This window comes from Streptomyces sp. NPDC040589 (genome assembly GCF_055594445.1).
Genome location: NZ_JBVIWP010000002.1, coordinates 549,646 through 604,736, shown reverse-complemented (window position 1 = coordinate 604,736; position 55,091 = coordinate 549,646). Strand labels below are relative to the sequence as shown.

The 55,091-nt window shown below is 72.2% G+C and carries 54 protein-coding genes, 2 tRNA genes and 3 pseudogenes (2 of these 59 only partly in view); 31 read left to right on the top strand and 28 right to left on the bottom strand.

The features are described 5' to 3' along the window. The 15 genes from ACZ58V_RS09735 to ACZ58V_RS09665 all read left to right on the top strand — a co-directional run. Nucleotides 1–15: the 3' portion of a cupin domain-containing protein gene (locus tag ACZ58V_RS09735; RefSeq protein WP_471289335.1), read on the top strand. Its footprint begins 354 nt before the window's first position; 15 of the gene's 369 nt are visible here — the last part of the coding sequence; the start codon falls outside the window, past its left edge; it ends in the stop codon at nucleotides 13–15. Further along, nucleotides 12–1,607 (top strand): class I tRNA ligase family protein, encoded by a 1,596-nt coding sequence (locus ACZ58V_RS09730; protein WP_471289333.1) that lies wholly within the window; start codon nucleotides 12–14, stop codon nucleotides 1,605–1,607. The genes ACZ58V_RS09735 and ACZ58V_RS09730 overlap by 4 nt, the downstream gene beginning before the upstream one ends. A gap of 6 nt (nucleotides 1,608–1,613) precedes the next feature. Further along, the gene (locus ACZ58V_RS09725; protein WP_471289332.1) at nucleotides 1,614–3,716 is read left to right on the top strand and encodes an FAD-dependent oxidoreductase; all 2,103 of its coding nucleotides are present in this window, start codon (nucleotides 1,614–1,616) and stop codon (nucleotides 3,714–3,716) included. Nucleotides 3,717–4,197: 481 nt separating this feature from the next. Beyond that, the gene (locus ACZ58V_RS09720) at nucleotides 4,198–6,087 is read left to right on the top strand and encodes a sensor histidine kinase (protein ID WP_471289330.1); all 1,890 of its coding nucleotides are present in this window, start codon (nucleotides 4,198–4,200) and stop codon (nucleotides 6,085–6,087) included. A gap of 80 nt (nucleotides 6,088–6,167) precedes the next feature. Next, complete coding sequence (locus ACZ58V_RS09715) at nucleotides 6,168–6,602, top strand: roadblock/LC7 domain-containing protein (protein ID WP_215117258.1); 435 nt, start codon at nucleotides 6,168–6,170, stop codon at nucleotides 6,600–6,602. 2 nt (nucleotides 6,603–6,604) lie between these two features. Continuing rightward, the gene (locus tag ACZ58V_RS09710) at nucleotides 6,605–6,976 is read left to right on the top strand and encodes a DUF742 domain-containing protein (RefSeq protein WP_189726304.1); all 372 of its coding nucleotides are present in this window, start codon (nucleotides 6,605–6,607) and stop codon (nucleotides 6,974–6,976) included. Then, entirely contained in the window at nucleotides 6,954–7,583 is a 630-nt protein-coding gene (locus tag ACZ58V_RS09705; RefSeq protein WP_468184542.1) for a GTP-binding protein, read from the top strand. Before ACZ58V_RS09710 ends, ACZ58V_RS09705 begins: the two co-directional genes overlap by 23 nt. A 61-nt stretch (nucleotides 7,584–7,644) precedes the next feature. Then, nucleotides 7,645–8,217, top strand: coding sequence for a GAF domain-containing protein (locus ACZ58V_RS09700; protein WP_471289329.1), 573 nt, complete (start codon nucleotides 7,645–7,647; stop codon nucleotides 8,215–8,217). A 182-nt stretch (nucleotides 8,218–8,399) separates the two neighbouring features. Next, nucleotides 8,400–9,428 (top strand): L-threonine 3-dehydrogenase, encoded by a 1,029-nt coding sequence (tdh, locus tag ACZ58V_RS09695; protein WP_471289328.1) that lies wholly within the window; start codon nucleotides 8,400–8,402, stop codon nucleotides 9,426–9,428. 50 nt (nucleotides 9,429–9,478) lie between these two features. After that, entirely contained in the window at nucleotides 9,479–10,681 is a 1,203-nt protein-coding gene (locus tag ACZ58V_RS09690; protein WP_468184550.1) for a glycine C-acetyltransferase, read from the top strand. Between the two features lie 26 nt (nucleotides 10,682–10,707). Beyond that, a complete protein-coding gene (locus ACZ58V_RS09685; protein ID WP_468184552.1) occupies nucleotides 10,708–11,625 on the top strand; it encodes a LysR family transcriptional regulator in 918 nt (305 codons plus the stop codon). Between the two features lie 46 nt (nucleotides 11,626–11,671). Beyond that, entirely contained in the window at nucleotides 11,672–12,250 is a 579-nt protein-coding gene (locus ACZ58V_RS09680; RefSeq protein ID WP_471289326.1) for a helix-turn-helix domain-containing protein, read from the top strand. Then, nucleotides 12,247–12,780, top strand: a complete 534-nt coding sequence (locus ACZ58V_RS09675; RefSeq protein WP_471289324.1) for a GNAT family N-acetyltransferase — start codon at nucleotides 12,247–12,249, stop codon at nucleotides 12,778–12,780. Before ACZ58V_RS09680 ends, ACZ58V_RS09675 begins: the two co-directional genes overlap by 4 nt. A 30-nt stretch (nucleotides 12,781–12,810) precedes the next feature. Then, nucleotides 12,811–13,170 (top strand): MmcQ/YjbR family DNA-binding protein, encoded by a 360-nt coding sequence (locus ACZ58V_RS09670; protein WP_471289321.1) that lies wholly within the window; start codon nucleotides 12,811–12,813, stop codon nucleotides 13,168–13,170. Nucleotides 13,171–13,280: 110 nt separating this feature from the next. Beyond that, nucleotides 13,281–13,354 (top strand) — tRNA-Pro (locus tag ACZ58V_RS09665). A 54-nt stretch (nucleotides 13,355–13,408) separates the two neighbouring features. On the opposite strand, the gene ACZ58V_RS09660 is transcribed toward ACZ58V_RS09665, so the two are convergent. From ACZ58V_RS09660 to ACZ58V_RS09630, 7 genes and pseudogenes are all read right to left on the bottom strand, one after another. Next, nucleotides 13,409–14,410 (bottom strand): glycoside hydrolase family 43 protein, encoded by a 1,002-nt coding sequence (locus tag ACZ58V_RS09660; RefSeq protein ID WP_471289319.1) that lies wholly within the window; start codon nucleotides 14,408–14,410, stop codon nucleotides 13,409–13,411. A 31-nt stretch (nucleotides 14,411–14,441) separates the two neighbouring features. Further along, on the bottom strand, nucleotides 14,442–14,978 hold the full coding sequence (locus ACZ58V_RS09655) for an NUDIX hydrolase family protein (RefSeq protein ID WP_215117242.1): 537 nt from the start codon (nucleotides 14,976–14,978) through the stop codon (nucleotides 14,442–14,444). A gap of 76 nt (nucleotides 14,979–15,054) precedes the next feature. Next, on the bottom strand, nucleotides 15,055–16,194 hold the full coding sequence (locus tag ACZ58V_RS09650; protein ID WP_471289317.1) for an amidohydrolase family protein: 1,140 nt from the start codon (nucleotides 16,192–16,194) through the stop codon (nucleotides 15,055–15,057). A 1-nt stretch (nucleotide 16,195) separates the two neighbouring features. Continuing rightward, entirely contained in the window at nucleotides 16,196–17,599 is a 1,404-nt protein-coding gene (locus ACZ58V_RS09645; protein ID WP_471289314.1) for a type I glutamate--ammonia ligase, read from the bottom strand. Between the two features lie 16 nt (nucleotides 17,600–17,615). Further along, on the bottom strand, nucleotides 17,616–18,428 hold the full coding sequence (locus ACZ58V_RS09640) for an SAM-dependent methyltransferase (RefSeq protein WP_468184570.1): 813 nt from the start codon (nucleotides 18,426–18,428) through the stop codon (nucleotides 17,616–17,618). A gap of 141 nt (nucleotides 18,429–18,569) precedes the next feature. After that, nucleotides 18,570–19,394 (bottom strand): hypothetical protein, encoded by an 825-nt coding sequence (locus ACZ58V_RS09635; RefSeq protein WP_471289311.1) that lies wholly within the window; start codon nucleotides 19,392–19,394, stop codon nucleotides 18,570–18,572. Nucleotides 19,395–19,504: 110 nt separating this feature from the next. Then, nucleotides 19,505–19,678, bottom strand: a pseudogene (locus ACZ58V_RS09630) (response regulator transcription factor); the annotation flags it as partial. Between ACZ58V_RS09630 and ACZ58V_RS09625 the strand changes: the two are divergent. The 8 genes and pseudogenes from ACZ58V_RS09625 to ACZ58V_RS09590 form a co-directional block, all read left to right on the top strand. Then, nucleotides 19,678–20,517, top strand: a pseudogene (locus ACZ58V_RS09625) (sensor histidine kinase); the annotation flags it as partial. The pseudogenes ACZ58V_RS09630 and ACZ58V_RS09625 overlap by 1 nt on opposite strands. A gap of 84 nt (nucleotides 20,518–20,601) precedes the next feature. Further along, nucleotides 20,602–21,240, top strand: a complete 639-nt coding sequence (locus ACZ58V_RS09620; protein ID WP_471289309.1) for a helix-turn-helix domain-containing protein — start codon at nucleotides 20,602–20,604, stop codon at nucleotides 21,238–21,240. Nucleotides 21,241–21,292: 52 nt separating this feature from the next. Next, nucleotides 21,293–22,630, top strand: coding sequence for a M24 family metallopeptidase (locus tag ACZ58V_RS09615; protein WP_468184577.1), 1,338 nt, complete (start codon nucleotides 21,293–21,295; stop codon nucleotides 22,628–22,630). Further along, nucleotides 22,630–23,607, top strand: coding sequence for a thiamine pyrophosphate-dependent dehydrogenase E1 component subunit alpha (locus ACZ58V_RS09610; RefSeq protein ID WP_468184579.1), 978 nt, complete (start codon nucleotides 22,630–22,632; stop codon nucleotides 23,605–23,607). Before ACZ58V_RS09615 ends, ACZ58V_RS09610 begins: the two co-directional genes overlap by 1 nt. Continuing rightward, nucleotides 23,595–24,575, top strand: coding sequence for an alpha-ketoacid dehydrogenase subunit beta (locus ACZ58V_RS09605; protein WP_468184582.1), 981 nt, complete (start codon nucleotides 23,595–23,597; stop codon nucleotides 24,573–24,575). The genes ACZ58V_RS09610 and ACZ58V_RS09605 overlap by 13 nt, the downstream gene beginning before the upstream one ends. Before the next feature lie 45 nt (nucleotides 24,576–24,620). Next, entirely contained in the window at nucleotides 24,621–25,985 is a 1,365-nt protein-coding gene (locus ACZ58V_RS09600; RefSeq protein WP_471289304.1) for an amidohydrolase family protein, read from the top strand. Beyond that, nucleotides 25,982–26,863, top strand: coding sequence for a cupin domain-containing protein (locus ACZ58V_RS09595; protein WP_468184587.1), 882 nt, complete (start codon nucleotides 25,982–25,984; stop codon nucleotides 26,861–26,863). Before ACZ58V_RS09600 ends, ACZ58V_RS09595 begins: the two co-directional genes overlap by 4 nt. Then, nucleotides 26,860–27,549 carry an SDR family NAD(P)-dependent oxidoreductase gene (locus ACZ58V_RS09590; protein ID WP_468184589.1) on the top strand — a complete coding sequence of 230 codons (690 nt, stop codon included), beginning with the start codon at nucleotides 26,860–26,862 and terminating at the stop codon, nucleotides 27,547–27,549. Before ACZ58V_RS09595 ends, ACZ58V_RS09590 begins: the two co-directional genes overlap by 4 nt. Nucleotides 27,550–27,604: 55 nt before the next feature. Here ACZ58V_RS09590 and ACZ58V_RS09585 read toward each other — a convergent pair whose 3' ends face one another. The 3 genes from ACZ58V_RS09585 to ACZ58V_RS09575 are packed head-to-tail and all read right to left on the bottom strand — an operon-like array spanning nucleotide 27,605 to nucleotide 28,694. Further along, entirely contained in the window at nucleotides 27,605–27,949 is a 345-nt protein-coding gene (locus tag ACZ58V_RS09585; protein ID WP_189725974.1) for a DUF3140 domain-containing protein, read from the bottom strand. A gap of 35 nt (nucleotides 27,950–27,984) precedes the next feature. After that, the gene (locus ACZ58V_RS09580) at nucleotides 27,985–28,467 is read right to left on the bottom strand and encodes a Dps family protein (RefSeq protein WP_405508337.1); all 483 of its coding nucleotides are present in this window, start codon (nucleotides 28,465–28,467) and stop codon (nucleotides 27,985–27,987) included. Continuing rightward, nucleotides 28,464–28,694: a WhiB family transcriptional regulator gene (locus tag ACZ58V_RS09575; protein WP_468184596.1), complete on the bottom strand. Its 231-nt coding sequence runs from the start codon at nucleotides 28,692–28,694 to the stop codon at nucleotides 28,464–28,466. The genes ACZ58V_RS09580 and ACZ58V_RS09575 overlap by 4 nt, the downstream gene beginning before the upstream one ends. Before the next feature lie 146 nt (nucleotides 28,695–28,840). On the opposite strand from ACZ58V_RS09575, the gene ACZ58V_RS09570 reads away from it, so the two are divergent. Next, the gene (locus ACZ58V_RS09570) at nucleotides 28,841–30,028 is read left to right on the top strand and encodes a thiolase family protein (protein WP_468184599.1); all 1,188 of its coding nucleotides are present in this window, start codon (nucleotides 28,841–28,843) and stop codon (nucleotides 30,026–30,028) included. A 73-nt stretch (nucleotides 30,029–30,101) separates the two neighbouring features. Continuing rightward, a complete protein-coding gene (locus ACZ58V_RS09565; RefSeq protein ID WP_468184601.1) occupies nucleotides 30,102–30,875 on the top strand; it encodes a sulfite exporter TauE/SafE family protein in 774 nt (257 codons plus the stop codon). Between the two features lie 73 nt (nucleotides 30,876–30,948). Here ACZ58V_RS09565 and ACZ58V_RS09560 read toward each other — a convergent pair whose 3' ends face one another. The 3 genes from ACZ58V_RS09560 to ACZ58V_RS09550 all read right to left on the bottom strand — a co-directional run bounded on the left by ACZ58V_RS09560 (nucleotide 30,949) and on the right by ACZ58V_RS09550 (nucleotide 33,178). Continuing rightward, a complete protein-coding gene (locus ACZ58V_RS09560; RefSeq protein ID WP_471289298.1) occupies nucleotides 30,949–31,749 on the bottom strand; it encodes an HAD-IIA family hydrolase in 801 nt (266 codons plus the stop codon). 18 nt (nucleotides 31,750–31,767) lie between these two features. After that, entirely contained in the window at nucleotides 31,768–32,538 is a 771-nt protein-coding gene (gene cobF / locus ACZ58V_RS09555; protein ID WP_471289295.1) for a precorrin-6A synthase (deacetylating), read from the bottom strand. 73 nt (nucleotides 32,539–32,611) lie between these two features. After that, nucleotides 32,612–33,178: a DUF309 domain-containing protein gene (locus tag ACZ58V_RS09550; RefSeq protein WP_468184609.1), complete on the bottom strand. Its 567-nt coding sequence runs from the start codon at nucleotides 33,176–33,178 to the stop codon at nucleotides 32,612–32,614. A 100-nt stretch (nucleotides 33,179–33,278) separates the two neighbouring features. On the opposite strand from ACZ58V_RS09550, the gene ACZ58V_RS09545 reads away from it, so the two are divergent. The 3 genes and pseudogenes from ACZ58V_RS09545 to ACZ58V_RS09535 all read left to right on the top strand — a co-directional run bounded on the left by ACZ58V_RS09545 (nucleotide 33,279) and on the right by ACZ58V_RS09535 (nucleotide 35,345). Continuing rightward, a tRNA-Pro gene (locus tag ACZ58V_RS09545) sits at nucleotides 33,279–33,352 on the top strand. A 112-nt stretch (nucleotides 33,353–33,464) separates the two neighbouring features. Then, nucleotides 33,465–34,025, top strand: a pseudogene (locus tag ACZ58V_RS09540) (aldo/keto reductase); the annotation flags it as partial. Nucleotides 34,026–34,283: 258 nt separating this feature from the next. After that, nucleotides 34,284–35,345 (top strand): NAD(+)/NADH kinase, encoded by a 1,062-nt coding sequence (locus ACZ58V_RS09535; RefSeq protein ID WP_468184611.1) that lies wholly within the window; start codon nucleotides 34,284–34,286, stop codon nucleotides 35,343–35,345. Nucleotides 35,346–35,487: 142 nt separating this feature from the next. On the opposite strand, the gene ACZ58V_RS09530 is transcribed toward ACZ58V_RS09535, so the two are convergent. From ACZ58V_RS09530 to ACZ58V_RS09510, 5 genes are all read right to left on the bottom strand, one after another. Then, nucleotides 35,488–35,646, bottom strand: coding sequence for a hypothetical protein (locus ACZ58V_RS09530; RefSeq protein ID WP_471289959.1), 159 nt, complete (start codon nucleotides 35,644–35,646; stop codon nucleotides 35,488–35,490). Between the two features lie 178 nt (nucleotides 35,647–35,824). Then, a complete protein-coding gene (locus tag ACZ58V_RS09525) occupies nucleotides 35,825–36,274 on the bottom strand; it encodes an SRPBCC family protein (RefSeq protein ID WP_471289292.1) in 450 nt (149 codons plus the stop codon). A 113-nt stretch (nucleotides 36,275–36,387) separates the two neighbouring features. Beyond that, entirely contained in the window at nucleotides 36,388–36,849 is a 462-nt protein-coding gene (locus tag ACZ58V_RS09520; RefSeq protein ID WP_468184616.1) for a hypothetical protein, read from the bottom strand. A 320-nt stretch (nucleotides 36,850–37,169) separates the two neighbouring features. Continuing rightward, entirely contained in the window at nucleotides 37,170–38,285 is a 1,116-nt protein-coding gene (gene menC / locus ACZ58V_RS09515; protein ID WP_471289289.1) for an o-succinylbenzoate synthase, read from the bottom strand. Continuing rightward, entirely contained in the window at nucleotides 38,282–39,244 is a 963-nt protein-coding gene (locus ACZ58V_RS09510) for a chorismate synthase (RefSeq protein WP_471289287.1), read from the bottom strand. Before ACZ58V_RS09510 ends, menC begins: the two co-directional genes overlap by 4 nt. Before the next feature lie 157 nt (nucleotides 39,245–39,401). Between ACZ58V_RS09510 and ACZ58V_RS09505 the strand changes: the two genes are divergently transcribed. Continuing rightward, nucleotides 39,402–41,006, top strand: a complete 1,605-nt coding sequence (locus ACZ58V_RS09505) for a PucR family transcriptional regulator (protein WP_471289284.1) — start codon at nucleotides 39,402–39,404, stop codon at nucleotides 41,004–41,006. 28 nt (nucleotides 41,007–41,034) lie between these two features. Here the strand turns inward: ACZ58V_RS09505 and dapE are convergent, their stop codons facing one another. The 4 genes from dapE to ACZ58V_RS09485 all read right to left on the bottom strand — a co-directional run bounded on the left by dapE (nucleotide 41,035) and on the right by ACZ58V_RS09485 (nucleotide 46,143). Continuing rightward, the gene (dapE, locus tag ACZ58V_RS09500) at nucleotides 41,035–42,114 is read right to left on the bottom strand and encodes a succinyl-diaminopimelate desuccinylase (protein WP_471289281.1); all 1,080 of its coding nucleotides are present in this window, start codon (nucleotides 42,112–42,114) and stop codon (nucleotides 41,035–41,037) included. Continuing rightward, entirely contained in the window at nucleotides 42,111–43,577 is a 1,467-nt protein-coding gene (locus ACZ58V_RS09495) for an amino acid permease (protein ID WP_471289280.1), read from the bottom strand. The genes dapE and ACZ58V_RS09495 overlap by 4 nt, the downstream gene beginning before the upstream one ends. A gap of 156 nt (nucleotides 43,578–43,733) precedes the next feature. After that, entirely contained in the window at nucleotides 43,734–44,741 is a 1,008-nt protein-coding gene (locus ACZ58V_RS09490; RefSeq protein ID WP_471289277.1) for an MASE1 domain-containing protein, read from the bottom strand. A gap of 67 nt (nucleotides 44,742–44,808) precedes the next feature. Beyond that, nucleotides 44,809–46,143: a PP2C family protein-serine/threonine phosphatase gene (locus tag ACZ58V_RS09485; RefSeq protein WP_471289276.1), complete on the bottom strand. Its 1,335-nt coding sequence runs from the start codon at nucleotides 46,141–46,143 to the stop codon at nucleotides 44,809–44,811. A 127-nt stretch (nucleotides 46,144–46,270) separates the two neighbouring features. On the opposite strand from ACZ58V_RS09485, the gene ACZ58V_RS09480 reads away from it, so the two are divergent. Further along, a complete protein-coding gene (locus ACZ58V_RS09480) occupies nucleotides 46,271–47,095 on the top strand; it encodes a DUF427 domain-containing protein (protein WP_468184638.1) in 825 nt (274 codons plus the stop codon). Between the two features lie 7 nt (nucleotides 47,096–47,102). Here ACZ58V_RS09480 and ACZ58V_RS09475 read toward each other — a convergent pair whose 3' ends face one another. From ACZ58V_RS09475 to iolC, 6 genes are all read right to left on the bottom strand, one after another. After that, complete coding sequence (locus ACZ58V_RS09475) at nucleotides 47,103–47,888, bottom strand: GntR family transcriptional regulator (RefSeq protein ID WP_468184640.1); 786 nt, start codon at nucleotides 47,886–47,888, stop codon at nucleotides 47,103–47,105. Between the two features lie 21 nt (nucleotides 47,889–47,909). Then, nucleotides 47,910–49,403 carry a CoA-acylating methylmalonate-semialdehyde dehydrogenase gene (locus tag ACZ58V_RS09470; protein ID WP_468184643.1) on the bottom strand — a complete coding sequence of 498 codons (1,494 nt, stop codon included), beginning with the start codon at nucleotides 49,401–49,403 and terminating at the stop codon, nucleotides 47,910–47,912. 42 nt (nucleotides 49,404–49,445) lie between these two features. Further along, the gene (iolD, locus tag ACZ58V_RS09465) at nucleotides 49,446–51,320 is read right to left on the bottom strand and encodes a 3D-(3,5/4)-trihydroxycyclohexane-1,2-dione acylhydrolase (decyclizing) (RefSeq protein ID WP_471289273.1); all 1,875 of its coding nucleotides are present in this window, start codon (nucleotides 51,318–51,320) and stop codon (nucleotides 49,446–49,448) included. Next, entirely contained in the window at nucleotides 51,317–52,210 is an 894-nt protein-coding gene (gene iolB / locus ACZ58V_RS09460; protein ID WP_468184647.1) for a 5-deoxy-glucuronate isomerase, read from the bottom strand. Before iolB ends, iolD begins: the two co-directional genes overlap by 4 nt. 61 nt (nucleotides 52,211–52,271) lie before the next feature. Beyond that, on the bottom strand, nucleotides 52,272–53,150 hold the full coding sequence (locus ACZ58V_RS09455; RefSeq protein WP_468184650.1) for a Cgl0159 family (beta/alpha)8-fold protein: 879 nt from the start codon (nucleotides 53,148–53,150) through the stop codon (nucleotides 52,272–52,274). Between the two features lie 13 nt (nucleotides 53,151–53,163). Then, entirely contained in the window at nucleotides 53,164–54,141 is a 978-nt protein-coding gene (gene iolC, locus ACZ58V_RS09450; RefSeq protein WP_468184652.1) for a 5-dehydro-2-deoxygluconokinase, read from the bottom strand. A 323-nt stretch (nucleotides 54,142–54,464) separates the two neighbouring features. Between iolC and ACZ58V_RS09445 the strand changes: the two genes are divergently transcribed. Further along, a protein-coding gene (locus ACZ58V_RS09445; RefSeq protein ID WP_471289270.1) for a sugar ABC transporter substrate-binding protein crosses the window boundary here: on the top strand, nucleotides 54,465–55,091 show its 5' portion. It continues 393 nt past the right edge of the window; 627 of the gene's 1,020 nt are visible here — the first part of the coding sequence; its start codon is at nucleotides 54,465–54,467; the stop codon falls past the right edge of the window.

The following is a 55,091-nucleotide window of genomic DNA, read 5'->3' as shown; positions in this document are numbered from 1 at the left end:
GGGGACGAGACATGAGCGCGTCCACCCTCACCTGGATCACCGCCACCCCGCCGACGCCCAACGGCGAACTGCACGTGGGCCACATGGCGGGCCCCTACCTCGCGGCCGACGTGCTGCGCCGCTTCACTCTCGCCGAGCGTGAACGCGTCCTGATGACCAGTGGCCTCGACGACCACCAGAGCTACGTCGCCGTGCGGGGGGAACTCGACGGGCACACCGGCGAGGAGGTCGCGGACCTCAACGGCGAGCGCATCACCCGCGGTTGGGAACTCGTCGGAGCCGACTTCGACCGGTTGGTCGCGCCCCGCAGGGACCCGGGATACGCCGAGTTCGTCCAGGCCTTCTTCCAGAAGCTGTACGACAACGGGGTCCTGGTGCCCCGCACCCGGCCGCTCCCCTACTGCGTGCCCTGCGACCGCTGGCTCTACGAGGCGTACGTCTCCGGAGGCTGTCCGCACTGCGGCAGCGGCTCCAACGGCAACGCCTGCGAGCCGTGCGGCCGGCCCAACGACTGCGGTGACCTCGTCGATCCGCACTGCGTCGTGTGCGGTGCGGCGGCCGAGCTGCGCCCGCAGACCCGCCTCTACCTGCCGCTGGCGCCCTTCGCCGACCGCCTGGCCCGCTTCTGGCGGAACACGCCGATGCCGCCGCACCTGCGCGCGTTGTGCGAGCGGATGCTCGGGGACGGCATGCCGGAGATCGCGGTCAGCCACCCCTCCGACTGGGGCGTCCCGGTGACCGTGCCCGGCTTCGAGGACCAGCGGACCTTCGTGTGGTTCGAGATGGCGCCCGGGTACCTCCTGCAGTGCGATCCCGACTCCGCCCGGCCCTCCGTCGGCCCGGTCCAGTTCTTCGGCTACGACAACGGCTACTTCCACGCCGTCCTCTTCCCGGCGCTCTTCATGGCCTGGGACCCGGAGATGCCGCTGGCCAGGGCGTTCGTCGTCAACGAGTTCTACCGGCTGGAGGGGAAGAAGTTCTCCACGAGCCGCCGGCACGCCGTGTGGGCGCTGGAGGCGCTGAAGGAGGGCGGCGCCGACGCCCTGCGCTTCCACGTGCTGCGTGACCGGCCCAACGGCCGCCAGACCAACTTCAGCCGCGGCGACCTCGTCCAGGCTCGCGAGCACCTCGACACCGTGTGGAACGACTGGCTGAACCGCCTGGTCCAGGCCCTGCGCGCGGAGACGGGCGGCGTCGCCCCGGCCCAGCGGCCGGCCGGAGCCGACGGCTGGGGGTTGCTCGAAGCGCGCCTCACCCGCCTCTGCGGCGAGCTGCGCGAGGCCTACTCCGTCGAGGGTTTCGACACCCGCCGCGCGGTCGATCTCCTCGACGAAGTCGTACGCTGCGGGGCGGACTTCGGACATGTCCACCGCCACGAGCGGGAACGCCCCGCGGGCCGCGACGCGTATCGGGCCGCCCTGAGCGGTGAACTCGCCGTGGCATCGGCGCTGGCTGCCTGGGCGGCCCCGGTCGTCCCCATGGGCGCCGCCCGGCTGAGCGAGGCCCTTGGGTGGGACCCCGCGCGGCGCGTGGACGCGGCGGCACTGGCCCCGCCCCCACCGGGGACGGTGCTCACGCTGCCGGACGGCCCGGTCTTCGGGAGCTGACGGCCGATGCGAACACGGGAAGTGCTCCGGCGCCCCCGGGTGGCCGTGGTGGGGCCCTTCAGCGGGCCGCGCGCCGCCTGGGGCGAACTCCTGAGCACTGCGGTCGAATCGGTGCGCCGGGCCCCGGTCGAGTGGGAGTTCTTCGACGACCGGGGTGACGCGGAGCAGGGCGGAGCCAGGGCGTGCGAGGTCGTCTCCGACGGCGGGTTCGCCGCGGTCATCGGCCACTTCAACAGCCTCGGTGCCCGCGACGCCCTGCCGGTCTACCGGGAGCACCGGCTGCCGGTGCTGCTGCCGCTCGCCACGGCCCCCGGCCTGCTCGACGGGTCCGACGGCCTCGCGCTGAGGTTGTGCTCCGACGACGCCGGGCAGGCCGCGGCCGTGGTTGCGGCCTGCCGCGGGCAGGGGTACGAGTGCCTGGACGTGGTGCACGACGGCACCGGCTACGGGCTGCGGCTCGCCGGACTTCTTCGGGAGGCCGCCGAGCCGGAGCTGTCGGTGGGTGTCCACTCCGAGTGGCGCGCGACCCCGGGGGCGGCGATCGCCCTGTGCGGTGTCCACCACGAGGCGGCCGCACTGCTGCGGAGCCGGACGCCGCCGGATCCGGGACAGTGGATCGTCGCGACCGACGACTGCGACATACCCGAGTTCGCCGAGCTCGCGGGGGCCGCCGTCGAGGGCGTACGGGTCGCGCGGCTGACCGGAGGACCCGCGGCACGGGTCGTGGCGGCGTGCGCGGCGTTGGCGGGAGCTCTCGGCAAGCATCCGGAGCGCCGTGGTCAGCGGCTGGTGGAGACCGTGCGGGGCGAACTGGCCTGTGCGCTGGACGCGCGGGGTGAGCCGGTGGCCGGCTCGCCCGGCGCGGGCTGGGAGGTGCTGCCCGTCGCCGTCCCTCCCACGCCTCGGGCTTCCTTCGACGTGGCGGTGGTCGGCGCGGGCGTGGTCGGCAGGGCGACGGCGGCCGAAGTCGCGGAGCGGGGACGGTCGGTGGCGCTGCTGGACGGCACGGGAGACGCCGCCAGCACGGTGTCCGGGGCACTGGTGCGAGCCTATGAGGCCGACACCGCCGAGCGGGTCCGGGCCATCAGATCCTTCCAGCTTCTGTGGGGCAGCGAAGAGCGGGCGGCCGCCCATGGGTTCCGCAGGACGGGCTCGCTGGTCCTGTTCGGGCCCGGGGGCAGGGCCGCCGCGGACGATGGAGTCGCCGACCTGGTCGCCGGGGGCCTTGCCGCCGAGGTCCTGGACATCGACGACGTGACCCGCCGCTGGCCCCTGATCGAGGGCAAAGGTCTCGAGGGCGCGGTGTGGGAGCCGGGCGGCGGGTACGCGGTGGCGACCGTGGCGCTGGCCGCGATGACGGACCGGGCCCGCCGCGCCGGGGCGCACATCGTGCACGGTCCGGCGGCGCGGACGCTGGCCGACGACGCCGGTTCCGGAGTGGTCGTGGACGGTCGGCTGCACGCGGCGGCGGCGGTGCTGGCGGCGGGCTGCGGCACGCCCGAACTGCTCGGTGAACACTGGCCTGCCGGGTACACCGCCCGTACCAAACGGATCCAGTACGCGATCTTCGAGCGGCCGGCCGGGACGGGGGGCGCCCCGTTCCCCGCGCTGGTCGACCTGACCACAGGGATGTGGGCGCGGCCCGACGGCCTGGACGGGGTGCTGGCCGGATTTCCGGTCGAGGAGTGGGACGTGCCGCCCGCCGCCGACACGGCCCTGACGGCCGCTCAGATCGACCTTCTTCGAGAACGGGTGCGTCCGCGGCTGCCGTTCCTGACCGCGGCGAGGGCGCTCACCAGCGTGCGCGGCCGCGATCTGTACGTCAGTCCGACAGCTCTGCTGGGGCCTGTGCCCGGCCTTCCGCAGACCGTGGTGGCCGCGGGCTGGTCGGGCTCCGGTTTCAAGTCGGCTCCGGCGGCGGCGGAAGCGGCGGCCGAGCTGGCTGCCCGCGCTCGCCCTGCGGGCGGCCCTCCTGAGCGGGTCTTGACCGACGCCACGATCTGGGGCAGGTCGGACGCGGCAGCCATGGCCCAGACCGATACGGAGAGTGACGGTCGGGGCGGGTCGGCGAAGGGCACCGAGGACCCCGAAACGCTCCCGGCGGGCTGACGGGGGCGGACGGCAGGCGTTCGGCGGGCGGTCGGCGAGGGCCGGGGGGCGAGAGGCTCCCCGGCCCTCGCCGTTTCCGTGTGACCGCTTCTGACCAGGTCGGATCGAACTGTTTCCTTTCGTGGCGGGATGCGTGACGGGATTATCGGTCTGTCGTGCGAGACCTCATACCAGGGCGGGACGCTCAGCGTATGAGTTTGTCAACTGCCCACCGCACATGATGCGCTGGCGACTACTGTCAGTGGCCGTCGGGAAACAGGACGGATCAGGGAGCGGGGACCGGCACGTGCAGGCGCAAGGCGGACGAGGGAGTCGACGCGACGGGGAACCCCGCCGCCCACGCACCACCGACGCCGGTACGGCTACGGCCGTGACCTCCGGGGAGCCGGCCCGGAGGGCGCGGAAGCGGCCACGCGAGCCCGATCGCACGCCCGCGAGCCCCCCTGGCACCCCGGACCGACGGACCAGCACGAGGACACCGATGTCTCACCTCCGCGCCCCGGCCCCACGCGCAGACCGCCGTGAGGGCGGGCGGCACGGGCGGCCTGCCGCCCGCACCGCACCCGCGCTGCCCGAGACCCACATACGGCCCCAACTGCTGCGTCTCGCTGTGCTGCCGCCCATCGCCGTCGCCCTCAGCGGCTGTGCCGCGGTCCTCTTCACCGTCCGGTCCACCGGAGCGCGCCCGGGCCTCACGCTGTGGGCCGTGCTCGCCGGGGCGGTCTCGGTGACCCTCGTCGGCATCGTCGTCGCCGCGGTGGCCGCCAACCGGGCCGCCCGGTCCGTGCACGACCGCATCGGAGTCCTGCGCCGCGCCACCGCGCGGCGTGAGGCCGATCTGCGCGCCCTGGTCGAGACGCTGCGCCGCGGCGACGGCGCCCCGCAGCACGCTCCCGACGAGCAGCGCGGCGGTCCCGCCGAGGACGCCGACGACTTCGACCTCCTCGCCGCCGACCTGACCCGTGCGCACGACGGCGCCCTCACCGCCGTCGTCGAGGCCGCGCAGCTCTCCAGCCAGGCGGGCAGCGAACAGAAGCTCGAGGTGTTCGTCAACCTCGCCCGGCGCCTGCAGTCACTGGTGCACCGCGAGATCTCCATCCTCGACGAGCTGGAGAACGAGATGGAGGACCCCGAGCTGCTCAAGGGGCTCTTCCACGTCGACCACCTCGCCACCCGCATCCGCCGGCACGCCGAGAACCTCGCCGTGCTCGGCGGGGCGGTCTCCCGCCGCCAGTGGAGCAACCCGGTCTCCATGACCGAGGTGCTGCGCTCGGCCATCGCCGAGGTCGAGCAGTACTCGCGGGTCAAACTCGTGCCGCCGATCGACGGGACCCTGCGCGGCCACGCCGTCGCCGACGTCATCCACCTGCTGGCCGAACTCGTCGAGAACGCCACGGTGTTCTCCGCCCCGCAGACCCAGGTGCTGCTGCGCGCCAACCTCGTCACCTCCGGGCTCGCCGTCGAGGTCGAGGACCGCGGACTCGGCATGCCCGTCGAGGAGCAGTCGCGGATGAACGCGCTGCTCGCCGACCCGGACCAGGTGAACGTCGCCCGGCTCCTCGCGGACGGCCGTATCGGCCTGTTCGTGGTCTCACAGCTCGCCCGGCGGCACGGCATCAACGTCCGTCTCCAGACCAACATCTACGGCGGAGTGCAGGCGGTGCTCGTCGTGCCGCAGGCGCTGCTGGGGGCGGAGGCGGGAGCGCCGGAGGGCGGGCAGTCCGAGGCCGAGGCGGGAGCGGAGTCCGGGAGGTCGTCCTCGGCCGAGGCGGCGGTGTCCGGCGGGGTCGGCCCCGGCGGCCCGCCCGATTCCGGATCCGCGCCCGCGTCAGGGGCCTCGACGGCATACGGATTCTCGTCCGTGCCGGGTGCCGCGTCCGAGCCACGGCCGTCGGTCCCGCCCTCCGCACCCATCGCGTTCCGAGCGCACCAGCGGGAAACCGCACCGGACTCGGGCGGAACCGCGAAGAACGGCCACCCCGCGCCCCTGCCCGTGCGCGGGACCCGTCGGGAGCGGCCCACCCCGGCCGAGGCACGTCCCGGGATCGGCCCGGACGACCGGCGCGTCCTGGCCGGGAACGTGACCGAGCCGCCCACCCCCCGCAACGGCGCCGTGCGCGGCACCATGGGCAAACCCCAACTGCCCCGCCGCCGCGCCCAGGAGCACATCGCACCCCAGCTGCGCGACGGTCCCACGCCGCGCCAGGACCCCGAGCACCTCGTCGGCCACGACCCCGGCCTGATGGCGGCCTTCCAGCGCGGCATCAGCCTCGCCGAGGCGCAACAGCACATGGAGTCGGGGCACATGGCGCCGGTGCACACCGACCACAGCACCACCACCCGGCAGGACGGGAGCGCACCCGCCGGATGACCACCCCCGTTTCCACCCTCGTTTCCACCCCCACCCCCAGCGCTCCCGCAGACCTTCGTACCCCAAGGAGTCGATCCACCATGGCGAGTGATGCGCCGACCGCACAGGTGTCCGATCTCGACTGGCTGATGAGCGGCCTCGTGCAGCGGGTACCGCACACGAACGCCGCGGTGCTCCTGTCCTGCGACGGGCTCGTGAAGTCCGTGCACGGCCTCGACCCGGACAGCGCCGACCACATGGCCGCCCTGGCCTCCGGCCTCTACTCCCTCGGCCGTAGCGCCGGCGTCCGCTTCGGCGACGGCGGTGACGTACGGCAGGTCGTCGTCGAACTCGACTCGACCCTGCTGTTCGTCACCACCGCCGGCTCCGGCACCTGCCTGGCCGTGCTCGCCGGCCGCGAGGCCGACGCGGCCGTGCTCGGCTACGAGATGGCGATGCTCGTCAAGAGCGTCCGCCCCTACCTGGTCACCGCTCCCCGGCAGCAGTCCGTCGAACCCCCGGCGATGAGGCCTTGACCGTGACGGCGGCCGGTGACGGGCCCTGGCTCGACGACGCGGCCGGGCGGCTGGTGCGCCCGTTCACCGTCAGCAACGGCCGCACCCGTCCCACCGTCGCGCTCGACCTCATGTCGCAGCTGATGGCCACCGGGGCGACCCCCCTCGGCTATCTCGGCCTCGAGCACACGCAGGCGCTCGACCTGTGCCGCGCGCCCGTCGCGGTCGCCGAGGTCGCCGCCCATCTGAAACTGCCGGTGGCCGTCACCAAGGTGCTGCTGGCGGACCTCGTGGACTGCGGGGCGCTGACCACCAAGCCCCCCGCGTTCTACCACAACCCGACGGACCGGGCTCTTCTGGAGGCAGTGCTCGATGGACTACGACGACAGCTCTGACTACGCCGACGGACCGCGCGGCAGCGCCGATCCGTTCCCCACCGCCCTCAAGATCCTGGTCGCGGGCGGGTTCGGCGTGGGCAAGACGACCTTCGTCGGCGCGGTCAGCGAGATCGCGCCGCTCAGCACGGAGGAGCTTCTCACCACCGTCGGTGCCGCGACCGACAACCTCGACGGCATCGAGAACAAGGTCGAGACGACCGTGGCCATGGACTTCGGCCGCATCACCCTCGACCCCGAACACGTGCTGTACCTGTTCGGCACACCCGGCCAGGAACGATTCTGGTTCATGTGGGACGAGTTGTGCGAAGGCGCTCTCGGGGCGGTGATCCTCGCCGACACCCGCCGGCTGGAGGAATGTTTCGCGGCGGTCGACTTCTTCGAACAGCGCGGCCTCGGCTTCATCGTCGCCGTCAACGAGTTCGACGGTTCCCACCGCTACGACCCCGAGGAGGTGCGCGCGGCCCTCGACCTGACCGAGGACGTCCCCGTCGTGTGCTGCGACGCCCGGATCTCCAGCTCCGGGGTCCGGACCCTGCTGACCCTCGTGCGCCACCTCATCGCCCACACCCCGGCCCCCACGACGGGGTACGGCGCCCACATGTGACCCCCTAACACCTGCCACGGAGCCCCTATATGACGCATGCCCACACTTCGCGAGTACGCCCATGAGCTACGACCCGCCGCGCCCGGCCGGTCGTCTGCTGCTCACCCCCGAGGACAAGGAGGCCCCCGCCCGTACCCACCGACTGCGCAGGCTGGGCCTGGGAGAGCGCCCCGAACCCGCACTCGACGCCTTCGCGTACCGCCTCGCCGAGCTCACCGGGGCGCCGTACGCCATGGTCAACTTCCCCGACGAGCAGCGGCAGTTCTACGCGGGCCTGTACGTCCCGGCCGTCGCGCCGGTGGTGCGCGGCGACGGCACCAGCCCTCAGGTGGGCCGTGCCCTGCCCCGCGACCATGGCTTCTGCCCCCATGTGGTGGCACGACGCAAGGCCCTGGTCCTGGAGGACGTCCGCGACTATCCGCGGTTCGCGGGCAATCCGGTGGTCGACGAGTTCGGCATCCGCTCCTATCTGGGGGCACCGCTCCTCGACGGCACGGGGCTGGTGCTGGGCACGGTCAGTGTCGCCGACGTCGAGCCGCGGCCCTGGGGAAAGCCGGGCCTGACGGCCATCAAGGAACACGCCGCGCAGCTCGTCCTGCGGCTGGAGGGCCTGGACGGCTCGCTGCCCTACTGAACGCCCGGGTGCGCGCGCCCTCCCCTGAGGGTGTGAAGGAAAGCTGAGGCGGCGCTTAAGAAAGTCTCGATGGACCGGTGCGGCCGCCGTACGGCAGATTGCAGTGCGATCCCACTCCTCTCCCGGCCCAGGGGCTTCTTCGGCATGCCCGGAGCCGGGACTCACCCACAGGAGCCCTAGCGGTGAAGGCGCTGGTCAAAGAGAAGGCGGAGCCCGGGCTGTGGCTCACGGACGTCCCGGAGCCCGCCGTCGGGCCCGGTGACGTACTGATCAAGGTGCTGCGCACCGGTATCTGCGGCACCGACCTGCACATCAGAGCCTGGGACGGCTGGGCGCGGCAGACCATCGGCACCCCGCTCGTGCTCGGGCACGAGTTCGTCGGCGAGGTCGTCGAGACCGGGAGGGACGTCACCGACATCGGCATCGGCGACCGGGTGAGCGGCGAGGGCCATCTGGTGTGCGGCAAGTGCCGCAACTGCCTGGCGGGCCGCCGTCATCTGTGCCGGGCCACCGTGGGGCTGGGTGTGGGCCGGGACGGGGCGTTCGCGGAGTACGTGGCGCTGCCCGCCGCCAACGTCTGGGTGCACCGGGTGCCCGTCGACCTCGACGTGGCCGCGATCTTCGACCCGTTCGGCAACGCCGTGCACACCGCGCTGTCGTTCCCGCTCGTCGGCGAGGACGTCCTGATCACCGGCGCGGGTCCCATCGGTCTGATGGCCGCGGCCGTGGCCCGGCACGCCGGCGCCCGCAACGTCGTGATCACCGATGTCAGCCCGGAGCGGCTGGAACTGGCCCGCAAGGTCGGGGTGAGCCTCGCGCTCGACGTCTCCGGCGCCGGCATCGCCGAGGGGCAGCGCGCGCTCGGTCTGCGCGAGGGCTTCGACATCGGCCTGGAGATGTCCGGCCGCCCCGAGGCCCTGCGCGACATGATCGCCAACATGACGCACGGCGGCCGGATCGCCATGCTCGGCCTGCCCGCCGAGGAGTTTCCCGTCGACTGGGCCCGGATCGTCACGTCGATGATCACCGTCAAGGGCATCTACGGCCGCGAGATGTTCGAGACCTGGTACGCGATGTCGGTGCTGCTGGAAGGCGGCCTCGACCTCGCGCCCGTCATCACCGGCCGGTACGGCTTCCGCGACTTCGAGTCGGCGTTCGCCGACGCGGCGAGCGGCCGCGGCGGCAAGGTCATCCTCGACTGGACCGCGTAACTCCCCCTTTCCCCAAGACTTTTCTCCGCGACCACGTCAGGAGCCCCCTCATGTTCGACTCCGTGCGCGACGACCTGCGCGCCACCCTCGACGAGATCCGCGCCGCCGGCCTGCACAAGCCCGAGCGCGTGATCGGCACCCCGCAGTCGGCCACCGTGAACGTCACCGCGGGCGGCCGCCCCGGCGAGGTCCTCAACTTCTGCGCCAACAACTACCTCGGCCTCGCCGACCACCCCGAGGTCGTCGCCGCCGCCCACGAGGCCCTGGACCGCTGGGGCTACGGCATGGCCTCCGTCCGCTTCATCTGCGGCACGCAGGAGGTGCACAAGGAACTCGAGGCGCGGCTGTCGGCGTTCCTCGGCCAGGAGGACACGATCCTGTACTCCTCCTGCTTCGACGCCAACGGCGGCGTGTTCGAGACGCTGCTCGGCCCTCAGGACGCGGTCATCTCCGACGCGCTCAACCACGCGTCGATCATCGACGGCATCCGCCTGTCCAAGGCCCGCCGCCTGCGCTACGCCAACCGTGATCTGGCCGAGCTGGAGGCCCGGCTGAAGGAGGCGTCCGACGCGCGCCGCCGGCTGATCGTCACCGACGGCGTCTTCTCCATGGACGGCTACGTGGCGCCGCTGCGCGAGATCTGCGACCTGGCCGACCGCTACGACGCGATGGTCATGGTCGACGACTCGCACGCCGTGGGCTTCGTCGGCCCCGGCGGGCGCGGCACGCCCGAACTGCACGGTGTCATGGACCGCGTCGACATCATCACCGGCACCCTCGGCAAGGCACTCGGCGGCGCCTCCGGCGGCTATGTGGCGGCCCGCGCCGAGATCGTCGCCCTGCTGCGCCAGCGCTCCCGGCCGTACCTCTTCTCCAACACGCTCGCCCCGGTGATCGCTGCGGCCTCCCTGAAGGTCATCGACCTGCTGGAGTCCGCGGACGACCTGCGCGTGCGCCTCGCCGAGAACACGGCCCTCTTCCGCGGCCGGATGACCGAGGAGGGCTTCGACGTCCTCCCGGGCGACCACGCCATCGCACCGGTGATGATCGGTGACGCCGCGGTCGCCGGCCGTATGGCGGAGCTGCTGCTGGAGCGCGGCGTGTACGTGATCGGGTTCTCCTACCCGGTCGTGCCGCAGGGGCAGGCCCGGATCAGGGTGCAGCTGTCGGCCGCGCACTCGACGGAGGACGTCGACCGGGCGGTGGACGCGTTCGTGGCGGCGCGGGCCCAGCTGGACGCCGAGCAGGGCTGAGCGGCGCATTTGAGACAATCGATCGCATGATCGAAGCGCGGCGGCTCCACATCCTCCGTGCGGTGGCGGACCACCGTACGGTGACGGCGGCTGCCGCCGCGCTGTACCTCACCCCGTCGGCCGTCTCCCAGCAGCTCGCCGCGCTGGAGCAGGAGACCGGGCACCGGCTCGTCGAGCGCGGCGCCAAGGGCGTACGGCTCACCCCCGCCGGCGAGATCCTGCTCAACCACACCAACGCGGTCCTCGCCCAGCTGGAGCGGGCCGAGGCCGAGCTGGCCGCGTACAGCTCGGGAGCGGCGGGCACCGTCACGGTCGCCGCTTTCGCGACCGGCATCGCCCTGGTCGTGGCGCCCGCGGTGGCCAGGCTCGCCGAGTCCGCGCCCGGGATCCGCCTCCGCGTCCAGGACGCCGAGGGCGACGCCAGCCTGCCGATGGTGCTGGACCGGCAGGTCGATGTCGCCGTCGCCGTCGAGTACCGGGGTGCCCCGCCCGCCGACGACCCGCGACTCGCCCACGTCCCGCTGTACGCCGAGCCCTTCGACGCGGTCGTGCCGGTCACCCACCGTCTGTCCGGTGCGCCGGAGGTCCCGCTCGCCGAACTGGCCAAGGACCCCTGGATCGGCCCGTACCCCGGCAACCCCTGCCATGACGTGGTGGTCCTGGCCTGCGAGAACGCCGGCTTCCAGCCCCGTATGGAGCACTCCTCGGACGACTTCCGCGCGGTCGTCGCCCTCGCCTCCGCCGACGCCGGTGTCGCCCTCGTACCCCGCTCGGCGCTGCGCGGCATGGACCTCACGGGCGTGGTCGTCCGCCCCGTCGACGGCACCGCCCCCACCCGGCGCGTCTTCGCCGCCGTCCGCCGGGGAGCCGAGGAGCATCCCCTGATCCGCCCGGTGCTGGACGCGCTCGGGGCGGCGGGCCAGGCGCAGCCGCTGCCGGTGTGAGGACTGCGAAACCCGGGTGTCTCATATTCGGGATAGTGTCCCGGATGTGAGAACCGATGGCGATGGCGCGGACCCCGTCGACACCCGCCTGGGTGTCCGCCTGGCCGCGCTGCGGGCCGAACACGGCTGGTCCCTGGGCGAGTTGGCCGAGCGCAGCGGAGTGAGCCGGTCCACCCTGTCCCGGGCCGAGCGGGCGGAGATCAGCCCCACGGCCTCTCTGCTGAACCGTCTGTGCGCCGTCTACGGGCGGACCATGTCCCAGCTGCTCAGCGAGGTCGAGGCCGAGCCGGCGCCCGTGGTGCGGGCGGCCGACCAGCCCCTGTGGCAGGACCAGGCCTCCGGATTCGTACGGCGGTCCGTGTCCCCGCCGCACTCCGCCCTGCGCGGCGAACTCGTCGAGGCCCGCCTCTCGCCCGGCGCCGACATCGCCTACGACCGTCCGCCCGTCTCCGGCCTGGAGCAGCACATCTGGGTCCTGGAAGGCGCCCTCGACGTGACCGCGCAGGACACCGAACACCACCTCGGCACCGGCGACTGCCTGCGCATGCGCGTGTGGGGGCCGACCCGGTTCCGGTGCGCCGCTCCCGAGGGTGTGCGGTATCTGCTGGCGGTGGTGCGGCCGTGATCGTCAACCGTCTCGACGAAGCCCGACTCCGTCAGGTGATCGGGGAGTTGGCGGGTCTCCTGGCCGCCACCGTCGACGCCGGTGCCTCGGTCGGCTTCCTCGCCCCGCTCGACCGCGCGGAGGCTCTCGCCTGGTGGGAGGAGCGGGCCGCCGACGTGGCCGCGGGCCGGCTCGTCGTGTGGGCGGCGTACGACGGGGACCGGGTGCTGGGCACCGTGAGCCTCGCCTTCCCCGGCAAGGCCAACAGCCGTCACCGCGCCGAACTCGTCAAGCTCATGGTGGACCCGGACGCCCGCGGGCGCGGCCTCGGCCGCAAGCTGCTGGCGACGGCGGAGGACGCCGCCGTCGCGGCCGGGGTCACCCTCCTGCACCTGGACACCGAGACCGGCAGCCCCGCCGAGCATCTGTACCGGTCCGCCGGCTGGACCGCGATCGGCGCGATCCCCGACTACGCGGCCCGCCCCGACGGAGTGCTCCGGCCGACGACGATCTACTACAAGCACATACCCGCAGCCGCTCTCACCAGGTGACTGTCAGTGGGAGCGGCTACCGTGCCTGCCATGCCGGATGCCGAAGACGTACGACGTATCGCCCTCTCCCTGCCTGACACGACGGAGAAGATCGCCTGGAGCATGCCCACCTTCCGGGTCGCGGGAAAGATGTTCGCGACCCTGCCGGAGGACGAGACGTCCGTCGCCGTGCGCTGCCCCAAGGTGGAGCGGGACGAACTGGTGCTCGCCGAGCCGAAGAAGTTCTGGATCGCCGACCACGAGGCGTCCTTCGCCTGGGTGCGGGCCCGGCTCGACGCACTGGAGGACGAGGGTGAGCTGCGGGTCGTCCTCGCCGACTCCTGGCGCCAGGCGGCCCCGAACCGGCTCCTGGAGGCGCACCCCATGCTGGGACTCCCGACGGAAGAATGACGTCCCGCCGGGGGGCCGGCCCCCCGGAAACGGATGCGCGATCACCGGCGCGAGTGCGGTATTGTTTCCCTGCGCGTTCGGCCGGGGGAACCCCCAGGTCAGACGGGCAACGGGACGTGGCGCAGCTTGGTAGCGCACTTGACTGGGGGTCAAGGGGTCGCAGGTTCAAATCCTGTCGTCCCGACAGAATCGACCAGCGGGTCTGCCGGAAGGCAGGCCCGCTGATTGTTTTACGGCGTCAGCCGCCACCGTCGAGGTCGTCGCGCCGGCGCAGGATCTCCAGCTCGTGATCGCTCAGCCGCATCTCGTACAGCTTCCCGCGGGCGTTCTCGAAGGGCCGGTGGAGGATCATCATCAGCCGGCCGTCGAAGGTGTGGAAGAGCATGCCGTGGCCGCTGTCGTCGCGGACCAGTGGCCGGCGCTGCTCCCACGGGCCTCGGACGTCACCGGATCTCGACACGGCGTAGGTCTGTACGTAGCCGCCGCTGATGGTGCCGTCCTGCCCGGCCGCGTTCTTCTCGTAGGTCGACCACAGCATGAGCAGGGACCCGTCAGGCGTGCGGTACAGCTGGGGGCCGTCGGTGATGTAGGGCGGGAGCTGGTGCGGTACGCCGGCGGGGATCTGCTCGGCGGTCCAGGGCGCGTCCGAGGCCTTGAAGAGATAGACCGGGTCGCCGGTCGTCCGGGACAGGTCCGGAGCCAGCCGGACCGCCTCCATCGTTCCGTCGACGGTCTGGAGCCACTCGTGCACGTACACCATCCAGGGCTGCCCGGACGGGTCGACGTACAGCGTGCCGTCGAGGGTCATGAGGTGCTCGGGCGGGACGGGGCGTGCGGGGTCGAGCACGGTGAACGGGCCGAGCAGTGAGTCGGAGACCGCCGTGATCGTGCCGCGCATATGGGTCGGGGTCCGGAACGGGACGCCCCACTGGTTGGGCGGTGGGACCGGGAGGGGTCTGTCCTCGTTGTGCAGCGTGGTGAACAGGTAGTACCTGCCGTCCCACGCGTGCACCTCCGGCGCCCATGCGCCGTCCGTCGCCCAGATTCCCTCCTGCCCGGCGGTCCGGAACACCACGACGGGGGACGTCCAGTCGCGCAGGTCGCGGCTGCGGTAGACCATCGTGCCGGTGCCGTCCACGCCCGACACGGAGGGGACGTTGGACGTGTAGAGGTGGTAGGTGCGGGTCTCTTCGTCGGCGACGACGAACGGATCGTGCAGCGGCATGTCGGGAAGCCGCATCAGCTCACCCCTTCGTGAGGGCCCGCCCCCGTCAGATCACACAGCCCGCATGGGCCAGCGCCTGCTTCAGCAGCACTCCGTGTCCGCCCGGCATCTCGCTCTGCACCGCCTCGGAGACGGCCTCCTGCGGGCTGAACCACACCAGGTCGAGCGCGTCCTGCCGGGGCCGGCAGTCGCCCGTCACCGGCACGATGTAGGCCAGCGACACCGCGTGCTGGCGGGGGTCGTGGTACGCCGTGATGCCCTGCGTCGGGAAGTACTCTGCGACCGTGAAGGGCTGGAGCGACGCCGGGACGCGGGGGAGCGCGACCGGGCCGAGGTCCTTCTCCAGATGGCGCAGGAGGGCGTCGCGGACGCGCTCGTGGTGCAGCACCCGGCCGGAGACCAGCGTCCGGCTGACCGTTCCGTCGGGCCCGATGCGCAGCAGCACACCGACACTGGTGACTTCGCCGCTGTCGTCGACGCGTACCGGGACGGCCTCGACGTACAGGATCGGCATGCGGGCGCGTGTCATCTCCAGTTCGTCGGAGGACAGCCAGCCGGGCGTGGTATCGGTCATGTCAGACATTGCTTGATCATACTTTCAGCCGTTCGGACTTCCTGGATAGCCGCTCCAGGGGAACTGTGACCGGCCCCACGCCGTCTTAATCCTCTCCCGGCATGTCGTCCGGCAGCCGGTAGACCCGCAGGGCGTTGTCCCGTCCGGCCCACCGCGCGATGCGCAGCGCGTCCGGCAGGGACAGCTCGTCGGCGTCCACCCGCTCCTGGAGCAGCCCCGCGAGTCCGTGCCGGAAGGCGAGCGCCCCGAGGTGGAAGAACTCGGCCACACCGTACGCGTCGGAGCTGTACAGCAGCTTGCGGAACGGTGTGATCTCCAATGCCTCGGCGAGGACCGCACCGGCCCGGGCGGGGCCGACGTAGTGCAGGGTGAGACCGACGTCGAGGTACACCTGCTCGAAGACCGCCGCGAGGTAGGCGGCCTGCCGCTGGTAGGGCCAGCAGTGCAGCAGCAGGACGGGGATCGTCCCGGCGGTCAGGTGCAGCCAATCCGTGAGACGGGCGGGGTCGGCCCGGTGCAGCCGGATGTCGTTGTCGCCGAACCCGGTGTGCAACTGGAGCGGCAGGCCGAGGTCGACGGCGGTCCACAGCAGGTGCCGCACGAGGACCGGGTCGGCCAGCCGGCCCCCGCGCCCGGACCAGAGCCGGGCGGCCTCGGTGACCTCCGTGTCCGAGGGGCGGGCCGGGTCCAGATCGAAGCCGGTGCGGTAGGCCGCCACCGACTTCACGGCCACCACGCCGGGCCGCCGCACCGCGTCGAGCGCGGCCGCGCGGAAAGCGTCCGCGTACGTGTCCGGCTCCACTCCGGCGGCCCGCACCGACTCGGCGACCCCCTCCAGCCGTACGACCTCGTACGCCGACCCGCCCGCGGCCTCGGCGAGTTCGGGCGGGGTGGTGAGCCGGTCGGCGGCGAAGCCGGTGTCGACGCAGAGGACGTCCGTGCCCGAGGCGCGCAGGAAGCGCCGCCGCACCTCGTGCCATCCCAGCTCGGAGCGGCGGGCGAGGTACTCCTCGGCCGGGGCGTGCCGGGGCAGGTCCAGCAGGGGAGCGCAGTGGCGGCGCACGGCCACGCCCACGGGGCTGTCGAAGGGCGAGACGCCCGGCCAGGTGTCGCCCTCCGTGAGGAGCGACTCGAAGGCCGCGCGGTCGAGGTCGGCGGTGACGGTGCCGTGGCAGTGGTGGTCGACCAGGCCCAGGGCGTCGAGCGTCTCGCGGACCGCGCTCACGTCAGTACTTCCAGCGGTAGGCCGCCGCCACCTGGTCGTCGTCCAGCCCGGCCACGGACGCCAGTTCGCCCCGCCGTACGGCGATCACCGCGTCGGCCAGGACCGGTCCGAGTGCCGCCCGCAGCGGTTCGTCCGCGCGGAACTCCTCGACGGCCTCCTGCAGCGAGACCGGCAGCCGCCGGACGCCCCGGGCCGCCGCCTCCGCCTCCGCCAGCCGTGCCGGGTCCCCGGTGATCTCCCCGGGCAGGGTGGCGGACGACGTCAGGCCGTCCAGCCCGGCGGCGATCAGGGAGCCGATCGCGAGGTAGGGGTTGGCTGCCAGGTCGACCGGTTTGATCTCCAGGTTGGCCGCCTGGTCGCGCAGACCCGCGGTGCCGGTGATGACGCGCAGCGCGGTCTCCCGCGTCTCGCGGCCCCAGGCGGTGAACACGCCGGCCCACTGGGAGGGCCTGAGTCGCAGACAGCTCGCCGGGCTCGGGGCGGTCACGGCCGTGAGGCCGGGCAGATGGGCGAGGAGGCCGGCCGTGAACGACTCCGCCTCGGCCGTCATGCCGTACCGGCCCTCGCCCCCGGAATGCAGGTTGACGCCGTCACGCCAGGCGGAGAGGTGGACATGGCCGCCGTTGCCGACGCCCTGTCCCACGACGGCCGGGGCGAAGGAGACCCGGAGCCCGTGCCGCTGGGCCACCGCGCGGACGGTCTGCCGTACCAGCACGCTGCGGTCGGCCGCCGCCACCGGATCGACGGCACCGACCGAGATCTCGAACTGCCCCGCCGCGTACTCGGGATGGACCTGTTCGACGTCGATGCCCTGCGCCGCGCAGGCCGCCAGCAGGTCGGCGGTGCAGTCGCCGAGTTCGACCTGCCGGGTGGCGCCGTAGGCGGGGCCGGTCGTCGCGGGCACGAACGCGTCGTCGGGTGCGTCGCCCCTGGCCACGGTCCACTCGATCTCGATGGCCGCCCGGAAGGCGAGACCGTGCTGCTCGGCCGCCTCGGTGACGACCCGGCGCAGAAACGTGCGCGTGCAGCCGGGGTGCCGCTCCCCCTCCTGCGTGATCCGGTCGACCGGCGCCCACGCCCAGCCGGGCTGCCCGGCCAGCACCACCAGCTGGTCGAGGTCCGGATAGAGGCGAAGGTCGCCGTCGGGGGAGCCGAGGACGTCGGTGGTCACGATGGAGTCGTTCGCCAGGAACGTGTCGAACACCGGGGACATGCCGACGCCCCAGGCCGCGGCGGAGGCCAGCCGGGCCGTCGGGACGGTCTTCACCCGGCCGATGCCCGCGGTGTCGACGTAGGACAGCACGACGCCGTGCACGCCCCGGCCGGCGAGCTCGCCGCTCAGGGCGGTGGCCCGCTCGACGTCGCCGGGGCGGCCGCCGGGCACGGGATCGGCAAGGGTGGTCATACGCCTCTTCCTCCGGTCAGGGCTTCACGGCCACCGCGCCGAACTGCGGTACCAGCACGGCCGAGCCGGCCTCGGCATGCCACTGCCCGCAGGACACCATGCCCGGTTCGAGCAGCTCGAGACCGTCGAAGAAAGCGGCGATGTCCTCGCCGCTGCGGGCGGTGATCGGGGGAGTGGCGTTCTCGTTCCAGAACTTCATGGCCGGGATCTGGCCCGCGCCGCCGAGTTCGTCGTCGAAGGTGGGGTGGGTGAGGACCAGGAAGCTGCCGGAGGGGACCGCGGCCATCACACGGCGCACGATGTCCCGGGCCTTCTCGGTGTCCAGCACGAAGTTGAGGATGCCCAGCATCATGACGGCGACGGGCCGGGTGAGGTCGAGGGTGTGCCCGGCCCGTTCGAGGATGGCGTCCGGGTCGTGCACATCGGCGTCGATGTAGGCGGTGACGCCGTCCTGGGTGCCCGTCAGCAGGGTGCGGGCGTGCACCAGTACGATCGGGTCGTTGTCGACGTAGACGATCCGTGAGTCGGGCGCGATGCGCTGGGCGATCTCGTGGGTGTTGTCCGCCGTCGGCAGCCCCGTGCCGATGTCGAGGAACTGCCGCACTCCGCGCTCACCGGCCAGGAACGACACGGCCCGGCCCAGGAAGTCCCGGTCCGCCCGGGCGATGTCCCGGATGATCGGGAACATGCCGGCGACGTGCTCGCCGACCTGCTGGTCGACCTCGTAGTTGTCCTTGCCGCCGATCCAGTAGTTCCACACGCGCGCGTTGTGCGCCACACCGGTGTTCAGCCGCGCCGAGCCGCTCGGCGGGGTGTGGCTCTCACTCACGTCTCTTCCTCTCCTCGCACGAGCGACCGGAAGACCGGTCATCGCCGCCATTGTGCCGTTCCGGTGATCACGTTGTCCCGGGAATCGGCGGAGGCGGGAAGGCGGGAAGGCCGTCGGCGTGGGGGAAGGCGGCGCGTCGTGTTACTCGACCTCGCTGGGGTCCGGAGAGGGCGTCTTGCCGGCCAGCACGTCCTTCAGATTCTGGGTGCCGATCTTCACCGCCTGTTCGACGGAGTCCTGCTCGTCCCCGTCGAGCCCGCCCGCCGTGACGGTGATGGCGTCGTTGCCGACGCGTACGGCGGCGACGTCCACGGTCAGCGTGGCCTCGGTGCCCCCGGTCGTGCCCTGCACCGTCACGCGCAGGCCTTCACGCGCGTCGCCCACCTTGGGCAGCGAGGTCTCGATGACCTGGACGGTGCGCTTCTCGCCGCCGTCGGTCACGGTGAACTGGTCGCACTTGTCCGGCAGGGTCGCCATCCAGTTCATGGCGCCCTGCGGGTCGGTCCGGTCATAGGAGGCGACCTGGTACAGCAGGCGTGAGTTGCCCTCCTCGAAGCCGCGCAGCGCGGATGATCCCGACGGCCTGCCCAGCAGATCGTCGTCGAAGAGGGAGTCGAGGAGCCGCTGGCAGTCGGCGGCCTGGGCCTTGGCGGTGAGGAAGTCGGAGACGTCGACCGTGCCGATGAACAGGCTGTCGTGCCAGTTCTCGGCCTCCGTGTCCTTGACCTGGCTCCAGTCTTCCTCGATGTCCGCCTCGGTGATCAGCGCGGCCCGTGCGCCGTCCGTGGTGAGGGTGGCGGTGGGGGAGGGGGTCTGCTGCTTCCCGGCGACCTGTGTCGCGGTGATCCCCGACGCGCGTGATCCGTCTCTGTCGCCTTCGTCCGAGCAGGCGGCGGTGGTCAGCAGTGTGCCTGCCGCCAGGGCGGAGGAGAGAACGCGGGCGAGACGGGACGGACGACGGGTCATCGGGAGTGCCTCCTGAGAACGTGACGCGTGTCCTCAGCGCACCACCGGCTCCGGCGGGCCACCACCGGCACCGGACTGTTCGGGTGAGCGCCGTCCGGAGCGCGGACGCGTCACGCTCCGGTCCGCGCGTGTCCGTTCTGCCAGGCCCAGGCGGCGATCTCGACGCGGTTCCGGGCGGCCAGTCTGAGCTGGACGCTGGACAGATGCGTCTTGACCGTGGAGAGCGAGACGTACAGTTCGGCCGCGATCTGGGCGTTGGTGCGGCCGAGGGCGACCAGGCGGATGCCCGTGGCCGTGGGCTCTGCTGTGCGGTGTGCTCGACGGGGTCGCCCTGCTGCTGTTGGCGGTGCGGTACTTCCGGTCGTTGCAGGACGAGGTGCCGGCGTACGCCGTGATCGGACTGTTCCTGATCGGGCTCACCGCCGGACTCGCCGCGTACCTGCGCTCCCTGGACTACCGGCGCACCGTCGCGGTCGGTGATACCCGCCGTGCCGAACGCGTCGCGATCGCCGCCGACCTGCACGACTTCGTCGCCCACCACGTCACCGGGATCCTCGTGCAGACGCAGGTGGCCCGCATGATGGCCGAGCGGCAGCCGCAGGACCTGGACCCCGTCCTGGCCGGTATCGAGCGCTCCGCCACCGAGGCGCTGGCCTCCATGCGCCGCACGGTCGGCGTGCTGCGGGACACCGGTTCCGAGGCCCCCGACCGCCGCCCCGTCGGCGATCTGGCCGGCATCGCCGACCTGGTGGCGGGCTTCGCGAGCCCGGTCCAGAGGTCCGTCCTGCACCGCGCCCCGGCCGTCTCCGGCGATCTGCCGCACGAGGTGCAGGCGGCGGCCTTCCGGGTCGTCCAGGAGGCGCTGACCAACGTACGGCGTCACGCGGCCGACGCCACGCGGGTCACCGTCCGCCTGGCCCGCCCAGGCGACCGGCTGGAGGTCACGGTGACCGACGACGGCCATGGCGGCACCCAGCTCCCGGAGGCCGCCCACGGCGGCGGTTTCGGCCTGGTCGGCCTGACGGAACGGGTGACCGCGCTCGGCGGCGAACTGCGCGCGGGGCCGCACGCCGGGGGAGCGGGCTGGCAGGTGCGAGCGGAGTTTCCGGCAGGGGAGCAGTGAGCGAGCCGCTCTGCACCTGGCTTCCGGGCTCACGCGCGCTGTTCAATGAAGCTGTACACCCGCCGAGCGCGAGAGGAGCCGCCCGTGTCCCCCGCCGTCGTCCCGCCCGTCGGGGCGCGTATCCGGCAGGCCCGACTGGAGCGCGGTACGAGCCTGCGCGCGCTGGCCCGGGAGGTCGGAGTGTCGGCGAGTCTCGTGTCGCAGATCGAGACCGGCAAGAGCCAGCCCTCGGTCAGCACGCTGTACGCGATCACGACGGCCCTCGGAATCTCCGTGGAGTCCCTCTTCGACGCACGGGCCTCGGCGCCCGCGGTGGGTGCGAGCACGCCCGGTTCCCTCCCGCACTCCCTCGCGGCCTTCGCCGCCGACCCGGGGCGGCGTATCGGCCCGCTGGCCGTCGCGGGTGAGCGCGAGACGCTGGAGCTGGACTCGGGGGTCGTATGGGAGCGCCTCGGCCGCGTGCCGGGCGCGGACGTCGACTTCCTGCTGGTGACCTACCGGCCCGGCGGCTCCTCCGCGGGCTCCGGCGGACTGATGCGGCACGGGGGCACCGAGTACGGCTATCTGACCTCCGGCGAGCTGATCCTCACCCTCGGTTTCGACGAGTACACGGTGCGCCCGGGCGACGCCGTCTGCTTCGAGTCGACGACTCCCCACCGATACCGCAACGATGGAGAGGTACCCGCTGTGGGCGTCTGGTTCGTGTCCGGCGATGTTCAGTGACACTTGACACCCCTGGCACCCGGGCGTTCACTCCGAAGTGGGGGTGGTCGCCATGGCGATCCGCACATACGGCCCCAACGCCGTCGACTGGGAAGAGCGCATCGACCTGGACCGGCTGCGCGGGCAGCGGTCGGCCCGGCTGCACGAGTCCCTGAACCGGTCCCAGCTGGGCGCGGTGCTCAGCTTCGACTTCGCCAACATCCGCTATATGACGGCCACACACATCGGCACCTGGGCGATGGACAAGCTGATCCGCTTCGCCCTGCTGGTGCGCGACGGCGAACCGGTCGTCTGGGACTTCGGCTCCGCCGCCCGCCACCACCAGCTGTACAACCCGTGGCTGGACTACAGCGACGGCAAGGGCGGCCCGCCCACCGGCGCCCGCGCCGGCATCTCCACCCTGCGCGGCGCCTTCCACCCGGACGCCGGGATCGCCGAGGACGTGGCCGCCAAGATCGCCGCCGAGCTGCGCGAGCACGGGCTGGCGAACGAACCGCTCGGCGTCGACGTCGCCGAGATGCCGGTCCTGGCCGCCCTGCGCGCCGAGGGCATCGACGTCGTCGACGGACAGCAGGTCTTCCTGGAGGCCCGCCGGATCAAGACCGGCGACGAGATCGCCCTGCTCACCCAGGCCTGCGCCATGGTCGACGCCGCCTACGAGGAGCTCTACGGCTATCTGCGCCCGGGCGTCCGCGAGAACGAATGCGTCGGGGTCGTCAGCAAGGTCCTGTACGACCTCGGCAGCGAGTACGTCGAGGGCGTCAACGCCATCTCGGGCGAACGCTGTTCACCGCACCCGCATGTCTACAGCGACCGCCTGATCCGCCCAGGCGACCCGGCCTTCTTCGACATCCTGCACAGCCACCTCGGCTACCGCACCTGCTACTACCGCACCTTCGCCGTGGGCAGCGCCTCCCGCGCGCAACAAGACGCGTACGTGCGCTGCCGGGAGTACATGGACCAGGCGATCGCCCTGGTCCGGCCCGGCGCCACCACCGCCGACATCGTCCAGGTCTGGCCGCGCGCCGAGGAGTTCGGCTTCGCCGACGAGACCGCCGCCTTCGCCCTGCAGTACGGCCATGGTGTCGGCCTGTCGATCTGGGAGAAGCCGATCTTCAGCCGCCTGGTCTCCCTCGACCACCCCGAAGTCCTCGAGGAGGGCATGGTGTTCGCCCTGGAGACCTACTGGCCGGCCGCCGACGGCTGGTCCGCCGCCCGTATCGAGGAGGAACTGGTCGTCACCGCCGACGGCTGCGAGGTCATCACCAAGTTCCCCGCCGAGGAACTGCTCGTGGCCGGGCGCAAGTACTGGACCGTGGGCGGCGAACTGAACACCCGCCGCGAGGCCCAGTCCCACCTCAACACCTCCCGTGGCGACGGGGCGGGCTGATGGAACCGGCCCGGCTTCTCGCCGCCTACGAGCGGATGGCCGTCATCCGCCGTACGGAGAAGGCCGCCCACGACCTGTTCCTCCAGGGGCTGGTGAAGGGCACCACCCACCTCGCCGCCGGGCAGGAGGCGATCGCCGTGGGCGCGAGTGCCGCCCTGCGCCCGGACGACTATGTGTTCGCCACCTACAGGGGCCACCACCATGCCCTCGCCCGGGGTGCCACGCCCGAGGAGTGCCTGGCGGAGCTGATGAGCCGGGCGACCGGGCTGTGCCGGGCCAAGGGCGGCTCCATGCACCTGACGAAGGCCGCCACCGGCATGCTCGGCTCGTACGCCATCGTCGGATCCCACCTCCCCATGGCGGTCGGCGCGGCCTGGTCGGCCCGGCTGCGGGGGACCGAGCAGCTCGCTGTCGCCTTCTTCGGCGACGGCGCCACCAACATCGGCGCCTTCCACGAGTCCCTCAATCTGGCCGCCGTGTGGAAACTGCCCGTGCTGTTCGTGTGCGAGAACAACCTGTACATGGAGTACACGCCCATCGCGGAGGTCACGGCGGTGCCCCGGCCCGCAGCCGACCGGGCGCCCGCGTACGGCATCCCGGGCGAGGTGGTCGACGGCAACGACGTGGTGGCCGTGGCGGAGGCGGTGGGACGGCTCGCGGGGCGGGCCCGGGCCGGAGGCGGGCCCGCCGTGCTGGAGGCCGAGACCTACCGTCACTACGGGCACAGCCGCGCCGACCCTGCGACCTACCGCCCGGCCGAAGAGGTCGAACGGTGGCTGAAGCACGACCCGTTGGACCTCGCGCGGGGACGGCTCGCCGAGCTGGGCATCGGGGCGGAGGCGGTCACCGAGGCCGACGAGCGGGCCCGGGCCGTCGTGGAGCGGGCGGTCGAGGCGGCGAAGGCCGCGCCGCCGCCCGACCCGCGGGAGGCACTGACCGACGTGTGGGCCGACGGAGGTGCCGCATGGCGGACGTGATCACCTACCGGGACGCCGTCGCCGAGGGCATCGCACGCGAGATGCGCCGGGACGCGTCGGTGGTGTGCCTCGGGGAGGACATCGGCGCGGCCGGCGGGGTGTTCAAGACGACCGTGGGGCTGCACAAGGAGTTCGGACCCGAGCGCGTGTGGGACACGCCCATATCCGAACAGGCCATCGTGGGCGCGGCGATGGGCGCCGCCCTGACCGGGATGCGGCCCGTGGCGGAGATCATGTTCTCCGACTTCCTGGCCTGCTGCTGGGACTACCTCGCCAACGAGATCCCCAAGGTCCGCTACATGACCGGCGGGCAGGTGATCGTGCCCCTCGTCGTGCGCACCGCCAACGGCGGCGGGCTGGGCTTCGGTGCCCAGCACTCCCAGGCCACCGAGAACTGGGCGCTGACCGTCCCCGGCCTGAAGATCGCGGCACCGGCGACGCCCGCCGACGTCATCGGCATGCTGGCGGCGGCGATCCGCAGCGACGACCCCGTGGTCTTCTTCGAGCACAAGGCCCTCCTGGCCACCAAGGGGACACCGCCACCGCCCGGTCACCTCGTCGAGCTGGGGCGGGCCTCCGTCGTGCGCGAGGGCACGGACGTCACGCTCGTCGCGCTGGCCTCCATGGTGCCCTTGGCCCTGCGGGCCGCCGACGTGCTGTCGGGGGAGGGGATCCAGGCGGAGGTGATCGACCTGCGCTCGCTGGTCCCGCTGGACACCACGACCGTCCTCGGCTCACTCGGCAGAACCTCGCGGCTCGTCACCGTCGAGGAGAACCCGTACCAGGGCGGCTGGGGCGCCACCGTCGTCTCGGTCGTCGCCGACGAGGGCTTCGGCCTGCTGGACGCGCCCGTGCGGCGGGTGACGGGGGAGTGCGTCCCGCTGCCGTTCGCCGACGCGCTGGAGGAGCAGGTCATCCCCACCGTCGACAAGGTCGTCACGGCGGTCCGAAGACTCGCCGCCTACTGAGCTGCCCGCCGGCTCCGTACCGAACAGCCCATGGGAGGAAGCGCGATGACCACAAGGACACTGCTGCTGCGCTCCGGTCACGTGATCTCGATGGACCCCGACATCGGGGACCTGCCCCAGGGGGACGTCCTCGTCGAGGACGGCAGGATCGCGGCCGTACGGCCCGAGATCAGCGCCGACGCCGAGGTTCTCGACATGACCGGCCGCATCGTCGTCCCCGGCTTCGTCGACACCCACCGTCACACCTGGGAGGCCCCGATCCGGGGCGTCGCCCCCGACGCCACCCTCGACGACTACTTCGTCGACGTCCTCGACAGCTTCGCACCCCTCTACACCCCGGAGGACGTCTACGCCGGCAACCTCGCGGGCGCGCTCGAATGCCTCAACGCCGGCATCACCACGCTCGTCGACTGGTCGCACATCAACAACACCCCCGAGCACCCGGACGCCGCGATCCAGGGCCTGAAGGAATCCGGCATCCGGGCGCAGTACGCGTACGGCAGCGCCAACACCTCCCTCGCCGAGTACTGGTTCGAGAGCAGGATCGCGATCCCGGCGGACGACGTACGCAGGATCCGGTCGACGCACTTCGCCTCCGACGACGGCCTGCTCACCATGGGCCTCGCCACGCGCGGACCCGGCTTCTGCGTCGACGACGTCGTTGCCGCCGAATGGGCCCTGGCGCGTGAGCTGGGCATCCCGATCACCGTGCACGTGGCCATGGGGCGCCTCGCCGGCCGCTTCGGCATGGTCAAGCAGCTCCACGGCATGGGGCTCCTCGGCCCGGACACGACCTACGTCCACTGCTGCTACCTCAGCGAGGAGGAGTGGCGGATGGTCGCCGACAGCGGCGGCACGGTGTCGGTCGCGCCGCAGGTGGAGCTCCAGATGGGGCACGGCTGGCCGCCCGTGATGCTGGCGATCGAGCACGGTCTGCGGCCCTCGCTCAGCATCGACGTCGTCACCACCGTGCCCGGCGACATGTTCACCCAGATCCGCGCCGCCTTCGGCGCCGAACGCGCCCGTGTCAACGCCGACTGCTGGCAGGCCAACATGCCGGTGCCCAGCACCATGCTGACAGCGCGCCGGATGCTGGAGATCGCCACCCTCAACGGCGCCCACGTCGCCGGTCTCGAGGACCGTACCGGCTCCCTGACGCCCGGCAAGCGCGCCGACATCGTCGCGATCGACGCCACCGCGCCGAACGTCTCCCCGGTGCACGACGCGGCAGCCGCTGTGACCCTCTGCGCGGACGTGTCCAACGTGGACACCGTCCTGGTCGACGGCGTGATCCACAAGCGCGACGGGAGGCTGCTCGCCGACACCGGGCGTGCCCGCCGGCTGGTCGAGGAATCCCGCGACCGGCTCCTCGCGGCGAAGGAGGCGAAGGGGGAGAGGGCCACGGCATGACGAACCACCTGGTGCGCCGCGCCGCCGACCGGCCCGATCCGCCCTACGACGGCCACGGCCACCGGCGGCGGACGCTGGTCGGCGAGGACGACGGCAGTGTGCACACCGGCTTCGGCCTCTGTGAACTGCGGCCGGACGGCCGGGTGCCCGCCCATGTGCACTCGTACGAGGAGACCTTCCACGTCCTCGACGGGGCCGTGGTCCTCGACGTGCCCGAGGGGTCGTACCTCCTGGAGGAGGGCGACTACGGCCTCCTGCCGACCGGCGTTCCGCACGCCTGGCGCGGGGCAGGGGACACCGGCGGGCGCTGGGCGGACATGCTGGCCCCCGTGCCGCGGGCGCGCTACGGGCACGACACCCAGGCGGTGCCGGAGCTGCCCGCCCGCGCCCCGGTCCGGATCGACGTCCGCGACCCGCGCACCCGGACCTTCGGGCATTTCGAGCCCGACCAGATGGATCCCGGCAAGCAGTCCCAGGACCTGCTGGCCGCCACGGCGAGCATGCGGACCGCGCTGCTGGTCTACAGCGGCATCACCGTGAAGATGATGGTCGACGGCGACCTGGGCGCGGTCGCCTCGACGATGTTCATGGTGCGGTACGCGTCCGACGGCGTCATCGGCACGCACGACCACCCCTTCGAGGAGACGTATCTGATCCTCGAGGGCGTGGCGGAGGCCACCCTCGACGGCGAGCGGTACCGGCTGGAACCCGGCGACCTCGCGTGGGCGGGCGCCGGTTGTGTGCATGGGTTCGTCAACGCCGGGCAGGGGCCCCTGCGGTGGCTGGAGACACAGGCGCCGCAGCCGCCGTCACGGCACTCCTACCGGTTCACGCGGGACTGGGACTACCTGCGCCAGGCGCTTGAGGAGGAGTCATGAGCAGTGTCCTTGTCGTCGGCGGCACATCGGGGATGGGCCGAGAGTTCGCGCGGCTGCGCGCCCAGCACGGGGACGACGTCGTCCTGACCGGCCGCGACGCCCAGCGCGCCGACACGGTCGCCAAGGAGATCGGCGCCCGGGGCCTCGCCCTCGACCTGGCCCGGCCGCTGGAGATCACCGCGGCCCTGGCCGACGTCGGACGCGTCGACCATCTGGTGCTCGCGGGTGTCTCCCGGGACGACAACAAGGTGACCGAGTACGACATCGACGCCGCCCTGCGGCTGGTCACCCTCAAGCTCGTCGGCTACACCGAGGTCGTGCACACGCTGCGCACCCGGCTGCACGACGACAGCGCCGTCGTGCTGTTCGGCGGACAGGCCAAGGAACGCCCCTACCCGGGCGCGACGACGGTGGCGACCGTCAACGCGGGCGTGCGCGGGCTGATGCACTCCCTCGCCGTCGAGCTGGCCCCCGTCCGGGTCAACGCCGTACATCCCGGAGTCGTCGGCGACACCCCGTACTGGCAGGCCAAGCCGGAGAAGGTGCTCGACGTGCTGCGCACCGAGACGCCCACGGGGAATCTCGCCACGATGGCGGACGTGGCCGACGCGGTCGACTTCCTGCTGCGCAACCGCTCGGTCAACGCGGTCGAACTGACCGTGGACGGGGGGTGGTTGCTGGGCTGAGCAGGGGGCGGCCTCTTGTCACGGCGGAGGCCGCCTCGCTGCTCGCGGCTCTCCGCTACGCCTTCAGCGGATCGTGGCCGACGGTCATCAGCCGGTGCCGGCGGCGTGTGTCCTCGGCCGTCACCTCGGGCAGCGGCTCGTTCTCCAGGTCCACCTGGGAGGTGACCCTGTCCACGACGTTGCGCATCACCCGCAGATCGTCCTCGGTCAGGTCGGTGCGCCGTTTCTGGAGGATCGCCAGGACGTGCTGTCCGGTCTCGCTCCCCGCCTGGTCGGGCAGTGGCTCCGCGTTCTCGTCGGCGTCCCGCATCCGCAACCAGGCGGCGAGTTCCTGCGAGGTCATGTTCACCACGCGGTGGAAGTCCTCCCACAGCGCGTCGAGTTCGAGGGCGTCGGTCATCGGGTGCCCCTTCCGTACGTATGTGCGCGCGCCGGTCAGCCTTCGCGGGGGAAGTTCTCGGCGTCGAACATCCACCGCTGCTTCTCCAGCTCCGCGGTGATGCTGATCAGCAGGTCCTGGGTGACCAGGTCCGCCTTCTCGGTCGCGTCGATGCGCTCGCGCAGCCGGCCGACGGCGTCCTGGAGGGACTCCACCAGCACCTGCACGGCGTCCGAGTCACGCACCCAGCCCTCCTTGGGGGCGGGCAGCGTGAACGTCTTGGCGATGGTCTCCGGCCGGCCGTCCGGCGGCACACCGAGCGCCGCGGACCGCTCCGCGACCGTGTCGGCGAAGTTCCGCGCGGCCGTCACCACCTCGTCGAGCTGGAGGTGGATGGACCGGAAGCGCGGTCCGACGATGTTCCAGTGGGCCTGCTTCCCGATCAGCGAGAGTCCGAGCAGATCGACCAGGGTGTCCTGGAGTGCCTCGCAGGAGACCCGGCGGGCCTCGTCGGGCAGGGTGCTCCTCACGGCCGTCATAGGGCGCTTCTCCTTCGCGCGTCGTTCTTCGTCGTCCGGAGCAGTGCGTCGCGCTCCTCCTCGCAGGTCCCGCCCCACACGCCCGAGGCCTGGCCGCTGCTCAGCGCGAAGCTCAGGCACTGGTCGGTCACCGGGCAGCGCGCGCAGATCCGCTTCGCGGCCGCGACGTCCCGCAGGGCCGGGCCCGCCGTGCCCACGGGAAAGAACAACTCGGGGTCCTCGTCCACGCAGGCGGCGCTCCACAACCACTCCATGAGCGCGCGGGTGCCCCGGGCGCACTGGCGCAAACGCGGCCCGTGACGGCGGCCGGCCGAGGGGCTATAGTCCGAAACTAGCAGTGCTAATTAATGTGCGGTGTGTGAGGAGTCCTCTCGTGCGTCCCGTCCACTTCGCGGCCGCCCGCCGCACCCCCATCGGCAAGCTCAGGGGAGCCCTCTCCTCGGTGCGGCCCGACGACCTCGCCGCGACCGTGGTCCGCGCCCTGGTCGGCGACGTGCCCGCGCTGGACCCGGCCCGCGTCGACGACGTCTACTGGGGCGCCGCCAACCAGGCCGGTGAGGACAACCGCAACGTCGCCCGCATGGCCGCCCTGCTCGCCGGTCTCCCCGAGTCCGTCCCCGGGGCCACGGTCAACCGGCTCTGCGCGTCGGGCCTGGAGGCCGTGACCACGGCGGCCCGTACCATCGCCGCCGGCGAGGCCGACATCGTGATCGCGGGCGGCTCCGAGTCGATGAGCCGCGCCCCCTTCGTCCTGCCCCGCCCCGACGAGGCCCTGCCCCACCGCATCGAGACCGTCGACACCCGCCTCGGCTGGCGCCTGGTCAACCCCGCGATGCGGGACCTGCACGGACTGCTGTCCATGGGCGAGACGGCGGAGGAGGTCGCCACGCGGTACGGCATCGACCGCGAACGCCAGGACGACTTCGCCCTGCGCAGCCACCGACGGGCCGCCCTCGCCCGCAAGAACGGCCACTTCGACGGCGAACTCCTGCCCGTGACACGCCCCGACGGCGTGGTCGTCGACACCGACGAGTGTGTCCGCGAGGACACCTCGTACGAGAAGCTGTCCCGGCTGAAGCCGGTCTTCCGGGACGGCGGCACGGTCACCGCGGGCAACGCCTCCCCGATGAACGACGGCGCCGCCGGCCTCCTCCTGGTCAGTGAGGAGGCCCTGAACGAACTGGGGCTTCAGTCCCTGGGCCGCTACGTCGCCGGCGCCTCCGCCGGTGTCCACCCCGACGTCATGGGCATCGGCCCGGTCCCCGCCACCCGCAAGGCACTGGCCCGCGCCGGCTGGAGCGTCGCCGACCTCGAGGAGGCCGAGTTCAACGAAGCGTTCGCGGCCCAGGCCCTGGCCTGCGTCGACCAGCTCGGCATCGACCCCGACCTGGTCAACCCGAGCGGCGGCGCCATCGCCCTGGGCCACCCCCTGGGCTGCTCGGGCGCCCGGATCCTGACGACGCTGCTCCACCGGATGCGGCGGACGGGGGCGGGACGGGGGCTGGCGACGATGTGTGTGGGGGTCGGACAGGGGAGTGCGCTTCTGGTCGAACGGGGGTAGACCGGCCCCCCCGGGCCACCAGGCGAGACGGCACTGCGGCGCCCCGTTCGTTGCACATAGCATCAGTGTTCGCATGGACACGATGACGCTCTGGAACATCACCGGCTGGGAGTTCGCCGCACTCGCCTTCGCGGCCCTCCTCGTCGGTTTCTCGAAGACCGCCGTGAGCGGGGCCAACACGGTCAGCCTCGCCATCTTCGCCGCGGTGCTGCCCGCCCGCGCCTCCACCGGCGTCCTGCTGCCGGTCCTGATCGCCGGAGACCTGCTGGCCGTCGCCACCTACCGGCGGCACGCCCACTGGCCCACCCTGTGGCGGCTGTTCCCGGCGGTCGCCGCGGGCGTCGTCGTCGGCACGGTGTTCCTGATGTGGGCCGACGACGCGATCGTACGGACCTCGATCGGCGCGATCCTGCTGCTGATGGCGGCCGTGACGGTGTGGCGCCGGCGTACGGCGGACGCGGAGGAGCAACCGGACTCGGTCACCAGCCGGGCGGGCCGGGCCAAAGCCCGCTCCTATGGCGTCCTCGGCGGCTTCACCACCATGGTCGCCAACGCGGGCGGCCCGGTGATGTCGATGTACCTGCTCTCCGCGGGCTTCCGCAAGCTCGGATTCCTCGGCACGTCGGCCTTCTTCTTCCTGATCGTCAACGTCTCCAAGCTGCCCTTCAGCGCCGGCCTCGGCCTCATCGACGGCCGCTCCCTGCTCCTCGACCTGGCGCTCGTCGTGTTCGTCGTACCAGGCGCGCTCTTCGGCAAGTGGGCGGTGAACAAGATCAACCAGCGGCTGTTCGAGCAGCTGGTCATCGCGGCGACGATCGTGGGCGGACTGCAGCTCCTGCTCCGCTGACGGGCACCTACCGCTCCGCTGACGGGCACCTACCGCTCCGCTGACGGGCACCTACCGCTGCGCTGACCGGCGCCTACCGCTCCGCGGAGCTCCGCAGCAGCGCCGGGAGGTCCGCGAAGGAGTCGATCACGTGGTCGGGCGTGCCGTCGGCGGCCCGGAGCGCCTCCGGCTGGAACTTGCCGGTCCGCACGAGGACCCCGGTGACACCGGCCCGCTGCGCCGCGAGCACGTCGGACTCGACGTCGTCCCCCACCATCACGGCCTCGCCCGCACCGGCGCCCGCCCGGGCGAGCGCCGCCTCGAAGAACGCCCGCGCCGGCTTGCCGGTGATCTCGGCCTCCACCCGGGCGGCCTGCTCGAGACCGGCCAGGAACGCACCGGCGTCCAGTCGCAGCCCCTCGTCCGTACGCCAGTACAGATTGCGGTGCATCGCCACCAGCCGGGCCCCGCGCTGCAGCTGCCCGAAGGCCCGGTCGAGCGCCGCCCAGCCGAACTCGGGACCGGCCCCGCCGACCAGCACGACATCCGGCACGGTCCTCGTGTCCGCCGCGTCCACGAGGGTCACGCCGTCGAGATCCTCCTCGATGTCGCCGCTGTTCAGCAGGGCGCACCGGGCGCCGGGACAGTGCTCGGCGAGATAGGCGGCCGTGGCCGCGGGCGCGGTCAGGATGTCCTCGGCGGACACCGGGAACCCCGCGTCCGCCAGCGTCCCGGCGATCGAAGCCCGCGTACGGGAGGTCGTGTTCGTGACCAGCAGGACGGCGAGCCCGGATTCCCGGATCTCCCGCAACGCCTCCACGGCCCCCGGCAAGGGCCGCCACGACACGGTGAGCACCCCGTCGATGTCGATCAGTACGGCACGCACGGACTCCATGTCCGGACGATAGCCCGGTCAGTCGCGGGGGTGCCTGCGCAGCAGATACGTGTCCATGATCCAGCCCTTGCGCTCACGGGCCTCGGCACGCAACCGCTCGATGCGCGGCGTGGCCTCGGCGATCGGGCCGGAGACGAGGATCTCGTCCGGAGTGCCGATGTAGGCGCCCCAGTAGATGTCGACGTCCTCCTGCGCGTACCGCCGGAAGGTCTGGTGGGCGTCGAGCATCACCACCACGTCGTCCACGCCCTCCGGGAAGCCCTCCGCGAGCCGCCGCCCGGTGGTGATCTGCACGGGCCGGGCGATGCGGTTGAGACCCGTCCGGTGCCGGGCGACGAGTGCCGAGACGCTGCTGACGCCGGGGACGACGTCGTACTCGAACGCCACCGCCTCCCGCTCCAGCACCTCCTCCAGGATCCCCAGCGTGCTGTCGTACAGCGAAGGGTCTCCCCACACCAGGAACGCGCCGGTCTCCTCCTCGCCGAGTTCCTCCGCGATCAGCCGCTCGTAGATGTCGGCGCGGGCGCTGCGCCAGTCCCCGACGGCGGGGGAGTAGGCCGCGCCGTCGGCGGCCCGGTCCCGCTCCGGGTCACGCGCCTCGACGACGCGGTACGTCCCCTGCGGCAGGTGCGTGTCGAGCATGTCCCGGCGCAGCCGGGTGAGGTCCGCCTTCACCTCGCCCTTCTCCAGGATGAAGAACACGTCCGTGCTCCGCAGCGCCCTGACCGCCTGCAGGGTCAGTTGCTCGGGGTCGCCCGCGCCGATACCGATGACATGAATCTTTCGCACACCCCGAGTCTGCCGCACACCACTGACAGCACCCGCACCGGCTCAGCCCCCGCGCCCCTGCTCAGGGGTCTGGTCAGGGCCCCGCGCCTGCTCCCCGGAGCCGAGGCGCCCGTGCCCCCGCGTCCACGGCGCGGCCGTCCCGTTCCACGTCCTGGGCCAGTTCCCGGGCCCAGGTGGCGATGCCCTCCAGGTCGATGCCGTGCGGCAGCGGCTGCCCGGAGCCGGAGGCCCACGTCTCGGTCGCGCCCGCCCCGCGTCGCAGCAGCCGTGCCCCGCCCGTGAGGTTGCCTCGGGCGGCGTGGGTGAGGCCGACGGCGAGCTGGGCGAGACCGCGCCACAGCTCGCGCTCCGCGTCGGGGCCCGACTTCCAGGCGTCCTCGAAGACCTCGTGCGCGTGGAACGGCTTCCCCTCGTCCAGCAGCCGCTGCGCCTCGGCGACGGTCTCCTCCGGCGTGCGGACCACGCCCTCGGGCTGCCGGGGCACGCCGTCCGTGCCGTACGGCAGGGGCCGCCCGAGACCGTCCCGGGGCCGGGCGTTGCGTGCCCGCCCCTCGCTGTCGCGGTCCCGGGCGTCGCCCGCCCGGTCCGCTGAAGTGCTTCCCGTGCGTCCTGTGCTTCCCTTGCTGTCTGTGCTGCCCATACGCCGATTGTCCCGCCCGGGCCGTTTTCGGCGCGGCCAGGGGTGTGGGGTAAGGTGCTGTTCGCGCGATCACGCGGTTTCACCGCGAGTGAGCGCGCATCGGGACGTGGCGCAGCTTGGTAGCGCACTTGACTGGGGGTCAAGGGGTCGCAGGTTCAAATCCTGTCGTCCCGACTGATGAGAGTCGCGAGTGAGGGCCGGTTTCGGAGACATCCGAAACCGGCCCTTCGTCATTCAGCTCTGATCTTGTGTACGTCCGGGTGCGTGCGCTGCCGCGGTGGGGGCAGGGCGGCTGGTCGCAGAGGGCAAGGTCCGCCACGTCGGGCTGTCCGAGGCCGGCGTGGAGACCATCCGGCGTGCCCACGCCGTCCACCCGGTGGCGGCCCTGCAGTCGGAGTACTCCCTGTGGACTCGTGATCCGGAACCGGAGGTGCTGCCGCTCCTGCGGGAGCTGGGTATCGGCTTCGTGCCCTACTCGCCGCTGGGCCACGGTTTCCTCACCGGACAGATCCGCTCGACCGACGACTTCGACGACACCGACTGGCGCAAGAACAACCCGCGCTTCACCGGTGAGAACTTCCAGCGCAACCTGCGCCTGGCCGACGAGGTCAAGGCCGTCGCCGACGAAGTCGGCGGGACACCCGGGCAGGTGGCCCTGGCCTGGCTGCTCGCGCAGGGCGACGACATCGCCCCCATCCCCGGCACCAAGCGCGTGGAGCGGGTCGAGGAGAACAGCGCCGCCGACGGCATCGTCCTGACCAGCGAGCAGATCGAGAAGCTCGACCAGTTGCCCGCAGCCGCCGGTGACCACCACGACGAGGCGGGCATGCGGCTGCTCGGCCGGTGACAGGCACACAGTCCGGCCGGAGACCACCGAGTCCGCACCCACATGACCGGCTACGTGCGGCCGGAGGCCGTATGGCTGGCACAGATGAGACAAGGCCGGTTCGTCTACCACACCATCGAAGGGAAGAGCACGACCCTCGACATCGACGGCGACACGGCCCGCTGCGACTGGCCACCGGCTGTGCCCGCGAGGGCGACACCTGGGTCGTGCTGCGCACCGAGGCCACCACCTGGTGACCGAGACCGTCCGGAGGCGGATGTGACAGTGAACCGGCTGGGCTTGGTCGTGCACGGCGGACGCCCGGAGGCCGTGGCGGCGGCCGGCCTGGTCCGCGCGTGGTGCGAGGAACACGCCGTGCGGTGCGCGGACATCGACGTGTGGCACGACGGCGGGCGCCGCGGCTCCCGTGAGGAGGTGGAGGCCGCCGGCCGTCCCGACCTCGTGGTGACCCTGGGCGGCGACGGCACCTTCCTGCGCGGCGCCCGGCTGGCCGCTGCCGCCGACGCCCTCGTGCTGGGTGCCGACCTGGGCCGGGTGGGCTTTCTGACGGAGGTGTCCGCCTCCGCGGTGCGTTCGGCACTGGACGCGGTGCGCGAGGACCGGTTCGAGATCGACAGCCGCATGCTGCTCGCCCTGCGTGCCTCGCGCCGACTGGAGGTGCCGTCGGGCATGGAGACCCTCATCGAATACGGACGGGGGCCGCTCCTGCCGCCTCCGCAGGTGCGGCCCGACTGCGAGGTCGACAAGGAGTGGGGCATCCCGCTGGACGTCACCGCGCTCAACGACATCGTGCTCGAGAAGCTGGTCCGGGACCGGCAGGTGTCGGTCGGGGTCTACGTCTCCGGCAGACTCCTGGCCTCCTACTCGGCCGACGCGCTGCTCGTCGCCACGCCGACCGGCTCGACGGCCTACAGCTTCGCCGCCGGCGGCCCCGTCGTCTCACCCCGAGCGGAGGCCCTCGTCTTCACGCCGGTCGCCCCGCACATGGCCTTCGACCGCTCGGTCGTCACCGCCCCCGACGAGCCCGTCGGGCTGCGCCTCCTGGAACGGTCGGGGCCGGCCGCGGTCAGTATCGACGGGCAGCTGCGGGGCGTGCTCGATCCGGGGGACTGGATCGGCGTGTACGCAGCCCCGCGTCGCCTGCGGGCCGTCCGGCTGGGCCCGATGGACTTCTACGGCAGGCTCCGCGAGCGGATGAACCTGACGGACGCCCCCGCCGCTGTCGCCGACGGTACCGCCGCCCCGCTGTGGTCGGTCACGACGCCCCCACCCGGGGACCTCGCCCATCTGGCCCTGCTGACAGCCCCGGACCGTTCCTGACCGACTGATGCCCCTGCCTGACCGCGGACGGACCCAAGAACGTGCCCGGCCACGCGTTCCCCGACCCTCACGGCGTCGGCTCGGGCGAGTCACTCGGCAGGCCGCCGGCCCGGGCTCGACCGGGCCGCGAACTGACCGTGGATCAGCTCAGCGTCGTCGTGTCGATGACGAAGCGGTAGCGGACATCGGAGACGAGGACGCGGTCGTACGCCTCGTCGATCTGCTCGGCCGGGGCGCCTACGGCGCCCCGGCCGTCACGGGCGTGATGGATGCCGGAGCGACAGATGCCGCAGTACTTCATGTCGATGAGGACGTCACGCGGCCGACCTCGCGTCGCTCGGTCGTCGTCGGGGCGAGCGTTTCTTCGTGGACGTGGCGGCGTACGCGTTTGCGGTAAGCGCGGTTCCTGTTCGTGCTGGTCATAGACCTGTCACAGGTGGCCAGAGGTCATCCGGCAGGTCCGGTTCTGAAGGAGCCGGTCACATCGCGGCTTCAGCCGCTGCCTTGATCCGCGCGCCGAAGGCGGCGGCATCCTTGCGGGCAGCGGTGAGCGCCAGTCCGACGAGGAGCTTGCCAATGCCGTGGCCCTCCAGCACGTTGAAGATGCGGACCCGGGTCCTGCCACCGGCCAGAGGCTCCAGGTCGTAGCCGCCTTCGCCGGCCGTCACGCTGTTCTTCGACACCTCGGCCCACCGGATCCTCACCGGAGCCTCGAGGTCGGTGATGCGGAACTCCCTGGCCGTTTTCATCCCGGCGTCCTTGACCGTGCTGCGGAAGACCGTTCCCACAGTGGTCGGGGCATCGGGAACCCGCTCGATCTTGAGCACGCGGGGGCTGAACTGCGGATCGTTGCGTCCGTCGGCGAGGTAGTCGAAGACCGCTTCGACCGGCCGGTTGATCTCGATGGTCGCTTCGAACTGTCCTGACATGAGCACTCCTCGATCGTCCGCCCCCCTCACCTGCACGGGCCCGGCCCGATTGTGGCGGGCCGGTGCCAAGTGCCGTACAGGAAGGCGCGTCGCTGTCCCTGATCCGTGTGGGGTCAGTGGTGCTTGTCGATCGCCCGGAAGCTGCCGACAAGCGCGAAGGGCACCACGGCCCCGTCGAATACCGTCGTGCCGGGGATTGCGCTGCTGGAGTTCCGAGGCCCGATGGTGGCAATCGCAGAGCCGTTGTCGCAGGTGATGCCGATGAAGAATTCGACGGTCCTGTCACTCTCGTTTCGGACGTTGAAGCTGGTCGCGGGACTGCTGATCACGGCGGTGCACACACCCGGCTCGGCCGAGTACATTCGCTCATTGACGTGGACTCGTCCGTCGTCCTCGTTCCCGTGGCCGTAGTGCGTCTGGCCGTCGCCTCCCAGGGGAGCGGATGCAGCGGCCTGCTGGACCGACAGGGCGGACTTCGGGGCCGGACTGGAAGCCGAGGCGTAGTTCACGCCGGCTGCGGCAAGGACAGTGATGCCCACCGACAATGCGATCGCGACAACGGTACGCGTGCGCATTCCGTTTTTCCTCAGAGGCATTCCGTTTCTCCATATCTCATGGGTGTCAGCTGAGCGGCCGACCATGAATGAACATACGCATGCCTATTCCTGACGCCACCTCGGGGATTTTTGAGGGGCGACGAAAAGGGGCCGATCGGGTGTTCGAGGGTTCAGGGCCACTGTCATGATGTTCCATCAGAAAGACTGAAACGTAAGGCACTTGGCGAGGCGGCTGGACCGCTCGGGGGATCCGGCTGACGCTCTGTCACACGGTTGCTGGCGTGTCGTGCATGGAAAACACGCCGTGCAACGGATATCGCTCTCGTGCGCGCACGACGTCACCGCCGCGCCGCGTACAGCTCCCGCCTCGACGTCGTGAAGCGTGCGAGGGCGTCCATGAGGGGGGTGATGCCGATGCCCGGGGACGTGGGTACGGGGAGGTGGCCGTCGTGGAGAGTGAAGGGTTCCGTGATGTCCTCTGCGAAGTAGCGGCGGGAGGCCGAGGTGTCGCCGGTGAGGGTGCAGCCCGGGAGGGCGGCCAGCGCCAGGTTGGGGGCGCGGCCGATGCCCGTCTCCAGCATGCCGCCGCACCACACCGGCACGCCGTGGGCGGCGCACACGTCGTGGATGCGGCGGGCTTCGAGGTAGCCGCCGACGCGGGCCGGTTTGACGTTGACGACCCGGCAGGCGTCCATGGCGATCGCGGACGCGGCGTCACGCGCCGAGTGGATCGACTCGTCGAGACAGACCGGGGTGCGCAGGCGCTGCTGGAGCCGGGCGTGGGCGTGGAGGTTGTTCTCCTCCAGCGGCTCCTCGATCAACAGCAGCCCGAAGCCGTCGAGTGCGCGCAGGTGGTCGGCGTCGGCGAGCGTGTAGGCGGTGTTGGCGTCGACCTGGAGCGGGAGTGCGTCGCCGAAGCGTTCACGTACCGCGCGCACCGGCTCCACGTCCCAGCCCGGCTCGATCTTCAGCTTGATGCGGAGGTAGCCCTCGGCGAGGTAGCGCTCGACGTCGTCCAGCAGTTCGGGCACGGAGTTCTTGATGCCGACCGAGACGCCCGCGGGCACCCGTTCGTGCACCGAGCCGAGGAACGTCGCCAGGGACATCCCGTAGGCGCGGAGTTCGGCGTCCAGGAGGGCGGTTTCCAGGGCCGCCTTGGCCAGTTCATGGCCCTTGACGGAGGCCATGGCGGGGGCGACGGCCGCCGTCGTCGGCGCGGGGAGGGCGGTCACGCGCGGCAGCAGGAAGTCCCGGATGACGATCTCGGCGCCGGCGACGAACTCCGAGCAGTACAGGGGCTCGGGGTCGGCGGCGAACTCCGACCAGCCCTCGGCCTCGTCGGTCACCACGTGCAGCAGGAAGGTGTCCTTGCTGGTCATCGTCCCGAACGAAGTGCGGAAGGGGGTGACGAGCGGGATGGCGACGTGGAGCAGCTCCACGCGTTCGAGCTTCATCGCTGCCTTTCGTGGGGCGTCTTGCAGGGCGTCTCGTGGCACGCCTCTTGGGAAAGCTCGCCGGGACTGTCGCACGACGAACGGGTCAGCAGGTACCAGCCGTCGCGTGACATGGCCGTCGCGCGCAGGCCCTCGGCGTACGCCTCGGTGAACACCCCCCGGACGGCGTGCCGCCACGCGAGCGCGAGGGCCGGGTCGGCGGCGCGCAGCGCGACGATGTCCTCGGGCACGCGGCACCACAGCCGGTCCGCGTCGCGCAGGGCGAGCGGTCCGTCGTCCGGTGCCCGGTTCACGACGTCGGCCGCCGAGCGGTCCGCGCTGGGGTCGTCCGTGCGCGTGGTCCCCGTCGCCAGGTTCCACGTGACGGTCAGCCGGTCGCTCTCGTCGCCGTCGTTCACGCCGTCGTTCATCGGCCCGTAGAAGTCGACCAGGTACTCGCTGCCGACCGCCCCCAGCTTGACCAGGTTGAAGCGGGCGTTGCGGCGGACCAGCGGGTCGAAGGTCCAGCGCATGGTGGTGGCGCCCCGCTCCAGCGCCCACAGACGCTGCGCCTGCTTGACCGCGAAGCCCACGCCCCGGCCCGCCGAGGTCGCCGCCGCGACGAACGAGTACACGTCCCGCTCGGCGGGGGCACCGAACACCGCCACCGCCGCCCCGGCGAGCCGCTCGCCCGACGGTCCGGCGGCGTACGCGGCGTGCACCGCGCCGCCGGCGTGCACCAGGCTGTGCAGCACCTCGGCCGGGTACGGCGGGGTGGCCCTGGGCGTCTGCCACACGTCGGCGAGGAAGTCGGCCACGGCGTGGATGCCGGCCACGTCGTCCACCGTACGGACCGTGACCGCGGCGGTGCGGGCCGCGGCGTCGGCGATGCCCGCCCAGGCACCGGGCGCTGTTCCCCCGGCCGTGCGGGGTGCGTCCGCCGGCCCGGACCCGGCGGCGGAGATCGTCACAGGTGTCATGCGGTGAGTCTCCGTCGCCGGGGCCCGGCGGCCGTTGTCGGCAGGCACAATGAAGGCACGTGCCTCTGTTGCGATCGGCCAAGGCCGGCCGGGATCATCGACCGGCGGAATCCCCCCGCCCCCTCCGTACACCACCGTCCCAGGAGCCCGACCACCCATGGACGCCCGCACCCTCGAGGAACTGATCGGCACCCTCGGCGAGCCCCTGCTCCGTGTGCTCGCCGCCCCGGCGGACGGCCTCGCCACGCCCGTCACCGAGATCCTGCTGTACGGCCACGGGGACCCGTTCCCGCGCAGCGCGCCCGGTGCCCTGGTGCTGACCGTCGGGCTGCCTCCTGGCCGGATCGAGCCGCTGGCGCGCGACGCCGCCGCGGCCGGGGTGGCCGGACTCGTCGTACGGGGCGGGGCCTCGCAGCCCGAGACGGTGGCCGCGGCGAAGGCCCACGGCCTCGCGCTGCTCGCCGTCGACGAGGAGGCCGCCTGGCATCACGTCCATCTGCTGCTGGCCTCGGCGATCGGGTCCCGGCCGGGACCGGGGGACAGCGGAGCGGCGTTCGGGGACCTGTTCTCGCTGGCCAACGCGGTGGCCGCGGCGGTGGGCGGGGCGACCGTCATCGAGGACGCCCGGCAGCGGATCCTGGCGTATTCCACCCTGCCCCGGCAGGGTGTCGACGAGGCCCGGCGGCAGGGCATTCTGGGCCGTCAGGTGCCGAGCAGTCCCGAGAACAGCGAGCAGTACCGCGTCCTGTTCGCCGCCCCCGGTCCCGTACGCCTCGCCGCGCTGGACGGCGAGGAGCTGCCGCGGCTCGCCGTGGCGATCCGCGCGGGCGGCGAGACGCTGGGGTCGGTGTGGGTCGTCGACGACGGACATCTCGCCCCCGATGGCGAGGAGGCGCTCGCCCGTGGCGCGTCCACGGCCGCCCTGCTCCTGCTGCGGGCGCGGGCCGGCGAGGAGCTGTCCCGGCAGCTGACGAGCGACCTGCTGCGCCGTCTCCTCGACGGCAGCGCCGATCCGGTGGGCGCCGCGCACCGCCTCGGCCTCGCCGAGGGAACCCCGGTACGGGTCGTGGCCTTCGTCCTCGACGGCGCCGAGTCCACGCCCGACCAGGAACAGACCGCGCTGCGGCTGCTCGACCTCGTACGGCTGCACTGCGAGGCGCGGTACGGGCGGCACGCGTGTGTGCTGGTCGACGGGCGTGTGTACGCGCTGCTGCCGGTGACCGGTGCGGAGCCGAGCGGATCGGGCGGGCGCGACGAGCGGCACCGGCGCCTGGCCGTGGACATCGTGCGGCGCGCGGCCCAGGCGCTGCGGATCCGGGTGCGGGCCGGGCTGGGCGAGGCGGTGGCGGAGCCGGCGGCCGTGCGCGGCTCGCGGGACGATGCCGACCTGGTGCTGCGGGTGCTCGGCCCGGGGGAGGACGTCGCCGCCGTGACGCAGGTACGGGCCCGGGTCACGCTGCTGAGGCTGCGGGAACTCATGCACGGGCAGCGGGAGTTGACGGCCGGGTCCTGGCGGGAGGTCCTGGCGTACGACGCCGGGCACGGCACCGACTACGCCAGGACCCTGGTGTGCTGGCTGGACGCCGGGGGCGACGTCGCGCGGGCGGCCGGGCTGCTCGCCGTCCACCCCAACACCTGCCGGTACCGCCTCAGACAGGCGCAGCAGCACCTCGGCGTCGATCTGGACGACCCGGACGAGCGGTTGGTGCTGTGGCTGCAGTTGCGCACGCTCGGGGGCCTGCGCGGCACCGGCCGGTCCTGACGCCCGGCCGGCTGTCTCGCGTGGGTGGTCAGCCGCTCAGCCAGGCGGCGAGCCGCCGCTCGCACTCCCGCAGTTGCCCGACGGTCACGTACTCCCCGGCGGTGTGCGCCAGCGTCGGGTCGCCGGGGCCGTAGTTGAGCGCGGGAGTGCCGAGCGCGGTGAAGCGGGCCACGTCCGTCCAGCCCAGCTTGGGGCGGGGAACCGTACCCAGCGCCTCGACCAGCGAGGCCACCGGTCCCTGGCCGAGCCCGGGCAGGGCGCCCGGCACCACCTCGGTGACCTCCACCTCGTACTCGGGGAACAGCGCGCGCAGATACGCCTCCGCCTGCTCGGGCGAACGGCTCGGCGCGAAACGCAGGTTGACGCTGATCACGCAGGTGTCGGGGACGACGTTGTCGGCGATGCCCGCACGGACGGCGACCGCGTTCAGCCCCTCGCGGTACTCCAGTCCGTCGATGACGATCCGCTCGGCGCTGTGGTCGTCGAGGCGCCGGAGTACGGCGGCCGCTCGGTGCGCGGCGTTGACGCCCCTCCAGGAGCGGGCGGTGTGGGCGCGCTCGCCGCGCACGGTGATGTCCGCGTTCAGGACGCCCTGGCAGCCCGCCTCGACGCCCGCGTCGGACGGTTCCATGAGGATGGCGAGGTCCGCTTCGAGCAGGTCGGGGCGGTCGGCGGCGATGCGCTTGAGGCCGTTCCGGTCGCCGGCGACCTCCTCGCACTCGTAGAAGACGTACGTCACGTCCCGCACCGGCGCGGCGAGGCCGGCCGCGAGCCGCAGGGCGACGGCGACGCCCCCCTTCATGTCGCACGCCCCGAGCCCGTACAGCCGCTCGCCATCCAGCCGGGAGGGCAGGTTCCCGGCGGCCGGGACGGTGTCCAGGTGTCCGGCGATGATCACGCGCTCGGCGCGGCCCGTTTCGGTGCGGGCCACGACAGAGTTGCCGATGCGTACGACGGTGAGGTGCGGGTGGGCGCGCAGCGCGGACTCCACGGCGTCGGCGAGGCCGGCCTCCTCGCCGCTCTCGGAGGGGGTGTCCACCAGGGCCCGGGCGAGGTCCACCAGGTCCACCGGGTCCACCGGGTTCGCGGCCGGTTCCAGCGGGATCATTCCGTGCTCTCCGTCTGCGGTGCGGGCCGGCCGAGCCGGGAGTGTCTGATGCCGTAGAGCGCGTAGACGGCCAGTCCGACGGCCATCCACAGGCCGAACGCGATCCAGGTGTCGGTGCCGAGTCCCCACATCACGTAGCCGCAGCACAGGGCGCCCAGCGCGCAGGTCAGGGGCGCGAGCGGTACCCGGAAGCTGCGCGGCGCGCCGGGGCTGCGCCGGCGCAGGATCAGGACGGCGGCGTTGACCAGCGCGAAGGCGAACAGTGTGCCGATGCTGGTGGCGTCGGCGAGCGCGCCCAGCGGTACCAGGGCGGCGAGCACCATGACGAACGCGGACACGATGACGATGTTGGCGCGGGGCACGCCGGTCCGTGCGTGGACCTTGGCGAACAGCGGCGGGACGAGCCCGTCGCGCGCCATCGAGAACAGGATGCGGGTCTGCCCGTACTGCACGGCGAGCACGACGCTCGTGGTGGCGACGACCGCCCCGACGGAGAGCAGGACGGGCCACAGGGTGCCACCGCCGACCGCGTGGACCAGCACCTCGCTCAGGGTGGCCTCGGTGCCCGCGAACCGCTGCCACGGCATCGCGCCGACCGCCGCGACGGCCACCGCGCAGTACAGCGCGGTGATCAGCCCGAGGGAGAGGAGGATGGCGCGCGGCAGGTCGCGCTGCGGGTTCTTCGCCTCCTCACCGGCGGTCGAGGCGGCGTCGAAGCCGATGTACGAGAAGAACAGCGAGGCGGCGCCCGCGCTCACCCCGGCCATGCCGAGCGGGAACAGCGGCCGGAAGTTGCCGGCGCGGAACGCGGTGAAGGCGACGGCGCAGAACAGCACGAGGGCCGCCACCTTCACCGCCACCATGACCGCGTTCACGACAGCGCTCTCCCGGGAACCGCGCAGCAGCACCACCATGGCGAGGGCGACGATCGCGGCGGCCGGGACGTTCAGCACGCCGCCCGCGCCGGGCGGGGCGGCCAGCGAAGCGGGCAGCGTCCAGCCGACGGTGAGCTCCAGCAGCTCGTTCACGTACTGGCCCCAGCCGACCGCGACGGCGGCCACCGAGACGCCGTACTCCAGCACCAGACACCAGCCGCAGACCCAGGCGACCAGCTCGCCGAGCGTGGCGTAGGCGTAGCTGTACGAGGACCCGGCACCGGGGATCATGCCGGCCAGCTCGGCGTAGGACAGGGCGGAGAACAACGCGGTGAGCCCGGCGAGCACGAAGGAGAACACGACGGCCGGGCCCGCTTCGGGCACCGCCTGGCCGAGCACGACGAAGATCCCGGTGCCCAGCGTGGCACCCACACCGAGCAGTGTGAGCTGGGTGAGCCCCATGGTCCGGCGGAGCTGACCGCGGCCGGCCTCGGCCACCAGATCGGCGATGTCCCGCCGCCGCGTCAGCCTGCCGCGGATACCGGCCTCGCCAACGGATCTCCGCGGCCTGGTTCGCACACTGTCCACGCGTTCACTCCTCTCACGACTCCCGCTCCGGCCCTTGATGATGCGGAAAGGGGACGTCGAGAAGGGTGTGCGCGTCGGCCAAGACGGCGGGGGCCGCTTTGGCCTTCCGGCCAAAGCCCCGCGCCATCAGGACGAGTTCGGGGACCGCCCCCTTCGTCACTTCGGGGCCGTGTCCCGCATTTCCCGCTCACCCTCACCGGCGGGAAGTGCGGGAGGGCGGTCGCTCGCGGCGATCTTCGTGACCATCTCGGCGAGCTGCCCGCACGCCAGCGCGATCTCCCGCTCGGTCTGGGCGCGTTCGTTGACCGCCGCTCCGAGCACGAGGGCGGTCAGCGAGACGGAGCCGTTGAACGCCTGCAGGGTGATCATGTTGGTGAAGAGGTCATGACCGGCGAACGGGCCCGTGTTCTGCGCGGCCGCGATGATCGCGAAGGTCGACACGGCGAGGGCGCAGGGTGCGGCCCCGGCCAGCCCGAAGCGGAAGGCCGCCCAGATCAGCAGCGGGAAGCCGAGGAACAGCAGCGGCGTGCTGCTGGTCTCGACGAAGCCGACGCAGATCGTGACCGCCACGAGCAGGATCCCCTCCACCCATCGGGACAGCGGGACGCCTTGGGGCCGGCGCGCCGAGCGGAGAATCAGCAGGACCGGTGTGACCGTCAGGACGCCCACCGCGTCGCCGGTCCACCAGACCGACCACGTCGGCCAGAACTCGCCGGCGTCCAGCACCCCGGTGAGGACGAGCGTCCCGGTGCCCACGGTGGCGCTGACCAGCATGCCGGTGAACGCGCCGAGAAAGATCAGTGCGAGGGCGTCACGCAGGCGGTTGATCTCGCCGCGGAACCCGGCACGGCGCAGCAGGGCGTACGAGCAGACAGGCGCGAGCGTGTTGCCCGCCGCGATCGCGAGTACGGCCAGGAACGACGGCCCCAGCGAGATGTTGACCAGGAACGCCCCGAGGGCGATCCCCGGCCAGACCCGGGGCCCGCGCAGCAGCAGAGCGGCCAGCGCGATACCGCTCGGCGGCCACAGGGGAGTGACCTGGCCACGCACCTGCTGCTGGAGCAGTCCGAGCTCGGCCGAGCCCCAGTACAGCGCGGCGACGGCGCAGATCTCCAGGGCGACCGCGCCGAAGCGCCGGGCCACGGCATGCCGCGCGACAGCCATCGGGGACCTCCGCATCGACATCACCCCGACCATCATCCGTCGGATCCACTTGAACCTCCACGGCAGGTCAGGCGGGCGGGGTGCGCAGCGCGAGAACGGCCATGTCGTCGTGACCGTCGCTCGGGTGGTGGTCGGCCAGCGCCCGCACGAACTCGGGCAGGGGCCGATGCGCGTGGGCGGTGGCGAGCACGGCGAGTTCGTCCAGGCTCTCGTCGATGGGGTGGGCGGGATGCTCGATCAGCCCGTCGGTGAAGAAGACGACGGTGGCGTCCGGGGGGAGGAACCGGGAGTGGTCGGGGCGGGGTTCCTCCATGTCGACCCCGAGCGGCAGTCCGGGCTCGGCGATCAGGTACTCCGCCTGTCCGTCGGGGGTGATCAGCAGGGGCGGGACATGGCCCGCCGTGCTCCAGTGGATGCGCCAGCCCGGTCCCTCCGGTTCGATGCGGGCCAGGGCGGTGGTGGTGACGGGATTGCTCGTGATGGCCTGGAGTATGCGGTCGAGCCGGGCCAGGAGCGCGCCGGGCGTACTGCCCCGGTCGAACAGCAGGGCCCGCAGCATGTTGCGGGTGGAGGCCATGGCGGCCGCGGCCTTCAGATCGTGGCCGACCACATCCCCGATGACGACCGCCACGGTGCCGCCGGACAGGGGGATCGCGTCGTACCAGTCCCCTCCGAGCTTGCTGGGCTCGGCGGCCGGCCGGTAGACGGCGGCGGCGGTGAAGGGCCGCAGGTCGGGCAGCGCGGGCAGGAGAAGCCGCTGGAACTGCTCGGCTCCGACCCGCACCTGTTCGAACAGACGGACGTTCTCGATGGCGATCCCGGCGGCGCTGGCCAGGGCGGTGACGAGGTTCTCGTCATGGATGTCGAAGGGCTGTCCGTCACGCCGCTCGGCGAGGTACAGATCGCCGTAGATCTCGCCGCGGACGCTGATGGCGACTCCGAGCAGCGTCCGCAGATGCGGATGGCCGGGCGGGAAGCCGACGGCGGACGGATGGGCCGGGATGTCGTCGAGCCGCAGGGGTTCGGGGTGGCTGATCAAGTGGCCGAGGACGCCCAGGCCGCGCGGCAGGTCGGTGCCGGCCAGGTCGTCGAGTTCCCGCTCGGACAGACCGGCGGTGATGAACTCCTCCAGGCGCTCACCGGACGCGTTGAGCACGCCCAGCGCGCCGTAGCGGGCGCCGACCAGGTCCATGGCGGTGGTCACGATGCGGTGCAGCACCGCGGTCAGCTCCACCTCCCGGCTGATGGCCACCACCGCGCCCAGCAGGCCCTGCATCCGGTCCATGGCGTCCAGCAGGGCGCGCAACTGCTCGTCGATCCGGCCCAGCTCGGTACGCAGGCGCACGTGCAGGTCGGGCAGCTGCGGCTGCCTGGGATGCCGCCCTCGCCTCTCTCCTGCCATCACGAGCGCCTCGCGGCCTGATGTCGGGTTCCTCCAGCTTAGTGCGGGTCCGCCTCGACCCCGCGTGGCGAGACCGTGGGACCGTGGAGGGGAACGGACATCCGGACCTCCCCGAGGAGCACCGGCCATGACCACACGCCCGGCCCACACCGCCGCCCCGTCGATCAGGACCACCCCCGAAGGCCTCAGGTGGGAACCCAGCGAGCGATGGGTGCGCGGCCGCAAGGGCGACGTCACCGTCGTCGACAGCCGGCACCCCGTGCTCGTCTGGGAGCCCCACCTGCCCGTGCCGCAGTACGTCTTCCCGCACGCGGACGTCCGCACCGACCTCCTCCGCCCGGCGAAGAACCCGCCCACCGGCAAGCACACCGGCTCCCGGATCTTCTACGACCTCGAAGCGGACGGCGAGGTGCGCGACAACGCGGCCTGGACGTTCCCCGCCGACGACCTCGCCGGCCACATCGCCTTCGAGTGGTTCCTGCGCACCGACACGGGCCTCGACCACTGGTACGAGGAGGACGAGGAGATCTTCATCCACCCCCGCGACCCGCACAAACGCGTGGACGCGCTGCCGAGCAGCCGCCATGTCCGGGTCGAGATCGACGGGCAGGTCGTAGCGGACACCCGCGACCCCGTCCTGCTCTTCGAGACCTCCCTGCCGACCCGGTACTACCTCCCCCGCGAGGACGTCCGCCTCGACCTGTTCGACGCCACCGATCACAGCACCGGCTGCCCCTACAAGGGCACCGCCGAGTACTGGTCCTGGCGCGGCGAGGGCGACGTGCCGCCCAACATCGTCTGGAGCTACGCCGCCCCGCTGCCCGCCGTGGCGGCGATCCAGGGGCGCGTCGCCTTCTTCAACGAGGCCGTGGACATCACGCTGGACGGCGAGCGTCTGGACCGCCCTGACACACCGTTCAGCCGGATGCTGCGCAGGGGGAGCCGCTCGTAGGACCGGCTCAAGGCCTCACCAGCAGCTGGAAGTCGAACGTGTAGCGCGACGCCCGGTAGATGTGCGTCCCGTACTCGACCGGGCGCCCGGTGTCGTCGTACGCCGTCCGCTGCATGGTGAGCAGCGCGGCGCCCTCCTGCTCGTCCAGGCGGGCGGCCTCCTCCGCGGTGGCGGCGCGGGCGCCGACGGTCTGGCGGGCGCTGTGCAGGGTGATGCCCGCCGAGCGCATCATCCGGTACAGCCCCGTCGACTCCAGGCGGTCGCCGTCGAGGTCCAGCAGGGCGGTCGGCAGGTAGTTGCACAGCAGGGCGACCGGCTGGCCGTGTGTGCGGCGCAGCCGTTCCAGGGCGGTGACCTCACTGCCCTCCGCGACGCCGAGCGCGGCCGCGACGTCGCAGGACGCCGGGACGACCTCGTTGCGCATGACCTCGGTGGTGGGCCCCTGCTTGGCCGCCTCCAGGTCGTCGTAGAGGCTGCTCAGCTCCAGCGGGCGCTTGACCTGGCTGTGCACCACCTGCGTGCCCACCCCGCGCCGCCGGACCAGCAGCCCCTTGTCGACGAGGGACTGGATGGCCTGGCGGACGGTGGGGCGGGACAGACCGAGGCGCACGGAGAGGTCGACCTCGTTGCCCAGGAGGTTGCCCGGAGTGAGGACCCCGTGCTCGATCGCGGCCTCCAGCTGCTGCGCGAGCTGGTGGTACAGCGGCACGGGACTGCCCCGGTCCAGGGCGAAGTCCAGTGAGCTGAGCGCGGGGACGGCCGTGGTGCGGGCCCGGTCACCGGTCTTCGCCATGGATGAACCCCCCTCCGGGTGTCAGGAGTTGCTCGGGAAACCGAGGTTGATACCGCCGTCGGACGGGTCCGGCCAGCGAGTGGTGATGACCTTGCCCTGGGTGTAGAAGGCGATGCCGTCGTTGCCGTAGATGTGCAGGTCGCCGAAGAGCGAGTCCTTCCAGCCGCCGAAGGAGTGGTAGCCGACCGGGACCGGGATCGGCACGTTGACGCCGACCATGCCCGCCTTGACCTCCAGCTGGAAGCGGCGCGCGGCGCCGCCGTCCCGGGTGAAGATCGCGGTGCCGTTGCCCCAGCGGGAGTCGTTGATCAGCTTGATGGCCTCTTCGTACGTCTCCGCGCGCACCACGGCCAGCACCGGGCCGAAGATCTCGTCCCGGTAGGCGTCCGCCGTCAGCGGCACCCGGTCCAGCAGCGAGACGCCGAGGAAGAAGCCGTCCTCGTGGCCGTCGACCGAGAAGCCCGTGCCGTCCACCACGACCTCGGCGCCCTGCCCCGCGGCCGAGGAGACGTACGACGCCACCTTGTCGCGGTGCTCGCGGGTGATCAGCGGGCCCATCTCCGACGCCGGGTCGTTGCCCGGGCCGATCTTCAGGCTCTTCGCCCGCTCGGCGATCCTGCCGACCAGCTCGTCACCGATGTCGCCGACCGCGACCACGACCGACACGGCCATGCAGCGCTCGCCCGCCGAACCGTACGCCGCGTTGATCGCCTGGTCGGCGGCGAGGTCCAGGTCCGCGTCGGGCAGGACGAGCATGTGGTTCTTGGCGCCGCCCAGGGCCTGCACGCGCTTGCCGTGCTCGACGGCCTTGAGCTGGATGTACTTGGCGATCGGGGTCGAGCCGACGAAGGAGACCGCCTCGATGTCCGGGTGCTCCAGGATGCGGTCCACCGCGACCTTGTCGCCCTGCACGATGTTCAGGACGCCGTCGGGCAGCCCGGCCTCGGAGGCGAGTTCGGCGAGCCTGAAGGAGGCCGACGGGTCCTTCTCGGACGGCTTCAGCACGAAGGTGTTGCCGCAGGCGATGGCCAGCGGGAACATCCACATCGGCACCATCGCCGGGAAGTTGAACGGCGTGATGCCCGCGACCACACCCAGCGGCTGGCGGATGGAGGCCACGTCGACCCGGGTGGAGACCTGGGTGGACAACTCGCCCTTGAGCTGGACGGAGATCCCGCACGCGAGTTCGACGATCTCCATGCCGCGCGCGACCTCGCCGAGCGCGTCGGAGTGCACCTTGCCGTGCTCGGCGGTGATCAGCTCGGCGATCTCGTCGCGGTGGGCGTCCAGCAGCTCGCGGTACTTGAACAGGATCGCCGTGCGCTTGGCGAGCGAGGACTCTCCCCAGGACTCGAAGGCGGCCCTGGCGGAGGCGACGGCGGCGTCCACCTCGTCGACGGTCGCGAAGGCGACCTGCTTCTCCTGGGCGCCGGTGGCCGGGTTGTAGACGGGGCCGAAGCGGCCGGAGGTGCCCTCGACGGGCTTGCCGTCGATCCAGTGGGTGATGGTGTTCATCGTGTGCGGGGCCTTTCGTGGAGCCTGATGTCAGCGGGGAGTTCAGAGGTGGCGGCGGCGTCCGGCGACCTGGCGGTCGTAGCGCTCGCGGGCCTCTACGGCGGCCTCGCGGGAGGCGGTCTCGGCCACCGGCACGTCCCACCAGGCCTCGGCCGGGGGAGCGGTCGGGGCCGGGTCGGTCTCGACGTAGACGCACGTCGGCCGGTCGGAGGCGCGGGCCGCGGCCAGTGCCTCGCGCAGCTCGCGCACGGTCTTGGCGCGCAGCACGTCCATGCCGAGGCTGGCGGCGTTGGCGGCCAGGTCGACGGGGAGCGGGGTGCCGGTGAAGGTGCCGTCGGCGGCCCGGAAGCGGTAGGCGGTGCCGAAGCGCTCGCCGCCGGTCTCCTGCGACAGACCGCCGATGGAGGCGTAGCCGTGGTTCTGGATGAGGACGATGTTGACGGGCAGGCCCTCCTGCACGGCCGTGACGATCTCCGTCGGCATCATCAGGTAGGTGCCGTCGCCGACCAGCGCCCAGACCGGGGTGCCCGGGGCGGCCTGCTGGACGCCGATGCCGGCCGGGATCTCGTAGCCCATGCAGGAGTAGCCGTACTCCAGGTGGTACTGGCGCGGGCCGCGGGAGCGCCACAGCTTGTGCAGGTCGCCGGGGAGCGAGCCGGCGGCGTTGATCACCACGTCGTCGTCGCCCACGGTCGCGTCCAGTGCGCCGAGCACCTGCGTCTGGGTCGGCACGGCGTTCTCGTCGTCGGCGCGGTAGACGGCCTCGACGACCTCGTCCCAGCGGTCCTTGCCGGAGCGGTACTCCGCCTCGTACTCCTGGCCCACCCGGTGGCCGGAGAGCGCCTCCAGCAGCCTCTCCAGGCCGGACTTCGCGTCGCAGACCAGCGTGCGGGCCGCCAGCTTGTGCGCGTCGAAGCCGGTGATGTTGAGGTTGAGGAACCGCACGTCCGGGGTCTGGAAGAGCGTGCCGGAGGCCGTGGTGAAGTCCGTGTAACGGGTGCCCACGCCGATCACGAGGTCGGCGGTGCGGGCGAGGTCGTCGCTGACCGCCGTGCCGGTGTGGCCGATGCCGCCGAGGTCGGCGGGGTGGTCGTGGCGCAGCGAGCCCTTGCCGGCCTGGGTCGAGGCGACCGGGATGCCCGTCGCCTCCACGAACGCCTTCAGGGCCTCCTCGGCCTCGCTGTGGTGGACGCCGCCGCCCGCGACGATCAGCGGGCGCTCGGCCGACCTGATCGCCTCGACGGCCGCCGCCAGCTCCACCGGGTCCGGCGCGGGACGCCGTACGTACCAGACGCGCTCGGCGAAGAACTCCTCCGGCCAGTCGTACGCCTCCGCCTGCACGTCCTGGGGCAGGGCGAGGGTGACGGCGCCGGTCTCGGCCGGGTCGGCCAGCACGCGCATGGCCTGGAGCGCCGACGGGATCAGCGCCTCGGGGCGGGTGATCCGGTCGAAGTACCGCGACACCGGGCGCAGCGTGTCGTTGACCGACACATCCGCCTCGACGGGGTGCTCCAGCTGCTGCAGCAGCGGGTCGGGGGCGTGCGAGGCGAAGTAGTCGCCGGGCAGCAGCAGCACCGGCAGCCGGTTGATCGTCGCCAGCGCGGCACCGGTGACCAGGTTCGTGGCGCCCGGGCCGATCGAGGTCGTCACCGCCTGCGCGGACAGGCGGTTCAGCTGCCGGGCGTAGCCGACCGCCGCGTGCACCATGGACTGCTCGTTGCGGCCCTGGTGGAACGGCATGACCTCCTCGCCCGCCTCCAGCAGCGCCTGGCCGACTCCGGCAACGTTGCCATGGCCGAAGATGCCCCAGGTCCCGGCGATCAGCCGGCGCCGCACGCCGTCCCGCTCGGTGTACTGGGCGGACAGGAACCGCACCAGGGCCTGGGCGGTCGTCAGTCGGCGGGTGCGGGCGTTCATGCGGAGGTCTCCGGGGCGGTGTAGAGGGGGAGCCGGGGGTCGACCGGCTGGTTGGGCCAGGTGTCGCGGACCCAGGCGTGGTCGGGGTGGTCGCAGATCAGCCAGGCGCGATCGGCCTCCGGGCCCGCCATGACGTTGAGGTAGTACATGTGGTGGCCGGGCGTGGCCATCGAGGGCCCGTGCCAGCCGTCCGGGATGAGGACGACGTCGCCGTCGCGGACCTCGGCCAGCACGTCCGTGCCCTGGCCCTGCCCGGACGGCGAGACCCGCTGGTAGCCGAGGCCCGGCGTGCCGTCGTGACCGGCGAACTCGAAGTAGTAGATCTCCTCCAGCACGGACTCCTCGCCCGGCCGGTGCTCGTCGTGCTTGTGCGGCGGGAACGACGACCAGTTGCCGCCCGGCGTGATCACCTCGACCGCGATGAGCTTGTCGCACTCGAACACGCCCGCCGCGCCGAAGTTGTTGACCTGCCGGGAGCAGTTGCCGGTGCCCCGCAGCTCCACGGGCACGTCGGAGGCCGGCCCGTAGCGGGCGGGCAGCCGGCGGTCGCAGCGCGCGCCGGTCAGCGCGAACCGCCCGCCGGCGGCGGAGGTCACGGTCGCCCGGGCGTCGCGCGGCACGTAGGCGAAGTCGCTGACGCCGCTGAAGACGTCCCGGCGGCCCCGGAGTTCGAAGGTGTCCTGGCTGAAGTCGTCCGCCGAGGCGACCGTGCAGCCGCCGCTCAGCGGGACGACGATCCACTCGCTCTCGCCCGTCTCGAAGGAGTGCGTGCCGCCCGGCGGCAGCTCGAGGATCCGCAGGCTGGAGTGGCCCCAGCCGGCCTTCTCGGGCGTGATGTCGACGATGTAGGGGCCGCCGAGGGCCTTACCCGCGGGAAGGTGATACGTCATCGTGTGCGTGCCTTTCGGATCACAGCAGGTGCCACTTGAATCACAGCAGGTGCCTCTTGCATCACAGCAGGCCGACGGCCGTGTCCACCGCCTGTTCCACGCTGCCCTCGGCCGGGTAGAGCAGCGATCGCCCGACGACCAGGCCTTGGACGGTGGGCAGACGCAGGGACTTGCGCCAGCGTTCGTAGGCGCCCTCCTGGTCCTCGCCCACCTCGCCGCCGAGCAGGACGACGGGCAGCGTGGAGGTCTCCAGCACCTCGGCCATGTCGTCCGGGTCGTCGGTGACGGGCAGCTTCAGCCAGGTGTAGGCCGAGGTGCCGCCCAGGCCCGAGGCGATGGCGACGGACCGGGTGACGGCGTCGGCGGACAGGTCGTTGCGGACCCGTCCGTCGACCCGCCGGGAGATGAACGGCTCCACGAACAGGGGGAGCCGGTGTGCCGCCATGGCGTCGACGGCACGGGCCGTGGACTCCAGGGTGGTCAGCGAGCCCGGGTCGTCGTAGTCGATGCGCACCAGGAGCTTGCCCGCGTCGAAGCGGAGCCGGGCGATGTCCTCGGCGCGGTGGCCGGTGAAGCGGTCGTCCATCTCGAAGGAGGCCCCGGCGAGTCCGCCGCGGTTCATCGACCCCATGACGACCTTGTTCTCCAGCACCCCGAGCAGGAGCAGGTCCTCCAGGATGTCGGCGGTGGCGAGCACCCCGTCGACGCCGGGTCTCGACAGCGCGGCACACAGCCGTTCCAGCAGATCGGCGCGGTTGGCCATGGCCAGGCGCCGGTCGCCGACCCCGAGGGCGCCGCGTGCCGGGTGGTCGGCGGCCACGATCATCAGCCGGCCGCTGTCGCCGATCAGCGGGCGGCGCACCCGGCGGGCGGCCGCTTCGGCGACCGCCTCGGGGTTGCGGGCTCTGACCGTGGTGAGGTCGGGGATGCCGATGTTCAATGCGGGCTCCGTTTCAGAGGCTCGTGCTCGCCGACGACGCCTCGGCGAGGAGGTCCGCGACCTCGGACTCGGTCGGCATCGCGGAGGAGCAGGCGAGGCGGGAGGCGACGAGGGCGCCGGCGGCGTTGGCGTGGCGCATGATCTTCTCCAGGTCCCAGCCGGCGAGCAGACCGTGGCAGAGCGAGCCGCCGAAGGCGTCGCCCGCGCCCAGGCCGTTGACCACCTCGACCGGCACCGGCGGCACCTCGGCCCGGGTGCCGTCGCGGTGCACGGCGAGCACGCCCTTGGGGCCCTGCTTGACGACGGCCAGCTCCACGCCCGCCTCCAGCAGCGCGTCGGCGCAGGCCTGCGGTTCGCGCACGCCGGTGGCGATCTCGCACTCGTCGAGGTTGCCGACCGCGACGGTGGCGTGGCGCAGCGCCTCGCGGTAGTACGGGCGGGCCTCCTCGGGGTCGCGCCAGAACATCGGCCGCCAGTCGAGGTCGAAGACGGTGATGCCGGACTTGTCGCGGGCCTTGAGAGCGGCGAGCGTGGCGGAGCGGCTCGGCTCCTCGCTCAGGCCGGTACCGGTGATCCAGAAGATGCGGGCCCCGCGGATCGCGAAGAAGTCCAGCTCGTCGGTGTGGATCTCCAGATCCGGTGCCTTGGGGCGGCGGTAGAAGTACAGCGGGAAGTCGTCCGGCGGGAAGATCTCGCAGAACGTGATCGGGGTGGGGTACGCCTCGACCGGGGTGACCCAGCGGTCGTCGACGCCGAAGGACTTCAGCTCCTGGTGGAGGTAGGTGCCGAAGGGGTCGTCGCCGGTGCGGGTGATCACCGCCGTACGGCGTCCCAGGCGGGCCGCCGCGACCGACACATTGGCCGCGGAACCTCCCAGGAATTTTCCGAACGTCTCCACACGGTCCAGGGAGACGCCGGTCTGCAGGGGATAGAGGTCGACTCCGATGCGGCCCATCGTGATCAAGTCGAAATACTGTGCCGGCCCGGCCATGCGCGACCTCCTCGGGAAGCTGGGGATGCGGGTCCCGGGGCGCCCTGACACGGTGGGGGCGTGGATCCGCGGGACCTGCCGCCCCTCAGGTGTAGGTCTCGGAGGGCGGCGCTGTCAATAGTTTGTACTTACATTCGGACCTGCTCGTGAAATGATGTCTTAACAAAGTATTGACAGCGGGCGCGCCAGAGACTTGTATCCCGTGGCATCGCCACAGTCTGTTTGCGGCATCATGATCCGGACTCCGTAAGGCTCCGGGACCACGGATCCCTTCGTGATCCCTCCCCTTTCCCCCGCAGTAGCACAGTGAGGTGCCAGGAAAGATGGACCGCTCTTCTCACCCCCGCTCCCGCAGAATCGCGCCCCTCGTCGCCGTGGCCGCGGCAGCGGCCCTGACTCTCGCCGGCTGCTCCAGCAGTTCCGGGGGCAAGGGTGCCGAGGAAGGCGCTGCGAACGCCTCCGCCGGCAAGGCGACCACGCCGCGCATGACCGTCGCCCTGGTCACCCACCAGGCGCCCGGCGACACCTTCTGGGACACCGTCCGCAAGGGTGCCGAGGCCGCGGCCGCCAAGGACAACATCAAGCTCGTCTACTCCGCCGACCCGAACGCGGGCAACCAGGCCAACCTGGTCCAGAACGCGATCGACCAGAAGGTCGACGGCATCGCCGTCACCCTCGCCAAGCCGGACGCGCTCAAGGGCGTCATAGGCAAGGCCGAGAAGTCCGGCATACCCGTCGTCGGCCTCAACTCCGGCCTGAGCGACTGGAAGAACCTCAACCTGCTGGAGTTCTTCGGCCAGGACGAGTCCGTCGCCGGCGAGGCCTTCGGCAAGAAGCTGAACGAGGTCGGCGCCAAGAAGGTCCTCTGCGTCATGCAGGAGCAGGGCAACGTCGGACTCACCCAGCGCTGCGACGGCGTGGCGAAGACCTTCGAGGGCAAGGTCGACCCG

Excerpts from the sequence above, each read along its gene's own strand:
- ACZ58V_RS09580 (WP_405508337.1), bottom strand. The coding sequence starts at position 28,467 with ATGACGGCCGTGAGGAGCACCCTGCCCGACGAGGCCCGCCGGGTCTCC.
- menC (WP_471289289.1), bottom strand. The coding sequence starts at position 38,285 with ATGAAGCTCGAACGCGTGGAGCTGCTCCACGTCGCCATCCCGCTCGTC.
- ACZ58V_RS09590 (WP_468184589.1), top strand. The coding sequence starts at position 26,860 with ATGAGCAGTGTCCTTGTCGTCGGCGGCACATCGGGGATGGGCCGAGAG.
- ACZ58V_RS09505 (WP_471289284.1), top strand. The coding sequence starts at position 39,402 with ATGGACGCCCGCACCCTCGAGGAACTGATCGGCACCCTCGGCGAGCCC.
- ACZ58V_RS09615 (WP_468184577.1), top strand. The coding sequence starts at position 21,293 with ATGGCGATCCGCACATACGGCCCCAACGCCGTCGACTGGGAAGAGCGC.
- ACZ58V_RS09525 (WP_471289292.1), bottom strand. The coding sequence starts at position 36,274 with ATGTCAGGACAGTTCGAAGCGACCATCGAGATCAACCGGCCGGTCGAA.
- ACZ58V_RS09560 (WP_471289298.1), bottom strand. The coding sequence starts at position 31,749 with ATGGAGTCCGTGCGTGCCGTACTGATCGACATCGACGGGGTGCTCACC.
- ACZ58V_RS09660 (WP_471289319.1), bottom strand. The coding sequence starts at position 14,410 with ATGCGGCTTCCCGACATGCCGCTGCACGATCCGTTCGTCGTCGCCGAC.
- ACZ58V_RS09550 (WP_468184609.1), bottom strand. The coding sequence starts at position 33,178 with ATGGGCAGCACAGACAGCAAGGGAAGCACAGGACGCACGGGAAGCACT.
- ACZ58V_RS09685 (WP_468184552.1), top strand. The coding sequence starts at position 10,708 with ATGATCGAAGCGCGGCGGCTCCACATCCTCCGTGCGGTGGCGGACCAC.
- ACZ58V_RS09605 (WP_468184582.1), top strand. The coding sequence starts at position 23,595 with ATGGCGGACGTGATCACCTACCGGGACGCCGTCGCCGAGGGCATCGCA.
- ACZ58V_RS09730 (WP_471289333.1), top strand. The coding sequence starts at position 12 with ATGAGCGCGTCCACCCTCACCTGGATCACCGCCACCCCGCCGACGCCC.
- ACZ58V_RS09690 (WP_468184550.1), top strand. The coding sequence starts at position 9,479 with ATGTTCGACTCCGTGCGCGACGACCTGCGCGCCACCCTCGACGAGATC.
- ACZ58V_RS09565 (WP_468184601.1), top strand. The coding sequence starts at position 30,102 with ATGGACACGATGACGCTCTGGAACATCACCGGCTGGGAGTTCGCCGCA.
- ACZ58V_RS09725 (WP_471289332.1), top strand. The coding sequence starts at position 1,614 with ATGCGAACACGGGAAGTGCTCCGGCGCCCCCGGGTGGCCGTGGTGGGG.
- iolC (WP_468184652.1), bottom strand. The coding sequence starts at position 54,141 with ATGGCCGGGCCGGCACAGTATTTCGACTTGATCACGATGGGCCGCATC.
- ACZ58V_RS09520 (WP_468184616.1), bottom strand. The coding sequence starts at position 36,849 with ATGCGCACGCGTACCGTTGTCGCGATCGCATTGTCGGTGGGCATCACT.
- ACZ58V_RS09585 (WP_189725974.1), bottom strand. The coding sequence starts at position 27,949 with ATGACCGACGCCCTCGAACTCGACGCGCTGTGGGAGGACTTCCACCGC.
- ACZ58V_RS09635 (WP_471289311.1), bottom strand. The coding sequence starts at position 19,394 with ATGACCCGTCGTCCGTCCCGTCTCGCCCGCGTTCTCTCCTCCGCCCTG.
- ACZ58V_RS09715 (WP_215117258.1), top strand. The coding sequence starts at position 6,168 with ATGGCGAGTGATGCGCCGACCGCACAGGTGTCCGATCTCGACTGGCTG.
- ACZ58V_RS09485 (WP_471289276.1), bottom strand. The coding sequence starts at position 46,143 with ATGGCAGGAGAGAGGCGAGGGCGGCATCCCAGGCAGCCGCAGCTGCCC.
- iolD (WP_471289273.1), bottom strand. The coding sequence starts at position 51,320 with ATGAACGCCCGCACCCGCCGACTGACGACCGCCCAGGCCCTGGTGCGG.
- ACZ58V_RS09705 (WP_468184542.1), top strand. The coding sequence starts at position 6,954 with ATGGACTACGACGACAGCTCTGACTACGCCGACGGACCGCGCGGCAGC.
- iolB (WP_468184647.1), bottom strand. The coding sequence starts at position 52,210 with ATGACGTATCACCTTCCCGCGGGTAAGGCCCTCGGCGGCCCCTACATC.
- ACZ58V_RS09600 (WP_471289304.1), top strand. The coding sequence starts at position 24,621 with ATGACCACAAGGACACTGCTGCTGCGCTCCGGTCACGTGATCTCGATG.
- ACZ58V_RS09645 (WP_471289314.1), bottom strand. The coding sequence starts at position 17,599 with ATGACCACCCTTGCCGATCCCGTGCCCGGCGGCCGCCCCGGCGACGTC.
- ACZ58V_RS09490 (WP_471289277.1), bottom strand. The coding sequence starts at position 44,741 with ATGGCTGTCGCGCGGCATGCCGTGGCCCGGCGCTTCGGCGCGGTCGCC.
- ACZ58V_RS09475 (WP_468184640.1), bottom strand. The coding sequence starts at position 47,888 with ATGGCGAAGACCGGTGACCGGGCCCGCACCACGGCCGTCCCCGCGCTC.
- ACZ58V_RS09655 (WP_215117242.1), bottom strand. The coding sequence starts at position 14,978 with ATGTCTGACATGACCGATACCACGCCCGGCTGGCTGTCCTCCGACGAA.
- ACZ58V_RS09510 (WP_471289287.1), bottom strand. The coding sequence starts at position 39,244 with ATGACACCTGTGACGATCTCCGCCGCCGGGTCCGGGCCGGCGGACGCA.
- ACZ58V_RS09700 (WP_471289329.1), top strand. The coding sequence starts at position 7,645 with ATGAGCTACGACCCGCCGCGCCCGGCCGGTCGTCTGCTGCTCACCCCC.
- ACZ58V_RS09530 (WP_471289959.1), bottom strand. The coding sequence starts at position 35,646 with ATGAAGTACTGCGGCATCTGTCGCTCCGGCATCCATCACGCCCGTGAC.
- ACZ58V_RS09470 (WP_468184643.1), bottom strand. The coding sequence starts at position 49,403 with ATGAACACCATCACCCACTGGATCGACGGCAAGCCCGTCGAGGGCACC.
- ACZ58V_RS09720 (WP_471289330.1), top strand. The coding sequence starts at position 4,198 with ATGTCTCACCTCCGCGCCCCGGCCCCACGCGCAGACCGCCGTGAGGGC.
- ACZ58V_RS09670 (WP_471289321.1), top strand. The coding sequence starts at position 12,811 with ATGCCGGATGCCGAAGACGTACGACGTATCGCCCTCTCCCTGCCTGAC.
- ACZ58V_RS09595 (WP_468184587.1), top strand. The coding sequence starts at position 25,982 with ATGACGAACCACCTGGTGCGCCGCGCCGCCGACCGGCCCGATCCGCCC.
- ACZ58V_RS09610 (WP_468184579.1), top strand. The coding sequence starts at position 22,630 with ATGGAACCGGCCCGGCTTCTCGCCGCCTACGAGCGGATGGCCGTCATC.
- dapE (WP_471289281.1), bottom strand. The coding sequence starts at position 42,114 with ATGATCCCGCTGGAACCGGCCGCGAACCCGGTGGACCCGGTGGACCTG.
- ACZ58V_RS09480 (WP_468184638.1), top strand. The coding sequence starts at position 46,271 with ATGACCACACGCCCGGCCCACACCGCCGCCCCGTCGATCAGGACCACC.